The sequence below is a fragment of the Citricoccus sp. NPDC055426 genome, from assembly GCF_040677445.1.
Taxonomy (GTDB): domain Bacteria; phylum Actinomycetota; class Actinomycetes; order Actinomycetales; family Micrococcaceae; genus Citricoccus.
The window spans coordinates 281,962-338,472 of record NZ_JBFARZ010000001.1; the positions used below are offsets into that span (position 1 = coordinate 281,962).

Annotated in this window: 45 protein-coding genes, 1 pseudogene and 4 riboswitches (2 of these 50 cut by a window edge); of the genes and pseudogenes, 24 read left to right on the forward strand and 22 right to left on the reverse strand. The window is 71.1% G+C overall.

All coding sequences use genetic code 11. The features are described from left to right. On the reverse strand, positions 1 to 710 hold the start of the coding sequence (locus AB0K08_RS01315) for a DHA2 family efflux MFS transporter permease subunit (RefSeq protein ID WP_363351828.1). The gene continues 715 nt to the left of window position 1, outside the view; 710 of the gene's 1,425 nt are visible here — the first part of the coding sequence; it begins with the start codon at positions 708 to 710; its stop codon lies beyond the left edge, outside the window. Positions 711 to 969: 259 nt separating this feature from the next. Between AB0K08_RS01315 and AB0K08_RS01320 the strand changes: the two genes are divergently transcribed. Next, positions 970 to 1,374: a hypothetical protein gene (locus AB0K08_RS01320; protein WP_363350878.1), complete on the forward strand. Its 405-nt coding sequence runs from the start codon at positions 970 to 972 to the stop codon at positions 1,372 to 1,374. A gap of 62 nt (positions 1,375 to 1,436) precedes the next feature. Here the strand turns inward: AB0K08_RS01320 and AB0K08_RS01325 are convergent, their stop codons facing one another. Next, positions 1,437 to 1,583, reverse strand: a complete 147-nt coding sequence (locus tag AB0K08_RS01325) for a hypothetical protein (protein ID WP_363350880.1) — start codon at positions 1,581 to 1,583, stop codon at positions 1,437 to 1,439. Between the two features lie 206 nt (positions 1,584 to 1,789). On the opposite strand from AB0K08_RS01325, the gene AB0K08_RS01330 reads away from it, so the two are divergent. Next, complete coding sequence (locus AB0K08_RS01330; protein WP_363350882.1) at positions 1,790 to 4,159, forward strand: LuxR C-terminal-related transcriptional regulator; 2,370 nt, start codon at positions 1,790 to 1,792, stop codon at positions 4,157 to 4,159. Positions 4,160 to 4,264: 105 nt separating this feature from the next. Further along, the gene (locus tag AB0K08_RS01335) at positions 4,265 to 5,119 is read left to right on the forward strand and encodes a siderophore-interacting protein (protein ID WP_363350884.1); all 855 of its coding nucleotides are present in this window, start codon (positions 4,265 to 4,267) and stop codon (positions 5,117 to 5,119) included. A 13-nt stretch (positions 5,120 to 5,132) separates the two neighbouring features. Here the strand turns inward: AB0K08_RS01335 and AB0K08_RS01340 are convergent, their stop codons facing one another. Beyond that, entirely contained in the window at positions 5,133 to 5,807 is a 675-nt protein-coding gene (locus AB0K08_RS01340; protein ID WP_363350886.1) for a biliverdin-producing heme oxygenase, read from the reverse strand. Positions 5,808 to 6,017: 210 nt separating this feature from the next. Between AB0K08_RS01340 and AB0K08_RS01345 the strand changes: the two genes are divergently transcribed. The 5 genes from AB0K08_RS01345 (at position 6,018) to AB0K08_RS01365 (ending at position 12,508) form a co-directional block, all read left to right on the forward strand. Continuing rightward, positions 6,018 to 8,210 carry an HtaA domain-containing protein gene (locus tag AB0K08_RS01345; protein ID WP_363350888.1) on the forward strand — a complete coding sequence of 731 codons (2,193 nt, stop codon included), beginning with the start codon at positions 6,018 to 6,020 and terminating at the stop codon, positions 8,208 to 8,210. Between the two features lie 63 nt (positions 8,211 to 8,273). After that, positions 8,274 to 9,515 carry an ABC transporter substrate-binding protein gene (locus tag AB0K08_RS01350; RefSeq protein WP_363350890.1) on the forward strand — a complete coding sequence of 414 codons (1,242 nt, stop codon included), beginning with the start codon at positions 8,274 to 8,276 and terminating at the stop codon, positions 9,513 to 9,515. 98 nt (positions 9,516 to 9,613) lie between these two features. Then, positions 9,614 to 10,627, forward strand: coding sequence for an iron ABC transporter permease (locus tag AB0K08_RS01355; RefSeq protein ID WP_363350892.1), 1,014 nt, complete (start codon positions 9,614 to 9,616; stop codon positions 10,625 to 10,627). Between the two features lie 23 nt (positions 10,628 to 10,650). Further along, on the forward strand, positions 10,651 to 11,457 hold the full coding sequence (locus AB0K08_RS01360; RefSeq protein ID WP_363350894.1) for a heme ABC transporter ATP-binding protein: 807 nt from the start codon (positions 10,651 to 10,653) through the stop codon (positions 11,455 to 11,457). Positions 11,458 to 11,503: 46 nt separating this feature from the next. Beyond that, complete coding sequence (locus AB0K08_RS01365; RefSeq protein ID WP_363350896.1) at positions 11,504 to 12,508, forward strand: siderophore-interacting protein; 1,005 nt, start codon at positions 11,504 to 11,506, stop codon at positions 12,506 to 12,508. Between the two features lie 32 nt (positions 12,509 to 12,540). Here the strand turns inward: AB0K08_RS01365 and AB0K08_RS01370 are convergent, their stop codons facing one another. Continuing rightward, positions 12,541 to 14,538, reverse strand: a complete 1,998-nt coding sequence (locus AB0K08_RS01370) for an AMP-binding protein (protein ID WP_363351830.1) — start codon at positions 14,536 to 14,538, stop codon at positions 12,541 to 12,543. Positions 14,539 to 14,665: 127 nt separating this feature from the next. Next, positions 14,666 to 14,784: riboswitch (SAM riboswitch) on the reverse strand. A 111-nt stretch (positions 14,785 to 14,895) separates the two neighbouring features. Here AB0K08_RS01370 and AB0K08_RS01375 point away from each other — a divergent pair. Beyond that, complete coding sequence (locus AB0K08_RS01375) at positions 14,896 to 15,270, forward strand: PadR family transcriptional regulator (RefSeq protein ID WP_363350898.1); 375 nt, start codon at positions 14,896 to 14,898, stop codon at positions 15,268 to 15,270. A gap of 1 nt (position 15,271) precedes the next feature. After that, positions 15,272 to 16,084 carry a hypothetical protein gene (locus AB0K08_RS01380; protein ID WP_363350900.1) on the forward strand — a complete coding sequence of 271 codons (813 nt, stop codon included), beginning with the start codon at positions 15,272 to 15,274 and terminating at the stop codon, positions 16,082 to 16,084. 69 nt (positions 16,085 to 16,153) lie between these two features. Here AB0K08_RS01380 and AB0K08_RS01385 read toward each other — a convergent pair whose 3' ends face one another. The 3 genes from AB0K08_RS01385 to AB0K08_RS01395 form a co-directional block, all read right to left on the reverse strand. Further along, positions 16,154 to 16,990 carry an ABC transporter permease gene (locus AB0K08_RS01385; RefSeq protein ID WP_363350902.1) on the reverse strand — a complete coding sequence of 279 codons (837 nt, stop codon included), beginning with the start codon at positions 16,988 to 16,990 and terminating at the stop codon, positions 16,154 to 16,156. Further along, entirely contained in the window at positions 16,987 to 18,009 is a 1,023-nt protein-coding gene (locus AB0K08_RS01390; RefSeq protein ID WP_363350904.1) for an aliphatic sulfonate ABC transporter substrate-binding protein, read from the reverse strand. Before AB0K08_RS01390 ends, AB0K08_RS01385 begins: the two co-directional genes overlap by 4 nt. 104 nt (positions 18,010 to 18,113) lie before the next feature. Then, positions 18,114 to 18,992 (reverse strand): ABC transporter ATP-binding protein, encoded by an 879-nt coding sequence (locus tag AB0K08_RS01395; RefSeq protein WP_363350906.1) that lies wholly within the window; start codon positions 18,990 to 18,992, stop codon positions 18,114 to 18,116. A gap of 10 nt (positions 18,993 to 19,002) precedes the next feature. Beyond that, positions 19,003 to 19,096: riboswitch (SAM riboswitch) on the reverse strand. Between the two features lie 278 nt (positions 19,097 to 19,374). Further along, positions 19,375 to 19,468, forward strand: a riboswitch (SAM riboswitch). A gap of 4 nt (positions 19,469 to 19,472) precedes the next feature. Here AB0K08_RS01395 and AB0K08_RS01400 point away from each other — a divergent pair. From AB0K08_RS01400 to AB0K08_RS01415, 4 genes are all read left to right on the forward strand, one after another. Then, positions 19,473 to 20,750 (forward strand): acyl-CoA dehydrogenase family protein, encoded by a 1,278-nt coding sequence (locus tag AB0K08_RS01400; protein ID WP_363350908.1) that lies wholly within the window; start codon positions 19,473 to 19,475, stop codon positions 20,748 to 20,750. A gap of 111 nt (positions 20,751 to 20,861) precedes the next feature. Next, positions 20,862 to 21,458, forward strand: coding sequence for a sigma-70 family RNA polymerase sigma factor (locus AB0K08_RS01405; RefSeq protein ID WP_363350910.1), 597 nt, complete (start codon positions 20,862 to 20,864; stop codon positions 21,456 to 21,458). Further along, a complete protein-coding gene (locus tag AB0K08_RS01410) occupies positions 21,455 to 22,273 on the forward strand; it encodes an anti-sigma factor (protein WP_363350912.1) in 819 nt (272 codons plus the stop codon). The genes AB0K08_RS01405 and AB0K08_RS01410 overlap by 4 nt, the downstream gene beginning before the upstream one ends. 56 nt (positions 22,274 to 22,329) lie before the next feature. Further along, positions 22,330 to 22,421, forward strand: a riboswitch (SAM riboswitch). Between the two features lie 61 nt (positions 22,422 to 22,482). Continuing rightward, on the forward strand, positions 22,483 to 23,886 hold the full coding sequence (locus AB0K08_RS01415; RefSeq protein ID WP_363351832.1) for an LLM class flavin-dependent oxidoreductase: 1,404 nt from the start codon (positions 22,483 to 22,485) through the stop codon (positions 23,884 to 23,886). Positions 23,887 to 24,034: 148 nt separating this feature from the next. Here the strand turns inward: AB0K08_RS01415 and AB0K08_RS01420 are convergent, their stop codons facing one another. Then, entirely contained in the window at positions 24,035 to 24,514 is a 480-nt protein-coding gene (locus tag AB0K08_RS01420; RefSeq protein WP_363350914.1) for a YtxH domain-containing protein, read from the reverse strand. Positions 24,515 to 24,697: 183 nt separating this feature from the next. Here AB0K08_RS01420 and AB0K08_RS01425 point away from each other — a divergent pair, with 183 nt between their 5' ends. Then, positions 24,698 to 25,828, forward strand: coding sequence for a winged helix DNA-binding domain-containing protein (locus tag AB0K08_RS01425; RefSeq protein WP_363350916.1), 1,131 nt, complete (start codon positions 24,698 to 24,700; stop codon positions 25,826 to 25,828). Between the two features lie 23 nt (positions 25,829 to 25,851). On the opposite strand, the gene AB0K08_RS01430 is transcribed toward AB0K08_RS01425, so the two are convergent. Further along, positions 25,852 to 27,240: an NADP-dependent malic enzyme gene (locus tag AB0K08_RS01430; RefSeq protein ID WP_363350918.1), complete on the reverse strand. Its 1,389-nt coding sequence runs from the start codon at positions 27,238 to 27,240 to the stop codon at positions 25,852 to 25,854. 115 nt (positions 27,241 to 27,355) lie between these two features. Further along, on the reverse strand, positions 27,356 to 30,145 hold the full coding sequence (locus tag AB0K08_RS01435) for an HAD-IC family P-type ATPase (RefSeq protein ID WP_363350920.1): 2,790 nt from the start codon (positions 30,143 to 30,145) through the stop codon (positions 27,356 to 27,358). Between the two features lie 342 nt (positions 30,146 to 30,487). On the opposite strand from AB0K08_RS01435, the gene AB0K08_RS01440 reads away from it, so the two are divergent. Beyond that, positions 30,488 to 34,777 (forward strand): LamG-like jellyroll fold domain-containing protein, encoded by a 4,290-nt coding sequence (locus tag AB0K08_RS01440; RefSeq protein WP_363350922.1) that lies wholly within the window; start codon positions 30,488 to 30,490, stop codon positions 34,775 to 34,777. A gap of 70 nt (positions 34,778 to 34,847) precedes the next feature. Here the strand turns inward: AB0K08_RS01440 and AB0K08_RS01445 are convergent, their stop codons facing one another. Beyond that, a complete protein-coding gene (locus tag AB0K08_RS01445; protein WP_363350924.1) occupies positions 34,848 to 36,359 on the reverse strand; it encodes an aldehyde dehydrogenase family protein in 1,512 nt (503 codons plus the stop codon). Positions 36,360 to 36,460: 101 nt separating this feature from the next. Here AB0K08_RS01445 and AB0K08_RS01450 point away from each other — a divergent pair, with 101 nt between their 5' ends. Then, positions 36,461 to 36,889 carry a CoA-binding protein gene (locus AB0K08_RS01450; RefSeq protein WP_363350926.1) on the forward strand — a complete coding sequence of 143 codons (429 nt, stop codon included), beginning with the start codon at positions 36,461 to 36,463 and terminating at the stop codon, positions 36,887 to 36,889. A 22-nt stretch (positions 36,890 to 36,911) separates the two neighbouring features. On the opposite strand, the gene AB0K08_RS01455 is transcribed toward AB0K08_RS01450, so the two are convergent. Beyond that, on the reverse strand, positions 36,912 to 37,844 hold the full coding sequence (locus tag AB0K08_RS01455) for a DUF1206 domain-containing protein (RefSeq protein ID WP_363350928.1): 933 nt from the start codon (positions 37,842 to 37,844) through the stop codon (positions 36,912 to 36,914). Positions 37,845 to 37,904: 60 nt separating this feature from the next. Between AB0K08_RS01455 and AB0K08_RS01460 the strand changes: the two genes are divergently transcribed. Beyond that, positions 37,905 to 38,225 carry a putative quinol monooxygenase gene (locus AB0K08_RS01460; RefSeq protein ID WP_363350930.1) on the forward strand — a complete coding sequence of 107 codons (321 nt, stop codon included), beginning with the start codon at positions 37,905 to 37,907 and terminating at the stop codon, positions 38,223 to 38,225. A gap of 88 nt (positions 38,226 to 38,313) precedes the next feature. Here AB0K08_RS01460 and fmdA read toward each other — a convergent pair whose 3' ends face one another. The 3 genes from fmdA to AB0K08_RS01475 are packed head-to-tail and all read right to left on the reverse strand — an operon-like array spanning position 38,314 to position 40,534. Continuing rightward, entirely contained in the window at positions 38,314 to 39,573 is a 1,260-nt protein-coding gene (gene fmdA / locus AB0K08_RS01465) for a formamidase (protein ID WP_363350933.1), read from the reverse strand. Positions 39,574 to 39,603: 30 nt separating this feature from the next. Then, entirely contained in the window at positions 39,604 to 39,900 is a 297-nt protein-coding gene (locus AB0K08_RS01470) for a zinc ribbon domain-containing protein (RefSeq protein ID WP_363350935.1), read from the reverse strand. Then, complete coding sequence (locus tag AB0K08_RS01475; RefSeq protein WP_363350937.1) at positions 39,881 to 40,534, reverse strand: AmiS/UreI family transporter; 654 nt, start codon at positions 40,532 to 40,534, stop codon at positions 39,881 to 39,883. The genes AB0K08_RS01470 and AB0K08_RS01475 overlap by 20 nt, the downstream gene beginning before the upstream one ends. 220 nt (positions 40,535 to 40,754) lie before the next feature. Between AB0K08_RS01475 and AB0K08_RS01480 the strand changes: the two are divergent. Beyond that, positions 40,755 to 41,066: pseudogene (locus tag AB0K08_RS01480) on the forward strand (DUF952 domain-containing protein); the annotation flags it as partial. A 69-nt stretch (positions 41,067 to 41,135) separates the two neighbouring features. Continuing rightward, positions 41,136 to 41,597 carry a nucleoside deaminase gene (locus AB0K08_RS01485; protein ID WP_363351834.1) on the forward strand — a complete coding sequence of 154 codons (462 nt, stop codon included), beginning with the start codon at positions 41,136 to 41,138 and terminating at the stop codon, positions 41,595 to 41,597. Here AB0K08_RS01485 and purL read toward each other — a convergent pair whose 3' ends face one another. From purL to purS, 3 genes are read right to left on the reverse strand one after another with little or no spacing between them, the layout of a single operon-like run. After that, positions 41,598 to 43,919 (reverse strand): phosphoribosylformylglycinamidine synthase subunit PurL, encoded by a 2,322-nt coding sequence (gene purL, locus AB0K08_RS01490; protein WP_363350939.1) that lies wholly within the window; start codon positions 43,917 to 43,919, stop codon positions 41,598 to 41,600. Then, on the reverse strand, positions 43,916 to 44,740 hold the full coding sequence (purQ, locus tag AB0K08_RS01495) for a phosphoribosylformylglycinamidine synthase subunit PurQ (RefSeq protein ID WP_363350941.1): 825 nt from the start codon (positions 44,738 to 44,740) through the stop codon (positions 43,916 to 43,918). The genes purL and purQ overlap by 4 nt, the downstream gene beginning before the upstream one ends. Continuing rightward, on the reverse strand, positions 44,740 to 45,057 hold the full coding sequence (gene purS / locus AB0K08_RS01500; RefSeq protein WP_363350943.1) for a phosphoribosylformylglycinamidine synthase subunit PurS: 318 nt from the start codon (positions 45,055 to 45,057) through the stop codon (positions 44,740 to 44,742). Before purS ends, purQ begins: the two co-directional genes overlap by 1 nt. An 80-nt stretch (positions 45,058 to 45,137) precedes the next feature. Between purS and AB0K08_RS01505 the strand changes: the two genes are divergently transcribed. Beyond that, entirely contained in the window at positions 45,138 to 45,626 is a 489-nt protein-coding gene (locus AB0K08_RS01505) for a YchJ family metal-binding protein (RefSeq protein WP_363350945.1), read from the forward strand. 65 nt (positions 45,627 to 45,691) lie between these two features. Here the strand turns inward: AB0K08_RS01505 and AB0K08_RS01510 are convergent, their stop codons facing one another. Further along, on the reverse strand, positions 45,692 to 46,720 hold the full coding sequence (locus AB0K08_RS01510; protein WP_363350947.1) for a YdcF family protein: 1,029 nt from the start codon (positions 46,718 to 46,720) through the stop codon (positions 45,692 to 45,694). After that, entirely contained in the window at positions 46,717 to 47,712 is a 996-nt protein-coding gene (locus AB0K08_RS01515) for a 3-methyladenine DNA glycosylase (RefSeq protein ID WP_363351836.1), read from the reverse strand. Before AB0K08_RS01515 ends, AB0K08_RS01510 begins: the two co-directional genes overlap by 4 nt. 356 nt (positions 47,713 to 48,068) lie before the next feature. Between AB0K08_RS01515 and AB0K08_RS01520 the strand changes: the two genes are divergently transcribed. Next, entirely contained in the window at positions 48,069 to 51,641 is a 3,573-nt protein-coding gene (locus AB0K08_RS01520; RefSeq protein ID WP_363350949.1) for a S8 family serine peptidase, read from the forward strand. A 327-nt stretch (positions 51,642 to 51,968) separates the two neighbouring features. Here the strand turns inward: AB0K08_RS01520 and AB0K08_RS01525 are convergent, their stop codons facing one another. Beyond that, positions 51,969 to 53,255: an aspartate kinase gene (locus AB0K08_RS01525; protein ID WP_363350951.1), complete on the reverse strand. Its 1,287-nt coding sequence runs from the start codon at positions 53,253 to 53,255 to the stop codon at positions 51,969 to 51,971. 249 nt (positions 53,256 to 53,504) lie between these two features. Between AB0K08_RS01525 and AB0K08_RS01530 the strand changes: the two genes are divergently transcribed. Beyond that, on the forward strand, positions 53,505 to 54,530 hold the full coding sequence (locus AB0K08_RS01530; RefSeq protein WP_363350953.1) for an ABC transporter ATP-binding protein: 1,026 nt from the start codon (positions 53,505 to 53,507) through the stop codon (positions 54,528 to 54,530). After that, entirely contained in the window at positions 54,530 to 55,705 is a 1,176-nt protein-coding gene (locus tag AB0K08_RS01535; RefSeq protein WP_363350955.1) for an ABC transporter permease, read from the forward strand. The genes AB0K08_RS01530 and AB0K08_RS01535 overlap by 1 nt, the downstream gene beginning before the upstream one ends. Positions 55,706 to 55,718: 13 nt before the next feature. Here the strand turns inward: AB0K08_RS01535 and ehuA are convergent, their stop codons facing one another. After that, positions 55,719 to 56,511, reverse strand: partial view of an ectoine/hydroxyectoine ABC transporter ATP-binding protein EhuA gene (gene ehuA, locus AB0K08_RS01540; protein ID WP_363350957.1) — the 3' portion only. 50 nt of this gene lie beyond the right edge of the window; the window shows 793 of its 843 coding nt (coding positions 51–843); its start codon lies off the right edge, out of view; the stop codon is at positions 55,719 to 55,721.

The following is a 56,511-nucleotide window of genomic DNA, read 5'->3' on the forward strand; positions in this document are numbered from 1 at the left end:
CGCCACGTGAACACCGCCAGGGACAGCACGCCCACGGTCAGGGGAATCCACGGCGCCACCAGGGCGTTGCCCTCCGCGGCGGAGCCGATGCTGCTCAGGCCGAAGACCAGACCGGCGAAGCCGAGGGCGGCCAGGATGACGGAGAGCACGTCCAGGGGGAGGTCTCGGGTCTCGGTGACGTTGCGGATCATGGTGGCGCCGAGGATCAGGGCGAGCGCGGCGATGGGCAGCATGATCCAGAACATCCAGCGCCAGTCCAGGGCGTCCAGGATGACGCCGCCGAGGGTGGGTCCGGTGGCCGGGGCCACCGCGATGACGATGGAGATCACGCCCATGGTGCGGCCGCGGCGGCTGGCGGGCACCAGGTTGAGCACCGTGGTGAACAGCAGCGGCATCATGATGGCGGTGCCGACGGCCTGGACCACGCGGCCGGCCACGAGCACCGGGAACGTGGGGGCCAGGGCGGCCAGCAGGGTGCCCAGCAGGAAGCTCGTCATCGCGATCAGGAACACGGTGCGCAGCGGCAGCCGGGTCAGCAGGTAGCCGCTGACCGGGATGACGGCGGCCATGGTCAGCATGAAGGCCGTGGTGATCCACTGCGCGGTGGAGGCGCTGATGGCGAACTCACCCATCAGTTCCGGCAGCGCCACGGACATCACGGTCTCGTTCAGGATCACCACGAAGGCGGCGACCACGAGCAGGGCGATCACCCGGGTGGCGCCGGCGGGAACGGTCGGTTCCGCAGCTTTCGGGGCCTGGGGGGCGTTTCCGCCGGGTCCGGCGGTGGGGCGTTCGGCAGCCGATGCAGACACGGCATTCCTCTCTGACACGACAGCGGGAGCCGGTGGGCTCCGGTAGTCCAACCTCGTACAGTGTGCCCGTATTCCCGGGTCAACCGCTCATCCGATCCTGCGCGACGCCCGAGGCGTTCGTCACGCCCCGTTTCCGCCCGGTGCTAGCCTCGGCCGCATGAGCGTACCCGGGGAGTGGATCGAGCACCGCCGCGAGGACGGCGAGCGGCTCGGCTGGATCGTGCCCGACGGCGGCCGGTTCCGTCCCGTGGACATCCTCGGCCGCCCGGTGGGCGGGCCGGTGGACTGGCTCGAGGCGGAGGAGGCGCTCGAGGAGCGGGGCCTCGCCTTCCTCGCCGAACGTCACCTGCTGCGCTCGCCCGAGGGCGGCGAGCGGCCCGTGCGGATCAGCCAGGCCAGCCCGGACGGCATCGTGGTCGTCGCCGATGAGTACGGCGCCGCCACTGCCGTGGGCGCCCGGGCCGAGGTCTTCCACCTGCCGTTCCCGGCGCCGGGGACCCTGCGCGAAATCGCGGTCGGAGGATCAGCGGGGGAGCCAGCGGGGGAGCCGGCGGGGGGATGAGTGGTCTCCGCCGGGCCGGGGGCCTGCGCCGCTGACCGGCCCGGCGGAATCTGTGGGGCGGCTCAGCCGTCCAGGGATGGCACCGTGGCGAAGGCCGTGGGCTGATCCTCGGCGGGGTCGTAGCCGGCCTCCAGCAGGACGTCCTCGTAGGCGCGGAGGATCCGATCCGTGGGGATCTCGGTGGCTTCAGCAAGGTTCACGCTGGTCATGGGGTTCACCGGGCCTTCCTGCCGTGCTGGACGAGCGGTGATTCAACAGTGGACTGTTCCCGGCGGGCCCACACCGTGAGAACTACCCCCTCGGCTACCCGTCTGTACGCAGCCAGGGATATCCGGGGTCCTATGGGTGGAATTACCCGCTTCACTGCCCGTAAGGTGTGGCCACCAACGGTGATGGGGGCGAAGGGAAGCGGTCCATGGTCGTGACCAAGGCAGGCAACGGTGCTGTGACCGGGTTGACCGCGCTGACCAGCTTCATCGGGCGCCGCGGCGAGCTGGCCGAAGCCAGGGCACGGATGGCCCAATCGCGCCTCGTGACCTTGACGGGCCCCGGCGGGATCGGCAAGACCCGGCTGGCCGCCGAACTCGCCCATCGGGCCCGCAAGTCGTTCCGGGACGGGGTCTACTTCGTCGAGCTGGCCAACCAGCCGGCCGGCGCCGCCGTCGCCCCCGCCGTGGCCCTGTTCCTCCAGGTGCCGGACCAATCGGCCCGGGCCGCGACCGACCGCGTCCTGGACTTCCTGCGGGACCGCGAGCTCCTGATGGTTTTGGACAACTGTGAACACGTCCTCGCTGACGCGGCGGAGCTGGTGCAGCTGATCCTCGCCGAGGCGCCGGGGGTGAACGTCCTGGCCACCGGCCGGGAGCCGCTCGGGCTGGCCGGCGAGTTCATCACCGAGGTCCCGCCGCTGGCCGTTCCGGATGAGGACGATGAGGGCGGGGGACTCGACGCGCTGAGCCTGGGACGGCTCGAATCGGCGACCCTGCTCGTCGAGCGGGCGCGGACCGTGGTCCCGGACTTCGCCGTCACCGAGGACAACCGCCAGGCCGTGACCCGGATCTGCACCCAGCTGGACGGCATGCCGCTGGCCATCGAACTGGCGGCCACCCGGCTGCGCTCGCTCAGCGTCCACCAGCTCGCCGAACGCCTGGACCAGCGATTCACCCTGCTCAATCGGGGCGGGCGGGGGTCGGTGCCGCGGCAGCAGACCCTGGAGTCCCTGATCGACTGGAGTTACCAGTTGTGTGCTGCGGAGGAGCAGCTGCTGTGGAAGCGACTCTCGGTGTTCCAGGGCGGCTTCGACCTCGAGGCGGCCGAGGATGTCTGCAGCGGGGACGGCCTGGAACCCGGAGCCGTGCTGGACGTCCTGGACCGGCTCGTGGCCAAGTCGGTGGTGCAGACCAAACGCTCGGCCACCCGGATGCGGTACCGGCAGTTGATGACCGTCCGCGAGTTCGCGGCGGAACGGCTGGCGGAGGAGCACTCGGCCGGCGGCAGCGCGACCGAGGCGGACCGACTGCGCCGGCGGCACCGGGACCACTACCTGGAGCGGGCCGTGGTGATGGTCGAGACCTGGGCCGGACCCGATCAGGCCGGCCGCCTCGGCCGCTCCCGCGATGACCACGCCAACCTGCTCTCCGCCCTGGACTGGTCCCTGGCCACCCCGGGGGAGGAGCCGGCGGCCCTGAAGCTCGGCGCCTTCCTGAAATACCACTGGATCGCCGGCGGGTTCCTGGCCGATGGCCGCGAATGGCTGGACCGCGTGCTGGCCCGGACCGGGGAACACGGGAAGACCACGACGCCGGAGCGCGGCTTCGCGCTCACGGTCCTCGCCTGGGTGGCGCTCATCCAGGGCGACACCGACGCGGCTGCGTCCGCCCTGGACGAGGCCCGGGCGCTCGCCGCCACCCTCGGTGACCCAGAGTTGGGCAACCACGTGCGGACCTGGACCGCCAACGTGCACATGTTCCGGGGCGAGCTGGACGAGGCGATCGGCCTCTACCGGCATGCCGTGGACGATTTCCGGGTGCGGGGGATGATCGGCGACCAGCTGACCGCGCAGTTCCAGCTGGGCATGGCCCAGGTGATGCGCGGAGATCCGGAGTCCTCGCTGGCCACCTGCCACGACGCCCTGGCCACCGCCGAGTCACAGGGGGAGCTCTGGTCCACCGGCTACGTCCAGTGGGTCTGCGGCCTGTGCCACTGGCACCAGGGCGATCTGGCCGAGGCCCGGGCGGCCGCGATGGCGGCCCTTCAGGTCCAACGGATCTTCCACGACACCATCACCATCGCCCTGGTGGCGGACCTGCTGTCCTGGATTGAACAGGCCGATGCCGGGGGCGTCCGTTCCGAACGGGCTGAGGTGCTGTCTGCCGCGGCCGGGTCCATGTGGCGCTCCCTGGGCACCGACATCTCCGCCTTCGGGCCGCAGCTGGAATCGGAGGCCGCCCGCGGCCGCCCGCCTCGGCGCGCCGGGAAGCCCTCCAACGCCCTGCGGGAGGCCTCCGGGGCCACCGCCGAGCAGGTGATCGCGATCGGGCTGGGTGAGCCGCCGCCGTCGTGCGGTGTTGCGCCGGACGGCACGGACGCGGTCCCCAACCCGCTCACGCCGAAGGAGAACGAGGTGGCCGGCTACGTGACCCAGGGGATGACCAACCGGATGATCGCCCAGAAGCTCGTGGTCTCGCCCCGGACGATCGACGGCCACGTGGAGCGCATCCTGTCCAAGCTCGATTTCACCTCACGGGCCCAGATCGCAGCGTGGGTCGAGGGCGGCCGGGGGTAGCCGCCGGCCCGTGGGGTGTGGTCGCGGGAGGTCGCCGGAGTATTGCGCAAGCGGCAAATGACGTAATGTCGAAGGAACTGTGCAGTCCACCCGAGAGAGGTCCGCATGTCAGCGCCAGTACCCGTCCGTTCGCGTCCGCCGCGTCAGCCCAAGCCGCCGGTGCTGATGGAGGTCGTGGCCACCGAACGGCTCAGCGCGCACCTGGTGCGCCTGACCCTGGGCGGTCCGGGTTTCGAGGTCTACCAGGACCGGGACGCCACGGACAAGTACATCAAGCTCATGTTCGCGGACCCGGCCCTGGGCCTGTCCATGCCCTATGACATGGAGCAGCTGCGCGAGACGCTGCCCCCGGAGAAGATGCCCGTGCGCCGCACCTACACGGTGCGGGCCGTGGACCAGGAGGCCGGCACCCTCACGGTCGACTTCGTGGTGCACGGCGAGCAGGGCCTCGCCGGTCCCTGGGCCGCCCAGGCGCAGGTCGGGGACCCCGTGACCTTCGGCGGGCCCGGCGGGATGTTCAACCCGGACCCCGAGGTCGACTGGCACCTGCTGGCCGGGGACGAGTCCGCCATACCCGCGATCGCCTCGGCCTTGGAGGCGATGCCTGGGTCCGCCTCAGGCATCGCGATCATCGAGGTCGCCGGGCCCGAGGATGAGATCCCGCTGAGCGCCCCGGAGGGCATCGAGGTGCGGTGGCTGCACCGCGGCGACATCTTCAGCCCGGAATCCACGAAGCTGGCCCACGCGGTCATCGAGACGCCCTGGCGTGAGGGTTCCGTCCAGGTCTTCGCGCACGGGGAGCGGGAGATGGTCAAGGACCTGCGCCGGTACCTCTCCGATGTCCGCGGTGTGGACCGCAAGAGCATGTCCCTGTCCGCGTACTGGGCCTACGGGCGCGCCGAGGAGGCGTTCCAGGCGGAGAAGAGCGAGCCCATCGGGCAGATCTTCCCCGAGGCCTGAGCCCGGCGGCCGGTCAGGCCACGGCGCCGTCCCGTTGGCGCGAGAGGACGTCGAGTTCCTGGAAGACGGCCTTGTTGTGCTGGAAGCCCAGCCCCGCCTCCTCGATGAACGCCTCCTCCTGCTCGGGCGTGAGCTCGAGGGAGTCCAGCTTCAGGCGGTAGCCGTCCTTGTAGACCTTGGGCTTCTCGATGCCGGCGAACCGGTACATGGACAGATGCTCCTCGGTCAGCCCATAGTGGCGCGAGACCATCCGGCCGATCGCCTGCCCGCCGGAGAGGTCCCCGAGATAGCGCAGGTAGTGGTGGGCGGCCAGCCGGGCGTGGTCGTGCTCCACTGCGGCGATCCGCAGCACGTAGGCGCGGGTGGCCGGCAGCTCGGCGGGTGCCTCGTCCAGGCCGGTGGCCGGCAGGAGGGTGGCCAGGTCCCGCCGGATGAAGGGCGCGCGCTCCAGGGCGGGATCGAACAGGTCCGCCACGGGTGCCGGTGAGGTGACCCGGGCCAGGGCCACCGAGTCCTCCAACTGGTGGTAGATGTGCTCATACTGCGAGAGCAGCAGGGCGTAGTCCGTGCCGGAGCGGCGCCCGCCCATCAGGTCGGAGATGAAGGTGGCGGTCTCCGCCTCCTGGTGGTCGGCGCGGGTCAGCTCGCGGACGCGCGCGGACAGGGTCGGCGCAGGGGTATCGGTCATGGAATGCCCTTTCGGATGGTGCTGGCGCGGGGGCGCGCCACGTGATGGACGTCATCTTCGCAGAAAAGTTGTGATTCTGTTAGGCAAGGCTTACCTTAACGATAGCCGATTGCATCACATTGCCATCAGGTAATGCACCTGGCCCCCATCTGACCAGCACCTTTGGGTGGTCCGCGCCACGTGTGCGGGCCGCCCCACGGAGAGGACTCCATGAAGACCCCCCTTTACCGGCGCGCACTGCGCTGGGTGGCCATGGCCACCGCAGTGCTCCTCGCCTCCATCGGGCTCACCGCACTGCCCGCCAGCGCCGCCCCCACCGTCTCCATCACCGAGGTGCCCGACGGCGGCGGTCAGGTCACCGTCTCAGGCGCCGGTTTCGCGGCCGATGGCCCCGGCATCTACCTGGGCATCGGCCCGCAGGGGCTGGCCGGCTTCTACCAGGGCAGCGCCAGCCTGCTGGAGGACCAGACCGTCTACATCAGCCCGACTGCCGAGGCGGGCGACTCGCCCCAGGGCCGGACCGAGCGGATGCAGGCGGACGGCACCTTCACCTTCACCACCACCCTCCTGGAGGAACCCGAGGACGGCCTGGCCGCCTACACCTCCAAGGCCCACGGCCAGGGCTTCGCCGATCCGTCCCAGAACACGACCACGCCCATCACCTACGCCGCACCGGCACCGGCCGAGCCGCCGGTGCTGAGCGCCACGGAGGTCCCCGCCGGCGGCGGCGAGATCACGGTGACGGGCGCCAACTTCTCCACCGAGGGCCCCGGGGTCTACCTCGGTGCCGCGCCGACCTCGGCGGGCGGCTTCTACGCCGCCTCCGGCTCGGGGGCCATCACCCAGGCCGACACCGTCTACGTCCCCGCCGCGCGGATCTCCGCCGGGGGCGCCTTCACCGCCACCGTCACCGCACCGGCGGGGGACGGCACCTCCTACTCCGTGTTCGCCTCCAAGGCACACGGCCAGGGGATGGCCGACACCTCGCAGGATGCGAGCGTGGAGCTCACCTTCGCCCCGACGCCCACCCCGACGCCGACCCCGACGGATGAGCCGTCCGCCCCGGCGCCGACGCCCACGCCGACGCCCACCCCGACCCCGACGGATGAGCCCTCCAGCTCGCCGTCCACCCCTGCCACCGGTGGCCCCCGGGTCAGCGTCACGGCGCCGTCCGATGGGAAGATCACCGTCCGGGGCACCGGCTTCTCCACCGCGGCTCCCGGCATCTATGTGGGTCTCGGCAAGGCCGGACAGTCCGGCTTCTACGCAGCCTCGTCCGCGGGTGTGCTCGTGGACGGCCAGACGGTGGCCGTCGCGACCCAGTACACGGACGGCGAGATCGACATGGGCCGGACCGCCCGGCTCAATGCCGACGGCTCCTTCTCCCTGACCCAGACGCTGCCCTCCGGCGCCGCGGCCTCGGACTACGCCGTGTACACCTCCAGGGCCCATGGTCAGGGCCGCACGGACACCTCCCAGGACGTCATCGTCCGGCTCTCCGACAGCGCTCCCTCCGAGGGCACCGGTTCGGACGGGGGCAACGCTCCGGCGCCGTCCAGCCCCGCCGCCCCGAACCCGACGTCCGGCAACGGTTCCGGCAACGACAACGGTTCCGGCACCGGCAATCAGAGCACCTCCGGCAACGGCAACCAGAACACCTCCGGCGAGGACACCAAGCCGGTCTACGAGACTGTCTGCGCCGCCAACGAGGTATCCGGGGCCAGCCTGAACTGGGGCATCAAGTCCTCGTTCCGCAACTACATCCGGGGCGGCATCGCCCAGGGCGGCTGGACCCTCGGCGGCGGGGCGTCCTACCAGGGCAGCGCCTTCGCCTTCGGCGGCGGCAACGGCACCTACGCCAAGGACTCCCGGACCGGCACCGTCGCCTTCGGCGGCTCGGTGCACTTCTCCGGCCACGACGGTGTGCTGGACCTGCACCTGTCCAACCTCCGATACCAGCAGTCCAGCCCCTCCTCCGCGGTGATCGTGGCGGACGTGACCTCGTCCTCCGTGGAGGGTGACGGCTTCAGCCGCAACAACGTCACCTTCGCCACCGTCAACCCCGCGGGGCTGACAGTCAGCGAGAACCGCGTCGCACTCAGCGGTGCCGGGGCCACCCTGACGGCGGCCGGCGCCGAGGCCTTCGCGGGCTTCTACGAGGCCGGCGCGGCCCTGGACCCGATCAGCCTGACCCTGCCGTTGGGCGAGGGGACGGACTGTCAGCAGGTGCTGGTCAAGGACGGCACCGGCAAGTACGCCACCGGTCAGCAGCCGGGCTCCGTCGAGCTGGCCTCGACGGGTGCCGAGACCACGGGTCTGCTGGCCGCCGGCGGGGGGCTGCTCGCCCTGGGCGCCCTGGCGCTGGTCATCGCCCGCCGCAAGACCGGCAGCCACGTGGCCTGATCCCTATCCACCTCGAGACGGCCGGGCCCCGGAGACCTCCGGGGCCCGGCCTAGGACTTCCACATGAGCCTCACGCGCACCCCCACGCCCGCACCTCCCCAGCCCACGCCTCCCGGGCCCACGTCTCCCGGCCCCGCCGCGAACCGGACCGCGACCGCGCGGCCGGCCGGCCGCCGTCGTCCCCTGACCGGGGTCCTGACCGCTGCGTTGCTGGCCGTCAGCGTGGCCCTGGCCGGGTGCGGTGCCGCCGGGGCCGAGCAGGCCGCCTCGAGCCCCGCGGCCGCCACCTCACCCGCCGCTACCTCACCGGCCTCGGCCGAGACTGAGGCAGGGACTCCCGCCGAGGCCCTGGACCTGCCCGACCCCGCCGAGATCGAGGGCCCCTCCACGGCGCAGACGGTCGCTGACATCGTGCCGATCGAGGCGCCCCAGGCCCCCGAGCTGCCCGTCACCGTCACGGACCACGAGGGCCGGGAGGTCACGATCGAGGACACGGGCCGGATCCTCGCCCTGGATCTCTACGGGACCCTCGCCGACATCGTGACCGGGCTCGGCCTGGGGGAGCAGCTGGTGGGACGGACCTCCTCGGACACCGCGGAGTCCATGGCGGACCTGCCGCTGGTCACCACCGGCGGGCACGACCTCAACGCCGAGGCCATCCTGTCCCTGCGCCCCACGGTGGTCCTCGCGGACAGCACGCTGGGTCCGCCCGAGGTCTACGAGCAGCTGCGCTCCGCCGGCGTCACCCTGGTGATGTTCAGCCCCGACCGCAGCATCGACACCAACGAGGACATGATGGCCCAGGTGGCCGGGGCGCTGGGCGTCCCGGCATCCGGCGAGGCGCTGACAGCGCGCTACGCCGAGGAGATGGACGCCGCCCAGGCCCGGATCGACGCCCTGGTCCCGGACGAGGAGGCGGCCCGGATCAGCGCCGCCATCCTCTACGTACGCGGCACCGCCGGGATCTTCTTCGTCATGGGCAGCGACTCCGGCGGGGACGTGGTGGAGAGCGTCGGCGCGCTCAACGCCGCCGAGGAGGCCGGGATCACCGGCACCCGGCCCGCCAACGCCGAGGCCCTGGCGGCCCTGAACCCGGAGGTCATCCTCGTGATGACCCACGGCCTGGAGTCCACCGGCGGCCTGGCCGGGCTGCTGGAACGGCCCGGCGTGGCCCAGACCACCGCCGGGCAGCGGCGGCGGATCGTGGACGCGCCGGACGGACAGCTGATGTCCTTCGGACCCCAGACGCCGCAGTCACTGGTCTCCCTCGCCGAGGCCGTGTACAACCCGGAGGGCCTGCAGTGACGCTGCTGGAGAGGCCCGGGACGACGACGGCCCCGGCCGTGGGTGAGCCGCGGCGCCCCCGGCGGCGGCAGGCTTCCCGAACGGGCCTGCGGACCGCGGTGACCAGTGCGGTGCTGGCGGTGCTGCTGGCCGCCGTGCTGGTGCTCTCCGCCGGCGCGGGGCAGTTCCCCACCACGCCGGACGAGGTCCTCGGATCCGTCTGGCGCGGGATCACCGGAGCGGCGGCCGCGGACCCGGACCAGGTGCTGGTGGACTCCACCCTGTGGAACATCCGCTTCCCCCGGCTGCTGCTCGGCGTGGTGGTGGGGGCCTCCCTCGGCGTGGCCGGGGCCCTGATGCAGGGGGTCTTCAGCAACCCGCTGGCCGAGCCCGGGATCATCGGCGTCAGCTCCGGTGCAGCCGTGGGCGCCTGCGTGGTCATCGTCTTCGGGCTGACCGCCGTGGGCGGCTGGGTGCTGCCGGTGGCCGCCTTCCTCGGCGGGCTGCTCGTCACCTGGCTGGTCTACCTGCTGGCCCGCTCCGGCAACCAGGCCATGGTCCTGACGCTTGTGCTGACCGGGATCGCCGTGAACGCGGTGGCCGGGGCCATCATGTCCTTCCTCGTGTTCCTCGGGGACACCGCCAGCCGCGAGCAGATCGTGTTCTGGCAGATGGGCTCGCTCAACGGCGCCACCTGGACCGCCGTGGCCACCGCCGGGGTGGTGTTCCTGCTGGGCGTCGTGGTGGCCGTGGGCCTGCGCGGTCAACTGGACCTGCTGGCCCTCGGCGAGCGGCCCGCCCAGCACGCCGGCGTGAACGTGGGCCGGCTGCGCGTGGTGTCCATCGTCGCGGTGGCCGTGCTGACCTCGGCCGCCGTGGCCTACGCCGGGCTCATCAGCTTCGTGGGCCTCGTGGTGCCGCATGCCCTGCGCCTGGTGATCGGGCCGTCCCACCGGGGGCTGATCCCGCTCTCCGCGCTCGGCGGGGCGGTGCTGCTGTCCCTGGCGGACGTGGCCGCGCGCACCATCATCCCCTTCGCGGACATGCCGATCGGGATCTTCACCGCCGTGGTCGGCGGACCGGTGTTCTTCATCCTGCTGCGGCAGTCGCTCAAGAAGCAGGGGGCCCTGTGATGCTGCGCGCCCAAGGAGTCCACGTGGAGATCAACGCCCGCCCGATCCTGCACGGTGTGGACGTGGAGCTGCGGCCCGGAGAGGTGACCGTGGTGATCGGCCCGAACGGGGCCGGCAAGTCCACGCTCTTCTCCGTGCTCTCCGGGGACATCACCCCCAGCCGGGGATCCGTGACGCTGAACGGCACGCCGGTGGCCGAGTGGAAGCCCCAGGCGGCCGCCCGCGAGCGGGCCGTCATGGTGCAGGACTCCACGGTGTCCTTCCCGTTCTCCGTGCGCGAGGTGGTGCAGATGGGACGCAACGCCTGGCGCCGCACCGAGCAGGCGGACCGGGACGAGGAGGCGGTGGACGGTGCCGTCGCCGCGGTGGAGATCGAACACCTCCAGGACCGGACCGTCACCGTGGTCTCCGGCGGTGAGCGCCAGCGCACCGCCCTGGCCCGGGTGCTGGCCCAGGAGGGCAGGGCCGTGCTGCTGGACGAGCCGGTCTCCGCCATGGACATCGCCCACCAGGAGCGGACCCTCGCGTTGTGCCGCGAGCTGGCGGCGGCGGGCCACGCGGTGGCCGTGGTGCTCCATGACCTGGACTCCGCGGCCGTGTACGGGGACCGGGTGGTCCTGCTGGACCACGGGAAGGTGGTGGCGGACGGCACCCCGGAGCAGGTGTGCACCGCCGAACTGCTGAGCGGCGTCTACGGGACGCCGATCGAGGTGTTCGACCTCCACGGGGTGCGGCGGGTGATGCCCGCGCGCCGACCGGCCGCACCCCGGGACGAGGGCTCCGAGGGGCCCGTGATGCCTATCGGCGCCTCCGCGCGGACCGTACGCTGAAGGGGAGAGACACCGCCGGTCCATGGCGGTGCCACCGGAAGGATCCATGGGCAGCAAACACCACGCCAGCACACCCGCCACGGACGAGGCCTACGAGCGTTACCGCGCGGCCCGCGAGCAGTATTCCGTGGCCAAGTATGAGTACAAGGCCGCGAAGTACGCACTGAAGGCCGCCCGGATGCGTGACCAGCACGGGTCCGGTCAGCGCGCCCTCGGCGCCCTGGGGCCGGTGGAGTCCCGCGACTCCATGGACCGCTCGATGGAACGCGGCAAGCGCCGGCAGGTGGTGCTGGAGGTGGTGGCCACCGAGCGGATCGGGGAGCACTTCCAGCGGATCACCCTCGGCGGCCCGGGCTTCGCCGACTTCCGGGACAACCGTTTCACGGACAAGTACGTGAAGATCCTCTTCGTGGACCCGGCACTGGGCCTGGAACCGCCCTATGACGTGCAGGCCCTGCGCAAGGAGCTGCCGAAGCACCAGCGCCCCGTCCGCCGGACCTACACGGTGCACTCGGTGGACGGCGCGGCCCAGACCCTCGTGATCGACGTGGTGCTGCACGGGGACGCCGGCGTGGCCGGGCCCTGGGCCGCGCGCGCGGTGGTGGGCGAGAAGGTGGCCTTCGCCGGACCCGGTGGCAAGTACGCCCCGGACACCACGGCGGAGGCGCACCTGATGGTCGGGGACGAGTCGGCGCTGCCGGCGATCTCCGCCGCCCTGGCCGAGCTGGCGGAGAAGGCCCCGGCCGCCGTCGGGAAGGCTGTCATCGAGGTGGGCGGCCCGCAGGACGAGTGGGAGCTGACCGCACCGGCGGGCGTGGACGTGACCTGGCTGCACCGCGGCGGGGACTACGCGCCGGCCCGCTCGGGGCTGGCCGCAGCCGTGGAGTCGATCGGACGCGAGGAGTGGCCGGCCGGGCGCGTGCATGCCTTCGTCCACGGGGAGAAGGCCATGGTCAAGCGGTTGCGCCGGCATCTGACCGAGGACCGCGGCGTGGACCGGAAGATGCTGTCCCTGTCCTCCTACTGGACGTATGGCACGGCTGACGCCTGAGCGACGACTGAGTCCGGGCGCAGCAGCAGAAGTCAGCCGCGGCGCCCGGCCATGACCTCGGCGATCTGCCCGACGCAGGGCTCGTTCTGCAGGGACGTGGTGTCCCCCAGCGCGGTGCCCTCGTAGAGCTGGGTGAGCAGGCGGCGCATGATCTTGCCCGAGCGCGTCTTCGGCACGTCGGGCACGAACACCACCTCGCGCGGCTTTGCTACCGGGCCGATCACGGTCCCCACGTGGCGGCGCAACTCCTCGGCGGACTCCTCGCCCACCCCGGCGCGGGCCACCACGAACGCGACGGCGGCGTGCCCGGTCTTCGGGTCGGGCACCGGACACACCCCGGCCTCCACCACGCCCGGGTGGGAGACCAGTGCGGACTCGATCTCGATGGTGGACAGCCGGTGCCCGGAGATGTTGATGACGTCGTCGATGCGGCCGAGGATCCAGAGGTCCGCATCCTCGTCGTACTTCGCCCCGTCCCCGGCCAGGAACCAGCCCTGCTCGGCGTAGTCCTTCCAGTAGGAGGTGTAATAGCGCCGCGGGTTGCCCCACACGGTGCGGGCCATGGCCGGGCCGGTGCGGGTCACCACCACCTTGCCCTGCAGGCCGGCGGCAACGCGCTCGCCGGCGTCGTCCACCACGGCCACGTCCACCCCGGGCAGGGGGCGGGATCCGCAGCCGGGCTTGAACCGCTCATCGGTCTGCCGCGGGGAGAGGATGGTCGCGCCGGTCTCGGATTGCCACCAGGTGTCCACCATCGGCACGCCCACTGAACCGTCGCGCGCCACCCGCGCGCCGCCGTCGTCCGTCTCGGCCTGCAGCTGCGCATCCAGCGCGGCGAGCCGGTCCCGGCCGATCTGGGTGCGCGCCCAGGTCCAGGCCTCCGGGTTCACGGCCTCGCCCACGGTGCCGACGAGGCGGATGCTGGACAGGTCGTACTCCGCGGGGATCCCCTCGGGGAACCAGCCCATGAGGGAGCGCACAAGCGTCGGCGCGGTGTAGTACGAGGTCACGCCGTAGCGCTCGATGACCTCGAAGTGCCGGCCCGGGTGCGGCGCGTTCGGCACGCCCTCGTAGATGACCTGGGTGACGCCGTTGGAGAGCGGGCCGTAGATCTCGTAGGTGTGGGCGGTGACCCAGGCGAGGTCTGCGGTGCACCAGTGCACGTCATGCTCCCGCGCGTCCACATCCGGGTTCGAGAACAGGAAGTCGTGGGACCAGGAGGCCTGGGTGAGGTAGCCGCCGGAGGTGTGTACGAGGCCCTTGGGCTGGCCCGTGGTGCCGGAGGTGTACATGATGAACAACTCGGTCTCGGCGTCGAAGGCCTCGGGGGTGTGGGTGGTGGGCTGGCGGTCCACGATCTCGTGCCACCACACGTCCCGGCCTGGGGTCCATGCCACGTCCGTGTGCCCGGTGCGGTTGAGCACCAGCACGTGCTCGATCGCGTTGTCCCCGGCCACGGCGGCGTCCGCGTTGGCCTTGACCGGCACGGCCTGGCCGCGGCGGAACTGGCCCTCGGAGGTCACCAGCAGCTTGGCGCCGGTGTCCTCCACGCGGAACTTCAGCGCCTCGGCCGAGAAGCCGCCGAACACGAGTGAGTGCACGGCTCCGATCCGGGCGCAGGCCAGCGTGATGACCACCGTCTCCACCAGCACGGGCAGGTAGACGACCACGCGGTCGCCCTTGACGATGCCCAGCTCGGTCAGCGCGTTGGCGGCCTGGCTGACCTCTCGCTGCAGCTGCGCGTAGGTGACGGCGCGGCGGTCGCCCGGCTCGCCCTCGAAGTACAGCGCCACCTTCTCGCCGCGGCCGGCCGCCACGTGCCGGTCCACGCAGTTCACCGCGACGTTGAGCCGCCCGCCCTCGAACCAGCGGATCTGGGGCCCGCGCTCGGCGAGCGGGTCCGGGTCCGTCCATGAGTGGGTGGTGTGCCACTCCGTCTCCCAGTCCAGGCGGCGCGCGGCGGCATCCCAGAAGGCCAGGCGGTCCTGCTCGCTGACGGGCTGACCGTCCCCGAGACCGCCGTGCAGCAGGTGGGCGGGGCGGCCCGGATGGACGGTGGTGTCGGCGGAATTCACGACGGCGGCCGGCAGCGGAGCGGGCAGGGCGGCGGTTTCGGCGGTGGTGGCGTTCGGGGCAACAGACACGAGGGGAACCTTCTTTCCATCGAATCTGGCGGTAGCACCTGGTGGCCGCTGCGGCGCCCCGAGGGGGCTGGAGCGGACCACGGGTTGCTGCGGCGTCACGGAGCCAGATCTCTCAGCCGCTCGGGATGGTCGATTCCACTCTAGGGCCCGGCCGGTACGCGGGTCTAAACGGGTGACGGCGTGCGACGCGGTTCAAGTCGGGACTAGTTGACGTGCCTGACTAGTCAGGCATACGATCTAGTCATGACAGGGGACAACTGGCCGAGCGAGTGGCTGCGGGGTGTGCTCGGGGTGTGCGTGCTGCGCATCCTGACGGACGGCTCCAGTTACGGCTACGCGATCATCCAGCGTCTGGCCGAGGCCGGCCTCGGGACCGTCAAGGGCGGGACCCTGTACCCGCTGCTCGGCCGGCTGGAGGAGGCCGGGCACCTCGAGGTCGAATGGCGGCCCGGCGACGGCGGCCCCGGCCGGAAGTTCTATGCGCTCACCCAGCAGGGGCGCCGGGAAGCGGCGGACCAGGCGGCCCGCTGGGCCGCGTTCACCGCGACCACCCGGATGCTCACGGACGGCGCGCTGCCCGACGCCCATGAATCCGCAGGCCACGAGGGAAGGGATTGACATGAGAACTGGGCACGATGGATCGACGTCTCAGTCCGGAAATCCGCTGAACTATGCCCGGCTGGCGCCCGGCGTGGAGAAGGCCTGGGTGGAGGATTTCGTCCTCGAACAGCGGCTCCTCGGGGTGCCCGGGCCTCTCATCGGGGACGCTCTCGTCCTCGTGGAGAGCCATCTGACCGAGTCGGGGGAATCGGTACGGGAGGCCTTCGGCGACCCGAAGGCCTACGCCCGCCAGGCGGCGCCATTTCGCCGGATCGAGGGGGACCGCGACCCGCGGTGGCTCCTGGGGATCGGGCTGGGCCTGGTGGGGATGTTCCTCACCGCCACCGGTGCGGACGAGTGGTGGTTCGGGTCCGGGCAGGTCGAGGTCACGGTCGGTCTGCTGGTGACGGGAGGGCTCCTGCTGGCGGCCTTCGCCGTCCTGGTCCTGGCCACCGATAGGGTCCTGCGCCTGGCGGTGGAGCGGACCTGGGCGTTCCTGGGGGTCTGCGCGGTGTACTGCGCCGCCGTGGTGGCCGCCGTCCTGGTCCTCGATGCCGGTGTCGGACAGTTGCCGGCCGTGGCCCTGACCGCCGTGGGCGTGGGCCTGCTGGTGCTGGGCACGGTACTGGAGTGGCGGACGGCGGTACGGGGTGGCTTGGACGATTCGATCGTGGGACCCGTCCCGCAATCCGGGGCGGACGGGATCCGCGCGGCCGGTTCGGACACGGGTTCCAGGTCTGGGGGCGCCCTGGTCTGGGTGACGGTCTTTCTCTTCCCGATCCTCACGGTCCTGATGGTCGGCCTGAGCTGGGTCCTGCACCTGCTGGCCTGAGCGGCTCCACCCCTGGCTCATGAGCACACGGAACGGTCCGGCAGGAGTTGACGGGAGGGGCGGCGTGGGTCAGGCCCAGCGCCGGTTGGCCCGCTGCTCCACCACCCCGAGGATCGTGTCCGTGACCTTGCCGATGACGGCCAGCAGGATGATCGCCAGGATCAGCCGGTCCGTGCGCCCGTTGTTCTGAGAGTCGCTCAGCAGCCAGCCCAGTCCCATCGAGGCGGCGATGAGCTCGGCCGCCACGAGGAACAACCAGGCCTGCGCCAGCGCCAGCCGCAGCCCGGAGAACACGGAGGGCACCACGGCCGGCAGCTGCACGGTGCGCAGCAGGCGCAGGCCGTGGAAGCCGAAGGCCCGCCCGGCCTCCACGAGGTGCGGGTCCACGTGCTTCAGGGCCGCGTAGAGGTTGGTGAAGATCGGGAAGAACGCGCCGATGGCGATCAGCGTGACCTTCGAGTCCTCGTTGATGCCCATCCACAGGATCAGCAGCGGCACCCAGGCCAGGGACGGCACGGCGCGGACGGCCCCGATCGTCGGGGAGAGCAGGGCGTCCGCCCATGTGGACAGGCCCAGCACGGAACCCACCAGCAGCCCGAGGACCCCGCCGATCGCGAAGCCCAGCAGCACCCGCTGCACCGAGATGGCGATGTGATGCCCCAGCTCCCCGTCCGCGGCCAGGTCCAGCCCCGCCCGGACCACGGAGGCCGGTGCGGGCAGCTGTACGGGGGAGAACAGCCCGGCGGCCGTCGCGGCCCACCACGCGGCGACCAGCAGCACCGGGACCAGGACCCCGACGGCGGCCCGGCCGGCCGGGGTGCGCAGGGCACCGCGGGTGCCCCGGGGGCTGTGCGTGGTCCCCGGCTGCGGCGGGGTGGCGACGTCAGTCGTGACGGGCGAACTCATGAGGTGGCCTGCTCGGCGAAGGAGGGTTCGAGGAGCTCTGCGAGGGCGTCGTCCACGTTCTCCTGGCTGGCCACGTCCCCGGTCTCCACGAGGATGGGCCCGACGACCTCCAGCACGTCCAGCTGGGCCTGGCCCGGCACCGGGTCCACGTCCAGGTTGGAACGCTCCTCGATGACGACGGTGGCGACCTCGGGCTCCAGGCCCGCGACCTCGGCGAGGATCTCAGCGGTCTCCTCCGGGTTCTCCAGGGCCCACGCGCGGGCCCGCTCGTAGACGTCCACCACGGCCTGGGCCAGCTCGGGCGACTCCTCGAGGAAGGACTCCGTGGCGTTGAGGAACCCGTAGGTGTTGAAGTCCACGTTGCGGTAGAACAGCTCGGCTCCCTCGGCCTCGGCGCCGGCCATGATCGGGTCCAGCCCGGACCAGGCGTCCACGGCCCCGTTGTTCAGGGCGGCGTTGCCGTCGGCGTGCTGCAGGTTCTGGACGGTGACCTCGGACTCGTCCACGCCGGCCTCGGCCAGGGCCTGGACGAGGAAGAAGTAGGGGTCCGTGCCCTTGGTGGCGGCCACGGACCGGCCGACGAGGTCCGTGACCTCGGTGATGTCCGAGCCCGCTGTGGTGACCAGCGCGGACCACTCGGGCTGGGAGTAGAGGCTGATGGTCTTGATCGGCGTGCCGTTGGCGCGGCTGAGCAGGGCGGCCGAACCGGCGGTGGAGCCCACGTCGATCGCCTCGGCGCGCAGGGCCTCATTGGCCTTGTTGGAGCCGGCGGACTGGAGCCAGTTCACGGTGACACCCTCGTCCGAGAGCTCCTCCTCGAGCCAGCCCTTCTCCTTGATGACGAGGGAGAGCGGGTTGTAGGTGGCGAAGTCGATGTTCAGCTCGCCGCCCTGGCCGGCGGAGTCGCTGGCGGCGCCGGCTTCAGCGGCCCCGCCGGAGCCTTCGCCGGCCACGCAGCCGGTCAGGACGAGGGCGGCGGCGGCCAGGGTGGCCGCGGACAGGGTGATGCGTGAGCGCATGGTGGTGCCTTTCGAGGGTGCGATGCGTCCCGCGCCTGCAGGGATGCGGCGCGGACAGGGTGAGTGGGCGGGCCCAGACCGACCGACAGGCCGGCCCGGGCGGGCTAATGCCGGTGGGAGTCCACGCCGAGGCCGCCGAGCAGCTCGGAGCGGAGTTCTGCCAGGGCGGCGGAGCCGCGGTCCCGGGGACGGCTGCCGGGCACGGTGACCACGGACCGGGCGGTGGCGCCGGGCGCCGCCCCGGGGGCGGGGTCCTGGCCGAGCAGCAGGATGCGGTCGGCCAGCTGCAGGGCCTCGTCCACGTCATGGGTGACCAGCAGGACGGTGGTGGGGGTGGCGGCGTGGATGTCCAGGAGGAGATCCTGCATCTTCAGCCGGGTCAGCGCGTCGAGGGCCCCGAAGGGCTCATCCAGGAGCAGGACCCCGGGCCGGCGGGCCAGCGCTCGGGCGAGTGAGGTCCGCTGGGCCATGCCGCCGGACACCTCGCGGGGCCGGTGGCGGGAGTGGTCCGCCAGGCCGACCAGCTCCAGGAGCTGGTCCACCCGCTCGCGGCCCTCGGTGCGGCCAGTGCCCGGGGGCAGGCCGAGGGCCACGTTCTGGTGGATGGTCCGCCAGGGCATCAGCCGCGGTTCCTGGAACCCCACGGCGGTGCGGGAGTCGTAGGCGCGGGCGGGGGAACCGCCGAGCAGGATCTCGCCCGTGCTGCCGGTGTCCAGTCCGCCCACGGCGCGCAGCAGCGTGGACTTGCCGCAGCCCGAGGCGCCGATGATGGCCAGGACCTCGCCGGGGCGCACCGTCAGGGTGATGTCCCGCAGGACGGCCCGTTCGCCGCCGGCCGCGGGGAAGGCGCGGCCCACCCCGTGGAACCTGACCTCGAGACTGCGGGCGGCCCCGTGCTCCGGGGAAACTCCGCCAGCGGCTGCGGCGGGGGACGCGGGGGTCCCGGCGCGCGGCCCCGTCGACGTCTCGGCCAGGGTGGTCATGGTGCATCACTCTCCATCGGTCCTGGCGTGAGCACCTTCCCGGTCGGTGTGGGAGGTTGCTGCGGCGTCGTCGAGCCAGATCTCTCAGCCGCTCTGGATGGTTACGGGATCCAGTGTGTGCGGTGCCCGGGCCCGCGTCGAAACCGGACGTCATCTCCAGACGCGCAGAGCCAGCAGGGACCCCTCGAGCGGCCGGGGGCCTCCGAACCGGCCGAATGTGACGCCCCATGACGCCCCCCTGGCGCCCCGGCGTTTCGAGTGCAATGCGCACCGGTTGGGTTTGCCCTCAAAACGCAAGGGGGGGTGGAGCAGGAGGGGTGGACGGCGCACCGCCTCCGAGGCATTTGACAGCAGGCCGCCCCACCCGGCTTGATGGAGGGGACCACCATCCAGAGCGGCCGAGAGATCTGGCTCGACGACGCCGCAGCAACCCGCCCGAACCGGGGCCAGGGTGCTACCGCCAGGACCGATGGAGTTCCCATGAGTTACGAGTCCCTCGCCGCCCGCTTCGCCCCCGCCTTCGACGAGGTGGGCCAGGGCGAGGTCGCCCGGGAGTCCGGCCGGCACCTGCCCTTCGCGGCATTCGAGATGCTCCGGGCGCAGGGCCTGGGGACACTGTCCGTGCCGGTGGGATCCGGGGGAGCGGGGGCCGGCCAGGAGGACACCTACCGGCTGCTGATGGACCTCGCCGCCGAGGACGCCAACACCGCTCACCTGGTGCGCAGCCACCTCAGCTTCGTCCAGCACGTCCTCGCCCAGCCCGACCCCGCCGTCCGGGAGCGCTGGCTGGGGCGGATCGTCGCCGGGGAGGTGGCCGGGAGCGCCCTGTCCGAGGGTCGTGGCACGGCACTGGGGGACGTCGGCACCACGGTCTGTCAGGACGAGACCGGGCAGCTGCTGATCAGCGGCAGCAAGTACTACACGACCGGCAGCATCTTCTCCACGTGGGCCCTGGCCACGGCCCGGCTGGACCCGGGCCTCTCCCGCTCCCACCGCCGCCGGCACAAAGGGTTCGCGCTCGCCGTGGTGCGCGTGCGCCAGCCGCGGGTCACCGTCAAGGACGACTGGGACGGCTTCGGCCAGCGGCTCACCGGGACCGGGACCATGGAATTCTCCGGGGCCGGCGTCGAGGATCTGCTGGTGGTCCCCCCGGAGGACGGGGCGGTGCCGCTGCACCACGAGTCCACGCTGATGGCCCTGCTCGCCGGGATCGGCCGGGCCGCGCTGCGGGACGGGGTGGCCCAGACCCGGCTGCGCCGGCGCTCACCGAACACCGGCGGGGGCCTGACCCCGCGCGATGACGACCAACTGCTGGGAATCGTCGGCGAGCTGTCCGCGCAGCAGGCGGCCGTCGAGGAACTCGTGCGCGCCGCCGGGCGGGACCTGGACGCCGCCCTCGCGCTCGCGGCCATGGCACCGGACGGTGCGCTGGAAGGCGCCGGGGCCGGGGTCGGGCATCAGGCGGAGGAGCACGACGGCGGCGCGGCGGCCGAGGCGATGCACCGCGCCGCCCTGACGGCGCACCGGGCGCATGTGATGGTGCCGCGGCTGGTGCTGGACACCTGCACCCGCATCTTCGACACGCTGGGCGCCTCCGCGACCAGCACGGACCTGCGGCTGGACCGGCACTGGCGCAACGCCCGGACCGTCGCGAGCCATGACCCGGCGGCCTTCATGGCCCGGATGGTCGGCGACTGGGAGGTCAACGGGACCCGCCCCGTGCCCTACCTGTCCACGGGGGCCGCCGGAACCGGGTGAGGTCCCTCACCGGACCCATCCGCGGGCCCCACGGCTCCGAACACCGGATATCCCGCCGGACCAGGCGCGGGGCGGACACAGACGGGAGGCAGCGCCGCTTAGGCTGGGGAGATGACGAGCGAGGCAGGGCCCACCGCCGGGCAACGCGGGCCCCGAGAACGGGACCGCCACCTCAAGGGCCTGCTGCAGCGCAGCGCCGCCGGGGACCAGGAGGCCTTCGCCGCGTTCTACGACGACGTGGCACCGGTGGCCTACGGGCTGGCCCGCAAGGTGGTGCGGGACGCCGACCTGGCCGCGGATGTCACCCAGGAGGCGCTCGTGGACGTGTGGCGCTCCGCGGACCGCTTCGACGCGGCTCGCGGTTCGGTGATCGGCTGGGTCTGCTCCATCACCCACCGGCGGGCGGTGGACCTGATCCGCTCCACCCAGTCCAGCCGGGACCGCGAGCAGCGGGCCGGGGCCGCCGCGTTCGACCGCGCCCATGACGACGCGGCCGAACGCCTCGAGGCGGTGGAGGACCGGGACCGCGTGAACGAGTGCCTCGGCACGCTGACCGAGCTGGAGTACGAGGCCGTGACCGCGGCCTACTACGGCGGCCAGACCTACCGGGAGGTCGCCGAACGCCTGGGGGCCAAGCTGGCCACCGTGAAATCCCGGATGCGCAGCGCGCTGCAACGACTACAGGACTGTTTGGGGGTGGGGGCATGACACACCGCGATGGACTCGAGGGCGGGTTCGACGGCGGCCCGGACGACGCGCTTCTCGCCGCCTGGGCGCTGGACGCCGTGGACGGCCAGGAACGCCGAGACCTCGAACGGCGGCTGGAGGCCGACCCGGGACTGCGGGACCGCGCCGATGCCCTGAACGGCACGGTCGCCCGGCTGGCCGCCAGCACGCCGGCCGAGCCCCCGGCCGGGTTGCGTGACCGCGTCCTGGGTGCCGTGGCCGGCACCGAAGTGGACGGCACCCAAGTGGACGGCATCGGACAGGACGCGCAGCAGGGCTCCGGACCCGAGCGCTCCCGTCCCGCCGACCTGGACCGGCACCGCGCCCAGCGCCGGCCCGACCGGAACCGCTGGTGGGTGACGGTGGCCTCGGCGGCCGCGGCCGCCGTCGTCGCCGTGGGCCTGTTGGTGACCCAGCCCTGGGCCGAGGCCCCCGGGATCTCCGAGGGCGAGCAGGTGACCGCCCTCGAGCAGGTCCTGCAGGTGGACGGGGCGCAGCGCCTCGAGTCGGACGTGGCCGGGGGCGGTGCGGCGGAGGTCGCCATGGCGCCCAACGGTGAGGCCGTGCTGGCCGTCCGGGACCTGCCGGACCCCGCCGAGGGGCACGACTACCAGCTGTGGACCATCCAGGGCGAGGAGCCGCCCCAGCCGGCGGGCCTGCTGCAGGTCCAGGACGGCCGCGCGCTGGTCCGGATGCAGCAGGTCCCCGCGGGCGCCGCGATGGCCGTGACCGTGGAGCCGGACGGCGGATCCGAGGCCCCGACCACCGAGCCGATCGTGGTCCTCGCCGCCGGGTGACTCCTCGTGACCCGGCGGGTGGTCCCGCGGCCTCCGGGTGTGGTGGAATCTACGGGTAACCATCCAGAGCGGCTGAGAGATCTGGCTCCACGACGCCGCAGCAACCACCGGGAGACCGGACAGGTGCTACCGCCAGAACCGATGGAAGGAGCATCATCGTGTCTGTCCCCACCCCTGAACCCGCAGCCTCCGCCCGCCTCCCCGAGGGCGTGCCCACCACCTCCGCCGGCCGGCGGGAGATCCTCTTCAACGCCTTCGACATGAACTGCGTGGCCCACCAGTCCCCGGGACTGTGGCGCCACCCGGAGGACCACGCCCGCGACTACAACACGCTGGGCTACTGGACCGGGCTGGCCCAGACCCTGGAGAAGGGCCTCTTCGACGGACTGTTCATCGCGGACGTCCTCGGCCCCTATGACGTCTACGGATCCTCCGACGAGGCCACCCTGAAGGCCGGCACCCAGGTCCCGGTCAACGACCCGCTGCTCGTGGTCCCGCCCATGGCCGCCGTCACGAAGAACCTGACCTTCGGCGTCACCGCCGGCACCGCCTACGAGCACCCCTACCCGTTCGCCCGCCGCCTGGCCACCCTGGACCACCTGACCGAGGGCCGGGTGGGCTGGAACGTGGTCACCGGCTACCTGCCCTCCGCCGCCATCAACATGGGCCAGCAGGACCAGATGGAGCACGACGAGCGGTACAACCACGCCGACGAGTACCTCGACGTGGTCTACAAGCTGCTCGAGGGCTCCTGGGAGGACGACGCGGTGCAGTACGACAAGGAGTCCGGCGTCTTCATCGACCCGGCCAAGGTGCACCGGATCGAGCACGAGGGCAGGTACTTCAAGACCCCGGGCATCGCCTTCACCGAGCCCAGCCCGCAGCGCACCCCGGTGATCTACCAGGCCGGGGCCTCCACCCGCGGCCGCGCCTTCGCCGGCAAGCACGCCGAGGCCGTGTTCATCAACTCGCCCACGGACGATCTGATCCGGGGCACCACCGCGAAGATCCGGACGTCCCTGGTCGAGGCCGGCCGTGACCCCTATGACGTCCGCGTGATGTCCATGCAGACGATCGTCACGGGTGCCACCGACGAGGAGGCCCGCGCCAAGTACGAGGAGCTCTCGAAGTACATCGACGTGGAGGGCGGGCTGGTGCTGATGTCCGGCTGGATGGGCATCAACCTGGCCGAGTTCGAGCTCGACGAGCCGATCGGTGACGTCCAGTCCAACGCCATCCAGTCCGCCGTGGAGACCTTCAAGAAGGCCTCCGGGGACGACTCGATCGAGTGGACCGTGCGCAAGCTGGCCGAGTGGTGCGGCGTGGGCGGCTTCGGCCCGGTCATCGTCGGCTCCGGGGAGACTGTGGCGCGCGAACTCGCCCGGATCCAGGACGAGACGGACGTGGACGGCTTCAACCTCGCCTACCACATCACCCCGGGCACCTTCGAGGACATCGTGGAGTTCGTGGTCCCGGAGCTGCAGAAGCTCGGCCGCTACAAGACCGAGTACACCGAGGGCACTATGCGCCACAAGCTCTTCGGCCAGGGCGACCACCTGCCGCAGAACCACTACGGCTCCCGGTTCGCCCTGCGGAACCGCGCGAACGCCTGACCCCTCCGGGCGCAAAGTGACCCGACCCCCGTCGAAGTGACACGGTCAGGTCACTTTGCGCCTGTCGGCGGCGGGAACGCAAGAACCCCGGCCCCCTGAACGGGGGCCGGGGTTCTTGCGTGGTGGACCGTGGTCGGTCGGGTCCGGATCAGTAGCGGTCGGGCCCGCCGCCCTCGGTCTCGAGGGACTGGGACGGATCCGAGAGGACGTCGCCGTTCGAGGACTTCGCGGTGGCCTTGCCGCTCGAGGTGTCAGAGTCGGCATGCTTGCCGGTCGACTTCTCCGCGGCGCTTGAGGCCTTGTCCGCCAGCCCCTGGGTCGCGTCGGCACCCTTCTGGGTGGCCGTGTGGACGGCGGCGTTGGCCTGGTCCGCCTTCTCCGCCAGCTTCGGGGCCTTGTCCTTCACGGCCTCCGTGGCCTTGTCGGCCAGCCCGGCGGCCCGGTCTGCCACCCCGGGGGCCTGCTCCTTGACGGTGGAGGTGGCGCGCTGGACCTGCTCCTGCGTCTTCGGGTCATTCCAGAAGCTCTGTGCGTTCTTGGCGAACTTGTCCAGGTTCTGCCGGCCTTCGCGGCTGCCCAGCAGGTAACCGAGGGCCGCGCCGATGCCGAGGGTGATCAATCGCTTCATGGTGTCTCCTTTGTGGCGTCGTCCCGGGGCGGGATCCACCGCGCGGGTACGCCCCCGAGTCTTCACTCTGTGCGGGCCGCGGTCAATCTGTACCCAGTGCAGTCTCGGGGCATTCCTAGCGGTTTTTCAGGATCCTCCGGCGGCGGCCGCCCGTGGCACACTGTCCCCAGCGAAGGAGGCATCATGCCCGCACTCACCCCGGAGGTCGTGGCCCGGATGCGCCTGCTCGCCCAGGGACTGGTCGAGCCCTGGCCCACCCCCGCGGAGGCCGCTCGGTCCCTGACCTGCACGCAGGGCCAGGACCATCCCGGGTCCACCGTCTCCCTGGCGCTGCGTTCCGGCTCCGATGGGCCCGGCGGTACCGCCGGCGGCACGAACAGGGGCACGACGGCGGCCGTCCGGCAGGCGTATGACGCCGGCCTCCTCGTCCGGTCCTGGCCGATGCGCGGCACGTTGTTCGTGGTGGCGTCCGAGGACCTCGGGTGGATCCTGGACCTCACCGCCCCGAAGATGCTCGCCGCCACGGGCCGTCGGCGCGGAGAACTCGGCCTGGACCAGGCCACGCTGAGCGCCGCAGAGACCATCGCCGTCCGGGAGCTCGCCGGCACCGGGCTGACTCGCACGGGGTTGCTGGAGGCCTGGACGCGGGGCGGGATCCCGGTGGAGTCCGGCCGCGGCTACCACCTGATCTTCTACCTGGCCCTGACCGGGGTGCTGTGCTTCGGACCCACCGAGGGCAAGCAGCAGCGGATCGTGCTGGTTCAGGAATGGATCGGTGCCCGCGCCCCCACCGCAGCTGCCCGGCCCGCGCGCACCCGGGACGAGGCGCTGCGCGAGCTGCTGCTGCGCTATCTGCGATCCCACGGGCCGGCCACCCTCGAGGACTTCTGCTGGTGGTCCAAGCTGGGCAAGACCCAGGCCCGCGCCGCCCTGCGCGAGATCCTTGGTGAGGCGCCGGACCAGCTGGAGGGGGCCGACGTCGGCGGCCGGGAGCACTGGATGGCCGCCGGACTGCCGGACCGCTATGCGGACCGGGCCCGGGCCACCGCCGCACCGCTGCTGCTGCCCGGGTTCGACGAGATCGTGTTGGGCTACCAGGACCGTTCCGCCGTGTTGACGACGGCGGAGGAGGCCCGGGTGGTGCCCGGCGGGAACGGCGTGTTCAAGGGCACCGTGCTGCACCGGGGCCACGCCGTGGGGACCTGGAAGCGGTCCACGCGTCGCCACGAACCGGTCGAGGTGGACCCCTTCGGGACGCTGCCGTCACCGGTGGCGAACGCGATCCCCCGGCTCAGCGCGGGGTTGCCGGGCTGAACCGGGGCACGGACGCGGGGGTCTCAGCCGCGGGGTGTGGCCACCTGCGCCACGGCGTCGGCCACGCGGACCGAGACCTCGGGATCGAAGACCGAGGGGATGATGAAGCTCGGGTTGAGCTCCTCATCCGTGATGGTCTCGGCGATGGCCCGGGCGGCCACCACGAGCATCTCGTCCGTGATGTCCGAGGCGCCGGCGTCCAGCAGGCCGCGGAAGAAGCCGGGGAAGGCCAGCACGTTGTTGATCTGGTTCGGGAAGTCGGAGCGTCCGGTGGCCACGATCGCGGCGTACTTCGAGGCGATCTCCGGGTGGACCTCCGGGTCCGGGTTGGACATGGCGAAGATGATCGAGTCCTCGTTCATGGTGGCCACATCCGCCTCGTCCAGCAGGTTGGGGGCGGAGACGCCGATGAAGACGTCGCGCCCGGCCACGGCCTCCTTGAGGGAGCCGGAGAAGGCCTCCTCGTTCGTGTTGTCGGCCAGCCACTGGCGGTTGGAGTCGCTGTGCTGGGAGCCGCGCTCGATGATGCCCGAGCGTCCGGAGGCCACGATGTGACGGGCGCCGGAGGCCATCAGCAGCCGGATGATGGCGGTGCCGGCCGCGCCGACGCCGGCCACCACGATCTTGACGTCCTCGATCTTCTTGCCGGTGAGCTTCAACGCGTTGGTCAGGGCGGCCTGGACCACGATCGCGGTGCCGTGCTGGTCATCGTGGAAGACCGGGATGTCCAGCTCCTCCCGCAGGCGGGCCTCGATCTCGAAGCAGCGCGGGGCGGAGATGTCCTCGAGGTTGATGCCGCCGTAGGCCGGGGCGATGGCCTTGACGATGGAGATGATCTCCTCGGTGTCCGTGGTGTCCAGGGCCACGGGCCAGGCATCCACGCCGGCGAACTGCTTGAACAGGGCGGCCTTGCCCTCCATCACCGGCATGGCGGCCTCCGGGCCGATGTCCCCGAGGCCCAGCACGGCGGTGCCGTCCGTGACCACGGCCACGGTGTTCTTCTTGATCGTGAACTGGCGGGCCAGCTCCTTGTCCTCGGCGATGGCCTTGCAGACGCGGGCCACGCCGGGCGTGTAGGCCCGGGAGAGGTCATTGCGGGTGCGCAGCGGCACACGCAGGGTGGTCTCGATCTTGCCGCCCTCATGGAGCTGGAAGGTGCGGTCCGTGATCTCGTGGACGGTGACGCCCTCGAGGGCTTCCACGGCGGTGCGGACGGTCTCGGCGTGGCCCACGTCCACGGTGTCGCAGCTGACGGCCACGATCATGGAGCTGTGGTGGGACTCGACCACGTCCAGGGCGGTCACGGCCGCGCCGGTGGCGGCCACCGCGGCGGCGAGGTCGGTGGTGGCCGTGAAGGACACGGGGGTCTCGACCTGCAGGGTGATCGAGTAACCGGGGCTGGGTGCTGCCATGGGGATGCTCCTTGGATTGGGGATCCTACCGGGCACTGGCCCGATTGCCTTCGTGGCCACCTTCGCGGCCAACAACGATCCTGAGTGTATCGGCGGGGGGAAACTACCCCCCAGTTCACGGCGTAACGTTGGGCCGCGCATGCTCCGCCGTCACCGCATGCCCACCCGACACCGCACCCGTCACCGCATGCCGGCGCCGGTGGAACTGGTGGATGCCCTCCAGCAGCAGGCACGCCACGGCCCCGATGCCCACGGCGGCCACGGCCAGGTCCGGCGGCGGCAGCTCGAACTGGTGGAAGGTCCGGGAGGCCGGGATGAGCAGCACCAGCATCAGCAGCACGTACATGGAGGCCACCAGCGTCAGCTTGAACCGCGTCATCGGCCGGGAGATCAGGTTCAGCACCCACAGGCCCATCAGGGTCAGGGTGATGACGGAGGCCGTCTGGACCTGCTGCAGGGAGACCTCGCCCGCGGCACTCGCGACGCCCACGGACTCGGCGCCCCCGGTGAACCCGGCGAACCAGCGCGCATAGCCGTTGACGGCCAGCATCCCGGCCAGGATGACCACGCCCGAGGGCAGGGCGAACCGCAGGGCCCGGCCGAGGAAGCCGGGGACGTAGCGCCGCTGGTTGGGCACGAGCGCGAGGAAGAACGTGGGCAGCCCGATCATCAGGAAGTCCACGGTGGAGGCCTGGCGCGGCAGCAGTGGATACTGCCAGGCCAGCAGGGAGAAGACCACGCCGAACAGCACGGCGTAGGCGGTCTTCGTCAGGTACAGGTGCGCCAGCTGCTCCATGTTGGCGATCACCTGACGGCCCTCCGCGAGCACCTTCGGCAGCCGGGAGAATCGGCTGTCCAGCAGCACCATCCGGGAGACGGCCTTGGTGGCCGGCGCGCCGTTGCCCATCGCGATCCCCAGGTCTGCGGTCTTCAGCGCCAGGGCGTCGTTGATGCCGTCCCCGGTCATGGCGACGACGTGGCCGGACTCCTGCAGCGCCACCACCATGCCCTTCTTCTGCTCGGGGGAGACCCGCCCGAACACGGAGTGCTCGGCCAACACCGCCCGGCGCTCCTCCGGATCCTCCGGCAGCTCCCGTGCGTCATAGCCGTCCCCCGTGACGGGCAACCCGACCTCCCGGGCCACCGCGGCCACGGTGCGGGGGTGGTCCCCGGAGATCACCTTCAGCGCCACGTCCTGCGCGCGGAAGTACTCCAGGGTGTCCCGGGCGTCGTCGCGGACCTTCTCCCGGAAGGTCAGCAGCGCCACGGGTTCCAGCACCGGCGGCAGCGTCACGCCACCGCCACCGCCACCGCCATCGTCGCCGCCGCCGAACCAGGTCTCGTCCCCGGCCGGCCGGCGCGACCGGCACAGCACCATGGTGCGCAGCCCCCGGCTCGTGGTCTCGGCGCACAGCCGCTCGACCCGTTCCCGGGTACCGGCGGCGCATCCGGCGGCCGGGAGCAGGGCCTCCGGGGCACCCAGGACCCAGGCGCCGGCCACCGCATCCGGCGGGCCCGCGGGGCCGAGGTGGGCGCCGCCGTCGTGCTCCAGGCGCTGCCCGGCCGGCTGCGGAGGGTGCGGCCGGCGGTGGGGGAGGGGACCGAAGGCGACGGCGGACCAGCGCCGCTCCGAGGAGAAGGCCACCTGGGCGGTGGGCGCCTGGGCGGGCGGCGCGGTGAAGGGGGCGGCGAGGGCCAGCGCGGTGGGGTTGGCGTTGGGGTCCCCGCCGAACCAGGCCAGGACCTGGGATCCGGCATCCCGCAGGCCGGGGGCCTCGGTGAGGAACGTCGCCTGGTCGAAGACGATCCGGCCCTCCGTGAGCGTGCCGGTCTTGTCCAGGCAGACGGTGTCCACGCGGGCGAGGATCTCGACGGCCGGCTGTTCCTGGATGAGTACCTCCTCCCGTGCCAGCTTGAGGGCGGCCACGGCGAAGGAGATCGTGGTCATCAGGGCCAGGCCCTGGGGGATCATCGAGGTGATCGCGGCCACCGAGGCCACCACGGCCGGCTCGAGCACCCCGTCCTCCAGGGCCCGGGCCCAGCCGCCGACCGCCTGGACCTGGCCGTTGACGATCAGCGCGACGATCGGCACCAGGGCGATGGTCAGCCACTTCGCCACCGTGTCCAGGGCGCCGCGGAGCTCGGAGGGCACCTTGGCGAAGCGGCGGGCCTCGATGGCCAGCTGGGAGGCATGGGAGTCCGCGCCGACCGCCGTGACCCGCACCAGCCCCGTCCCGGACAGCACCGCGGAGCCGGAGAGCACCGGGTCGCCCGGGCGCTTGCCCACCGCGTCGGACTCACCGGTCAACAGGGACTCGTCGATGTCCAGGCCGTCGGCGGAGAGCACCACCCCGTCGGCGGGGACCTGGTCGCCACGGCGCAACACCACGGCATCGTCGAGCACGATGTCCTCGAGATGGACGGGCCCCTCGACGCCGTCCCGCAGCACGCGGGCCGCGTCCTGGTGGAGCAGGGCGATCGCGTCCAGCTTGCGCTTGGCCGTGTACTCCTGGATGACGCCGATGACCACGTTGGCCACGGCAGCCAGGCAGAAGACGAGGTCGAACCAGCGGCCCAGCAGGATGATCGAGGCCGCGCAGGCGGCGATCGCGAGGTTGAACAGCGTCAGGATGTGCACGCGCAGGATGGTCCAGAGAGACCGGGAGGTATCCCGCGGCTGCCGGTTGACGAGGTGTTTGCCCTCGCGGAGCGCGACGGCGGCCCCGTCCAGTCCAATGGTCCGCAGGACCTCGTCGTCCGGCCGGCTCAGCGGCGCGTGGCCCCGGCGGTGCAGGTGCAGGTGGCGCTGGTGGTCCGGGTGCTGCGGATCGGCCGGATGGTCCGGGGCAGCGGTACGGCCGGCGCCCTCGCTGGCCGACTCGGCGGCGGTCTCCACCATGCTCATGATTCTCCCTGAAGGACGCGGTACCCGGGACGGCGTGAGCCGCCGGACCGGCCGGTGTGTGGTGCGTTTCCCCTGTACAGCGATCAACGTACTGGTCTGATGGGGCCGGGGCGTCACTCCCGGGGCGTATTCCGGGACCGTTCCGGGTCATTCTCAGGGGTGGCTCCGGGGTGGTTCCGGGGTGGCTCCGTGGAGAGCCGGATCAGGGGCTGACCGGGGGGTTCACGGCCCGGGTCCGAGCCGTTCACCCGGTTGAGGCCGGGCGTTCAGGGGATGCCCATAGTTTGTGCAGGTCATCACGCACCTGAAGGGTGCGCATCACGTTCAACAGAAGAATGGATCATGACTGCCAAACGACTCCCCCTTGCCGTACTCGCCCTGTCCGTCGGGCTGACCTCCACCGGCGCCCTCATGCCGGTGGCCGCCACCGCGGCACCCATCGCCCCGGCCGTCCAGGCTGCCGTGGCCACCCCGGCCGCCGACCTGCTGGACGTCGACTTCGAGGACGGCACCCCTGAGGATGCGGCCCAGGGCCGGGAGGTCAGCACCTTCGGCGAACCGACCATCTCCGTGGACGGCACCCTGGCCCGCGGCGTGGCCGACTTCGACGGCTCCTCGGCCTTCTCCTATCCGCTGGAGACCACGGACTACGAGCAGCTCGTGGACGGCTTCACCGTGGAGTGCAACTTCAAGCGCACCGCGGCCACCTCCGGCGAGGACACCTTCTGCGGCAACAAGGAAGCCGGCGGATTCGCGATGTTCGTCCAGGATGACCAAGCCGGGTTCATGGTCCACAACGGCGGCTACCGGAAGGTCGCGGTCGACATCGAGTCAGACCGCTGGTATCACGCGGCCGGCGTCTTCGATGGACAGACCGTCAGGTTCTACCTCGACGGGGAGCTGGTCGGCGAGACCGAGGCCACGGGCCAGATGACCGTGCCGCCGAACGAGACCGCCCGGCATATGGTGATCGGCGCGGACAGCGGTCCGAACTTCGAGCCGGGCCAGCACGCCGAGGTCACGGTCGACGCGGCCCGCCTGTACAGCGCCCCCGCCTCGGCCGAGCAGGTCGCCGCGCTGAACACCGAGTTCGCTGTGGACGTCGAGGCTCCCTCGGCCGACGTCCTCGACATCGACTTCGCGGACGGCACGTCCGCCGACCGCGCCCAGGATCTGCCGGCCACGGAATCCGGCGATCCGGTGATCGAGGAGGACCCGGCGCTGGGCCGCCCGGCCGCGACCTTCGACGGCGACGACGCCCTGCTCTTTCCCTTCGGCGAGCAGTACGCCACCATGACCGACTCGTTCTCCGTGGAGTGCGCCTTCCGCTACAACGGTGACTTCCCGGGGAGCGGCCAGGCGAACCTGTGCGCCAACAAGGAGGCGGGGGGCTTCGCCGTCGCGATGTTCGAGGACAAGCTGACCTTCGAACTCCACACGGGCAACTACCAGAACATCGGCGTCGAGATCGAGCCGAACGAGTGGTACCACGCTGTGGCGGTCTTCGACGGCGGCAGCCAGACCGCGAAGCTGTACGTCAACGGCGAGCTGGCGGCCGAGGTCGAGACGGTCGGAACCGAGATGACCTGGCCGTCGGACTCCGGCGCCCACAACCTGGTGATCGGCGCCGACTCCTCCAAGAGCGGTGCGCAGTTCCACTCCACCTCCACCGTCGCCTCGGCCCGTGTCTACAGTGAGGCCCTGGACGCACAGCAGGCCGCCGCCCTGAACATCGCCTCCATCGGGGACCTGCGCCAGCAGGAGGCCACGCTGACGGGGTCCACCCCCGCGGCCGGCTCGGAGCTGACCCGCGCCACCGAGTTCGCCCTCGAGTGGGACCGCCCCGGCCTCGTGGCCGCCGGCACCACGTACACCCTGGACGGCGATCCGATCGAACCGGGCCAGGTCATCGGCTCCGGCATGGCGGCCGGTGAGCACGTCATCGGCATCGAGGGCAAGACAGTGTTCGGCACCCCGATCTCCGAGACCATCACCTTCACGTCCGGGTCCATCCCGGTGGGCGGCGGCACCGAGACCGGCCAGGGTGACGGCACCGTCACCCTCTCGGCGCGGGCTGAGAACCCCGACGGCGGCGACGTCACCTCCACCTTCTACGCCGGCCAGGCGGACCTCGCCGAGGGCGGTTTCCAGGGCCTGCTCTCCGGTACCCCGGAGACCCTGGACTTCGAGTACACCGGTGAGGAGCAGCTGGACGGCGGCGGGGACAGCCTCTCCGCCGCACCGGGCGAGATCCCCTTCCAGCGCTTCGACGTGCAGGTCGGCGAGGCCGCCGAGGGCCAGTCGGTGCGCTGGGCCGGCACCGTGGACCCGGCCCGCCAGGCGAACCTGCTGGTCTGGAACACCGCCGCGGAGACCTGGGACGAGGTCGCCACCGGCCGCGGACTGGGCGAGAGCGAGCTCGTGCTCTCCGGCGAGCTGGGCGAGGAGCACCTCAACGCGGACGGCAAGGCCTCCGTGCTCGTGCTGGGCGAGGACCCCTTCGCCGACGACCTTCAGAACGAGGTCGGCGACTCCTTCGCGGACCCCGAGGACTACGACTTCTCGATCGCCCACTTCACCGATACCCAGTACCTCGCCGAGGGTGCTGCGGAGGACGCCTACTCCGAGGAGCAGAAGGCCGTGTGGGCCGACTCCTACACCTCGATCGTGGAGTGGATCGTGGACAACGCGGAGGAGAGGAAGATCGAGTACGTCGCCCATACCGGCGACATCATGGAGAACTGGCACACCGGCACCCCGCGCGCCGATGAGGAGGCCTACCGCGAGATCGCGGTCGAGGAGTTCGAGTTCGTGTCCGAGGCACACCGGATCCTCGATGAGTCTGAGATCCCGAACGGCGTGCTTCCGGGCAACCATGACAACCGTTCCGGCATGGACATCGGCGCTGACAGCCTCTACAACGACTACTTCCACCCGGATCGCTACGAGGCGCTGGAACAGACCCAGGGCTGGAAGGACGCCAATGCCACCTACACCCCGTGGCAGCCCGGCGACAACCAGAACCACTATGACCTGTTCTCTGCCGGCGGTCTGGACTTCATCGCCGTGTACCTGGGCTACGACGTCACCGACGAGGAGATCGAGTGGGCCAGCGGCGTCCTGGACGAGTACAAGGACCGCAACGCCATGATCATGACCCACGCCCAGCGGAAGCCGAGCACCAGCCCGGACGGCCGCGGCGCCACCTTCTCCCATGACGGCGCCAAGATCGACGAGGGCCTGCTGCAGAAGCACAGCAACGTCTTCCTGGCGCTCTCCGGCCACGAGCACGGCGTGAGCATCGACATCCGCAAGGACGTCGGCATCGAGGGCAACAACGTCGTCGAGCTGCTGGCCGACTACCAGTTCTACACGGTGTCCGCCGAGGAGCTCGGCCTGACCGGCATCGACGGCCGCAACCCTCAGGACATGCTCCAGTTCGGCTCCAGCTTCTTCCGGATGCTGCAGTTCGATGTGGACAACTCCGAGCTGATCGTGGACACCTACTCGCCGCTGCTGGAGAACTTCGGGGCCACCGAGTATGACGACCGCGGGCGGTACAACGGCACCGAGGACGACACCCGCCTGCCGATCCAGCTGGAGACCCGCAAGACCTCCTTCGCCACGGAGCAGGTCATGGTCACCACCCCGACGGACGAGGTGATCGGCGAGGCGACCGCGAAATCGGGCTGGCCGGCGTCGGTGGAGTGGTCCGGGCTGGCCGCGGGCGAGACCTACGCCTGGTACGTGACCAGCCGCGACGCGGAAACCGGTGACGAGCTGGAGGCCGGCGAGACCGGCCAGATGGGTGTGTTCACCGCGACCGATGCGGGCACGGACACGGTGGCTCCCGAACTGACCGTGCCGGGTCAGGCCACCGTCCAGGTGGGGGACGCCTTCGACCCGATGGCCGGCGTCTCGGCCACGGACAATGTGGACGGTGACGTCACGGGGGCGGTCCAGGTGATGGGCTCCGTGGACACGACCACCGCGGGTACCTACGTGCTGAGCTATGTGGTCCAGGACGCCAACGGCAACCAGTCGGTCGCGTCCCGCGCCGTGGTGGTGGAGGCCGCCCCGGTGATCGAGGACTTCGCGGACAACCAGCCGGGGAGCCGGTTCTTCGAGCCGGTGCGGTGGATGCAGGAGAACGGACTCACCGAGGGCTACTCGGACAACACGTACCGCAAGGACCGTGACATCTCCCGTGGTGAGTCGCTGGCGTTCATCTTCCGGTACCTGCAGCCGGAGTTCGGCGCGGAGGGTGTGCCGTTCACGGACATCAGCGAGGCACACACCTTCTACGAGCCGATCTCCTGGGCGCGGCAGAACGAGGTCACCTCGGGGTACTCCGACGGTGAGTTCAAGTCCGGCCGTGAGGTGACCCGTGGTGAGTTCGCCTCGTTCCTGTTCCGCGCGGTGGATCCGGAGGGCTCGTTCGCCGAGACCGGGTTCGAGGACGTGGACTCCTCCAACGCCCACTTCGAGGCGGTCAACTGGCTCAAGGAGTCCGGCCTGGTGACCGGCTACACCGATGGCTCGTTCCGGGCGGATCGTCAGATCACCCGGGGTGAGGTCGCGGTGATCCTGCACGCCTTCGACACCCAAGCCGAGGGCGCCGACCAGAGCTGACCCCGGCCTGGCTTCGAGGGCAGAGATCACCAGTGATCTCTGCCCTCGAAACGTCGGGTTCGGCTGGAGGTCAGGAAGCGCTGTCGGCCCGGCCGGAAGCTTCCTGCTCAGGGGCGGGCTCCAGAGCGATGATGACGGACTTGGTCCGGGTGTAGGCCTCCATCTGCTCGGGGCCGTTCTCCCGCCCCCAGCCGGAGGCCTTGACTCCGCCGAAGGGCATCGCCGGATCGAGCATCCCCCAGGCGTTGACCCAGATGATGCCGGCCTCCAGGGCGTCCGCCACGCGGTGCGCACGGGAGATGTTCCCCGTCTGGATGCCGGAGGCCAGCCCGTAGTCGGTGCTGTTGGCCAGCTCGATCGCCTCCTGCTCAGTGTCGAAGGGCTGGACGGTGAGCACCGGGCCGAAGACCTCCTGCTGGACGGCCTCGGCGGAGTTCGCGACGTCGGCCAGGACCGTGGGGCGGTAGAAGAAGCCGCCGTTGATCTCGGCCGGCTCGCCACCGGTCACCACGCGCGCACCGGAGGCCTTGGCCTGCTCGACGGCGGCCGTGACCTTCTCGAGCTGGCGGCGGTTCGCGAGGGGACCGATGACGGTGCCCGGGTCCTTCGGATCGCCGAACGGCACGTGGGGCACGGCGCCGGCCAGGGCCTCGAGGAACTGGTCGTAGACGGCCCGCTCCACGAGCAGGCGGGGGCCGCCCATGCAGAACTGGCCCGTGTTGAAGACGAAGGCTGAAATGGAGGTCTCCACGGCCTGGGCCATATCGGCGTCCGCAAAGATGATGTTCGCGGCGTTGCCCCCGAGCTCGGCGGTGACCGGGCGCAGCGCCTGTCCGGCCACGGCGGCCACATGGGCCCCGGTCTGGGTGGACCCGGTGAAGGCCACCTTCGCCACCTGCGGGTGGGCGGTCAGGTGGTCGCCGAGGTCCGAGCCGTAGCCGGTGACCACGTTGTAGACGCCGTCCGGGACACCTGCCTCGCTGAGCAGCCGAGCCGTCAGCAATGCCGAGAGCGGGGTGTCCTCGGCCGGCTTGTGCACCACGGTGTTCCCGGCGGCCAGGGCCATGGCGATCTTCGAGGTGGAGAGGATGAGCGGGAAGTTGAACGGGGTGATGGCCGCCACCACGCCGAGCGGCTCCCGCTGGGTGTAGGCGTGGGCCGGCAGCGGGACGCGCCGGACCGCGCCGTCCAGGTTCTGGGCCAGGGACGCCGCGTATTCGTAGGTGTCGGCGGCGGTGTTGACGTCCACGGCACGCGCCAGGCTGATCGGCTTGCCCACGTCCAGGCTCTCCACCTGGGCGATCTCCTCGGCGTGTTCACGGAACAGTTGGGCCACTCGGATCAGCACCCGGGACCGCTCCCGGCCGGAGATCCGTGACCAGACGCCGCTGCGGAAGGCGGCGTGGGCGGCGCCCACGGCGGCGTCGAGGTCTGCGGTGGTGCCGGCGGGAACGGTGGCGACCTGCTGCGCCGTCGCGGGGTCCAGCACGGGGATGGTGCTGGAACCGGTGCCGGTTGTCGACGTGCCGTTGATGTAGTGCTGCGCCTCGCGCAGGTGGTCGGGGAGACGGTACTCGGTCATGGGTGGGCCTTTCACTCAAGGGATATGACCAAGAGTCTATGGGGATAGTGATGGCCCTCACAGGCCTGGCGGTTGCGGTGACGGGGGCCTACGTTGGATCTATGGCACATGTGAACGATCCGGCGACCATTCGCACCCTGTTGACGGACCGCGGGGCCCGCTGGGCCGTCGTCGGGCTCTCCCCGAACCCCCGCCGCGCCGCGGTGGGAGTCTCGAAGTTCCTGCGGGACGAACTGGGGATGGAGATCATCCCCGTGAACCTGGGCGGGCAGGAGGTGCACGGCGAACCGGGCTACCGGAAGTTGGCGGACGTCCCGGGGCAGATCGACGTGGTGGACTGCTTCGTGAACTCGCAGAAGGTCGGCGCGGTCGTGGACCAGGCGATCGATGTCGGGGCGAAGGCGGTGTGGCTGCAGCTCGGCGTGATCGACGAGGCCGCCGCGCAGCGGGCCGCCGAGGCGGGGCTGGACGTGGTCATGGACACCTGCCCGGTGATCGAGGTTCGCAACGACGCGTCCCTGCGGGGCTGAAACCCGCGGCCGTCAGCCGGTGTCAGGCGTCGTCGGCCTCGTAGCGGGAACGCATGACGGAGTAGACGCCGAACACCATGAGTCCGGCACCCACCAGGGCCAGCAGGACCGGCCCCATCGGCTGGTCTTGTAGTGCCTTGAGGGCGCCGTCCATGCCGGTGGCCTCCTCGGGGTCCTGCTGGACGGTGGCCACCACGAAGAGCAGGCCCACCAGGACGAGCACCACGCCTTTCGCGGGATAGCCGATCGTGCCGGCCACCCGGATGGCCCGGGAGACCTCCCGGCTGCTGCTCGCGCGCAGGTCATCCATGAACCGCTGGGTGAGGCCCTTGTAGACGTGGAAGCAGCCGATGCCGATCACGGCGATCCCGGCGACGACCAGCAGGACCGCTCCCGCGAGGTGGCCCATGAGGGCCGCCGACAGCGAACTGGTGGACCGCCCGGAGTCCTGGCCGCCGCCGAAGGCGGCCACCGTGAACAAGACCCCGATCGCCACGTAGAGCGCGGCCTTCCCCAGGTCCTTGACGCCGTCCGCGGCAGACTGACGATCCCAGATCGCCTCACTGAGGTGCCAGAGTCCCAGCAGGGCACAGCCGGCCGCGCAGATCCAGACCAGCACCATGCCGAGTGGATGGGAGGCCAGCAGCTGGATGGCCCCGCCCTGGTCCGCATCCTCCGGCGCCGAGCCGAAGGCCAGACTCCACGCGATGGCGCCGATGACCACGTGCAGCACCCCGCTGGCGACATGTCCTGCCCGGGCCGCTGTCCGGAACCAGGGGTGTTGGGCGGCCGACTCGGCGCGGGATGAGGCCTTCTGGACGGCATCGGCCGCCGCGTCCGGACCATGCCGGCGCACCGTCTGCTCCATGTGGTCCGCCGGGCGGGAGGAGTCCGGTCCGCCGGAGGCCCGCGGGCCGGGCGAGGGATGGGGAGACGGCGTGGAGTGCGGGGACATGACTGCAGGGTATACGTCCGCGGGCCCCGCCGCGCAGGTCCTGGCCGCTAGGCTGGGGCCATGATCTTCATCGTCGTGAAACAGCAGGTCAAGCCCGAGTACGCCGAGCGTTTCCTGGAGATGGTGCGCCCCTTCACCGAGGCCACCCGGGCGGAGGAGGGCAACCTCTTCTTCGAGTGGTCCCGCTCCGTGGAGGACCCGAACGAGTTCGTCCTCGTGGAGGGGTTCAAGGATGACGCCGGCGAGACTCACGTCAACAGCGCGCACTTCGCCGCCGGGCTGGAGGCCATGCGCGAGGCGCTCGCCGCCACCCCGAAGATCATCAGCCGCCAGATCGAGGGCGAGGGCTGGGACGAGATGGGCGAGCTGAAGATCAGCTGACCCTTGGCTTTGAGTCGATTTCGTGTGGGTGTTTTGCGAACACCCACACGAAGTCGACTGAAAACGCAGCGGAGCGAGCTCCGACTGCTCAGGCGGCGTTGGCCGCCCGTGGGGCTCCGATGCCCGGATCGATCTGGTGTGGCCCGGCCGAGGAGGGCCGGACGTCAAACTCGAACATCGCCGTCGGCAGGTAGACCGTGGAGCAGGAGTTCGGGATGTCCACCACCCCGGAGAGTCGGCCCTCGATCGGTGCGGCCCCCAGCAGCAGGTACGCCTGCTCGGGGGAGTAGCCGAACTTCACCAGGTAGTCGATCGCGTGCAGGCAGGCCCGCTGGTAGGACAGGTGCGAGTCCAGGTAGCGCTGCTCACCGTCCAGGGTGACCGAGGTGCCGGAGAAGGCTAGCCACTCGCTGAACTGCGGCTCTACCCGGCCGGGCATGAAGATCGCGTTCTCATGGACGCCGTAGGTGTCCATGCCGCCCTTGATCAGGTCCACGTGCAGGTCGATGAACCCGCCCATCTCGATGGCGCCACAGAACGTGATCTCACCGTCGCCCTGGGAGAAGTGCAGATCCCCCACGGACAGGTTCGCCCCGTCCACGAACACCGGGTAGAAGATCCGGCTGCCCTTGGACAGGTTCTTGATGTCCTGGTTGCCGCCGTTCTCCCGGGGCGGTGCGGTGCGCGCGGCCTCCGAGCCGACGCGCTGCCATTCACCCCGGTCCAGCCCGCCGAGGACGGCGTGGTCTGCCTCCGGCGGCAGGGCCAGGGGCGGGACACGGTGCGGGTCCGTGGCGATCAGATCGCCCTCACGCTTGTTCCACTTCGCCAGCAGCTCGGCCGAAGGCGCCGTACCCATCAGGCCGGGGTGGATCAGCCCCTCGTAGGAGACCTCGGGGATGTGCCGGGAGGTGGCAACCTGGCCCTTGAAGTCCCAGACCGCCTTGTAGGCGTCCGGGAACTGGTCGGTCAGGAAAGCGCCGCCGTTGTTCTTGGAGAAGATGCCGGTGTAGCCCCAGCCCTGGCCGGCCAGGGGACCGCTGTCCTCCTGCGGGATGGGGCCGACGTCGAGGATGTCCACGATCAGCAGATCACCGGGCTGGGCTCCCTCCACGGCGAACGGGCCGGAGAGCTTGTGCACCGTGAGCAGCGGGGCGTTGAGGATGTCCTCGGCCGAGTCGTCGTTGACGATCGCCCCGTCGAACCACTCGCGGCAGTCGACTCGGAAGCTGTCTCCGGGCTTGACCGTGGCGATCGGTGGGACCTCGGGATGCCACCGGTTGTGGCCGAGCTGTTGTTGGTCCTCGAACTTCCGACTGGAATCCAGGGGAAAGATGTTCTGTGGCATGGTGCTTCGTTTCCTTGATGTCAGGGCCCGTTATGGCCGGGGTAACTTCTGGTGCAGGGGGTGGGAGGTGTGACGGGAGGCAGCCGGCCGGCCACCTTCCGCCGGAATGGACGTCACCACGTCGGGCGATTCGGCGCTACGCCGGGTGCTGTCCATGAGTTGGAACGCTGAGGAGCCACTGCGGGAGAGCCTCGGGATGCTGATCTGACGTGCAGCCGCAGCGCCACAGTCCGGGCAGTCCACGGCCTCCGGCACGGCTGCCATGCTGAATGTGACATCGATGGTGGTGCCGGCGGGGCACCGGAACTCATACAGCGGCATGGGCATTCCTCCTCGGTGGGGTTTCGGGTGGTCGAGTTTCGGCGGCGGGGGTGTCCTGCTGGCGGCCCAGCATCACGGAGACGGCGAGGGCGAGCACACCGCAGACGCCCATCACCCAGGTCCAGAAGGAATCCGACTGGTACTCCCCGGTCAGCAGCAGCAGGGCGGGGATGGTTCCAGTCAGGTGCGCCACGATCACGGTGAACCACCCGGTGGTGCGCGTCAGGGAGTCCTTGCGCAGCCCGAGCACCAGGAAGAACATGAACCACAGCACGGCCCAGATGAGCCAGATGGCTCCGAAGACCGGATCATTGACCGAGGTGAAGTTCAGGTACCCCATGACCACGGCCACGACGGCGACGAACAGGGAGAACCAGCCCAGGCCCTCGCCGGCCAGGTTGAAGGTCTGGTTGAGGGCCACGTAGAGGTAGGTGAAGCCGAAGAGGTAGAGGCCGGAGGCGCCGAGCACCACGGCCGGATCGCCTTCGGACTGGAGGATCAGCAGGGTCGGGAAGATGACCTGCATGAAACCCACGAAGTAGTTCATCGGGGCGGCAGCCTTGCCTGGGATCTTGCCCAGCAACATCAATCCGTTGATGAACAGGACTGCGCCAACGTAGAGGAGACCAACACTGCCCACGGCGACCTCCTTGAGACGCGCACCGTGAACAAGCGATCAGTGGATGGGGGGAGGGGGGATATGGTGCCTGGTCCGGTGCGGGGGAGTGATGACGATCAAGGTAGCCCGGCCGTGATGCGGCAACAAGGTCTGGTGACCTCTACCCAGTCGAGATCCAGCTGTGACCCTCCCGCTACCTGTCCGCTACCCCGCGCCGGACCACTCTGTCACACTGGTGCGCATGGTGTTCCAGCACATCGCCGCGGCGGAGGACTGGGCCCGCGCCCGGGAGGCGGGGTTCTACGACCGCTCCACGCGCGGAGCCTCCATCGAGCAGGTCGGCTTCATGCATGCCAGCAACGGCCCGGACCAGGTGGCCACCGTCCTGGCCGCCGTCTACGCCGAGGCCACCGAACCCCTCGTGCTGTTGACGCTGGACCCGGCGGCCCTGCACCGCGCCGGGCTGCGGGTCATCCTGGAGCCGGGAGACCCCCAGAGGCCCGACGGCGAGTGGTTCCCGCACGTGTACGGTGGGCCGATCCCGGTGGCCGCGGTGGCCGACGTCGTGCCGATCCACCGGCCGACCCGGGACGGCACCGAGGCAGCGGACGCGTACTCGGTGATGGACGAGGCGCACCTGGCACGGGCGATCGACCTCGCCACGGCGAACGCCACCTCGGGCGGCGGGCCGTTCGGCGCCCTGGTGGTGACCCCGGACGGGCAGGTCTTCCAGGGGACCAACCAGGTGACGGCCACCAACGATCCCACGGCCCACGCCGAGGTGGAGGCGATCCGGGCCGCCGGGGCCGGGCTCGGGGACTTCGACCTGGCCGGGGCCGTGATCTACGCCAGTTGCGAGCCGTGCCCCATGTGCCTGGGCGCGGCCCTGTGGTCCCGGGCGGACCGCGTGGTGTTCGCGGCCAGCCGTCGGGACGCGGCGGCCGCCGGCTTCGACGACGCCGCGTTCTACGACTACTTCGAGTCCGGGCGCCGGGAGTTGATGCCGGTGCTGCAGCGCCGCACCGAGCGGTCCGGGGAGCCCTTCACGGCCTGGCAGGCGAACGAGGACCGCACCGCCTATTGATCAGCCGAAGTACCGCGGCATGGTCCCGGCCCAGGCGGTACGCAGCTCCTCGATCGGCAGGGTGAACTGGTCCTGCACCTCGAGCGCCTCCGAGGCCACGTCCACCACGCCGATCCGCGCCACGGGGAAGCGGCGGGCGGTGGTCATGTCCTTGAAGCGGACCTCCTCGGTGCGCGGCACGGCCACCAGGGCGCGGGCCTGCGACTCGGAGAACAGGGCGGTGAAGGCGTCCACGCCGTCCCGCTCGGTGATCTCCTCCAGGTTCACGCGGGTGCCCACGCCGAAGCGCAGCACCATCTCGGCCAGCGCGGCGGCGAGCCCGCCCTCGGAGAGGTCGTGGGCGGCGTCGATCATGCCGTCCCGGGAGGCGTTGATCAGCAGGTCGCCGAGCAGCTTCTCCGCAGGCAGATCCACCCGCGGCGGCACGCCGCCCAGGTGTCCGCGCAGGTTGGCGAACTCCGAGCCGTCCAGTTCGTCGGCGGTGACGCCCATCAGGTAGACGGCCTGGCCGTCCGCCTCGGCGTGGAAACCGGAGGGGGTGCGCCGGGCCACGTCGTCGAACTTGCCGAGCGTGGCCACCACCGGGGTCGGGTGGATCGGGTTCGAGCCGGTCTGGTTGTACAGCGAGACGTTCCCGCCGGTGACAGGGATGCCGAGCTCGAGGCAGGCGTCGGAGAGTCCGCGGATGCCCTCGGCCAGCTGCCACATGACCTCCGGGTCCTCGGGGGAGCCGTAGTTCAGGCAGTCGGAGACGGCCATCGGGATGGCGCCGGAGGTGGCCACGTTCCGGTAGGACTCGGCCAGGGCCAGTTGCGCGCCCGCGTAGGGATCCAGGTAGGCGTAGCGGCCGTTGGCGTCGGTGGCGACGGCCACCCCGAGCCCGGTCTCCTCGTCCACGCGGATCACGCCCGCGTCGTCCGGGGCGGCCAGTGCGGTGTTGCCGCCCACGTACCGGTCGTACTGGTTGGTGATCCAGGACTTGTCGCACATGTTCGGGCTGGCCATCAGCTCCAGCACGGCGGAGCGCAGGTCATCGCCCGACGACGGCAGGCCGGATCCCGCGGCGGAGTCCCGGAAGCGGTCGGCCACCAGGGCGTCCTGCCGCTCCGGCCGGTGGTACGGGCGGTCGTAGACGGGGCCGTCATGGGCCACGGTCTTCGGGTCCACGTCCACGATGGTCTCGCCGTCCCACGTGATGACCAGGCGGTTGGTGTCCGTGACCTCGCCGAGCCAGGAGTACTCCACGCCCCACGTGGCCATGACCTCCTCGAAGGCGTCCACGTTCTCGGGGGAGACCACGGCCATCATGCGTTCCTGGGACTCGGACATCAGGATCTCGCCCGGGGTCAGGGTGGGATCCCGCAGCAGCACGTCGGTCAGCTCCACCTGCATGCCGCCGTCGCCGTTGGAGGCCAGCTCGGAGGTGGCACAGGAGATGCCCGCGGCGCCGAGGTCCTGGATGCCCTCCACCAGGGAGTTCTTGAACAGCTCGAGGCAGCACTCGATGAGCACCTTCTCCGCGAAGGGGTCGCCCACCTGGACGGCGGGACGCTTGGAGGGCTTGGTGTCGTCGAAGGACTCGGAGGCCAGCACGGAGGCGCCGCCGATCCCGTCCCCGCCGGTGCGGGCGCCGAACAGTACGATCCTGTTGCCCACGCCGGAGGCGTTGGCCAGACGCAGGTCCTCGTGGCGCAGCACGCCCACGGCCAGGGCGTTGACGAGCGGGTTGCCCTGGTAGATGGGGTCGAAGACGGTCTCGCCGCCGATGTTCGGCAGGCCCAGGGAGTTGCCGTAGCCGCCGATCCCGGCCACCACGCCATGCACCACGCGCTGGGAGTCCTCGTGGTCGATGGCCCCGAAGCGCAGCGGGTCCATCACGGCCACCGGGCGGGCGCCCATCGAGATGATGTCCCGGACGATCCCGCCGATGCCGGTGGCGGCACCCTGGTAGGGCTCCACGTAGGAGGGGGAGTTGTGGGACTCGATCTTGAAGGTCACGGCCCAGCCGTCCCCGAGGTCCGTCACGCCGGCGTTCTCGCCGATGCCGACCATCAGGTCCTTCTTCATGTCCTCGGTGAGCTTGTCGCCGAACTGGCGCAGGTGCACCTTGGTGGACTTGTAGGAGCAGTGCTCCGACCACATCACGGAGTACATGGCGAGCTCGGCGGCGGTGGGCCGGCGGCCGAGGATCCGCACGACCTCCTCGAACTCGTTCTGCTTCAGGCCGAGCTCGGCCCAGGGCAGCTCGGTGTCCGGGGTGGCGGCGGCGTGCTCAACCGTGTCGATGTTGAACTGACGGGTCTCGGTGGTCTCAGCGGTCACTTGCTGCCTCCTGCAGTCGTTCCGGCAGTGTGTCCGGCGCCCCCGGCAAGGGACGCCAGCACGGACGTGAAGACGCCCAGCCCGTCCGTGCCCAGGCGCATGCCCGCGGGGGAGTCCGGGCCGAAGCCGGGTTCCACGGCGTGCTCCGGGTGGGGCATCAGGCCCACTACGTTGCCGGCGGCGTTGGTGATCCCGGCGATGTCCCGGCGGGATCCGTTCGGGTTCACGCCCACGTAGCGGAAGGCCACCCGGCCCTCGCCCTCGAGCTCATCCAAGGTCTTCTCATCGGCCACGTACTGGCCGTCCTGGTTCTTCAGCGGCACCGTGATCTCCTCGCCGGCGGCGAAGTCGCGGGTCCAGGCGGTGGTGTTGTTCTCCACGCGCAGCACCTGGTCCGTGCACAGGAACTTCAGGTGCTCGTTCTTGATCATCGAGCCCGGCAACAGGTGGGACTCGGTGAGGATCTGGAAGCCGTTGCAGATGCCGAGCACCGGCAGGCCGCCACCCGCCGCGGCGATGATGGCGTCCATCAGCGGGGCGAAGCGGGCGATGGCTCCGGCGCGCAGGTAGTCGCCGTAGGAGAATCCGCCGGGGATGATCACGGCGTCCAGTGAGGACAGGGCCTTCGCGCCGTCCGCCTCGGCGTGCCACAGGGCCACGGCCTCGCCGCCGGCCAGGCGCACGGCGCGGGCGGCGTCCCGGTCATCCAGGGTGCCGGGGAAGGTGACCACGCCGATGCGCGCCCCGGTGAGGACGGGCCCGGCGGTGGAGAAGTCCCCGATCAGGGGCAGCTCGGCGGCTGTATTGTGCTGTGCGGTCATCAGGCGCCCTGGCCCTCGGCCGCCTGCACGGCCTCCGCCGCCTGCCCTATCCCGCCGGGTGCCCCGGGGTCCGCGAGCACGGCCACGTTGACGACGTCCTCGATCACGGGGTTGGAGAGCAGGTCCACGGCGGCCTGGCGTGCCTGGGCGAGCACCTCCTCGGTGACCTCGCCGTCCACGGTGAGCTCGAACCGGCGGCCCTGGCGGACCGCGGTGAAGCCGGTGAAGCCGAGGCGGGGCAGGGCGCCGGCGATGGCCTTGCCCTGCGGGTCAAGGATCTCGGGCTTGGGCATGACGTCGACGACGATCGTGGGCATGGAGGACTCCCGGTGGTATGCGTGAGGGCTCCGTCCAGTCTAGCGGTGACCGCCCCGCCCCAGCGGCCTACGCTGAAACCATGACCCGGCCTCAGAATCCACCCGCGAACCCCGCCATGGACCCCGCCCTGGAATCCCTGCGCTGCCCCTGCGGGGGAGGGGACGTCTACGGTTCCTGCTGCGGGCGCTGGCACGGGCGCTTCACCGCGGACGGGACGCTGGCCGCGCCCACCGCCGAGGCCCTGATGCGGTCGCGGTACTCAGCGTTCGCGCTCGCCTCATCCGGGGACCTGCCGCAGGCCGAGGCCTACCTGCTGGCCACCTGGGCGCCCGAGACGCGGCCTGCGGAGCTGGCCCTGGACGCCCCGGGGCAGGGGCCGGACGCGGACCTGGGCTGGGTGCGGCTGGAGGTGGAGTCCACCGTGGGCGGCGGGCCCTTCGACGACGACGGCGCGGTCACCTTCACCGCCCACTTCCGCACCCCGGCGGGCCGGCACGCCCAGCACGAGACCTCTCGCTTCGTCCGCCGCCAGGGCACGTGGCTCTACCGCGACGGTGACGTGTCCTGACTAGGCGCGAAGTGACCTGACCTCGTCACAACGGTGGGGGCGACGTCACTTCGTGCCCGGAGGGGTCAGGCGCCGGAGTTGATCCGGTTCAGCACCAGCAGCACGGTCACCCCGACCGTGAGCAGCAGTCCGGGCACCGCCAGCACCAGCTGGGTCCGCTGGTTCATCACCATGACGGCCACGAACTCCCGCAGGTAGGCGCTGGGCACGTAGTAGCCGGCGGTGCCGCCACCCACCACGTCCGCGTCCACGCCGAGCCGCCGAGACAGCAGGGCGGTCCGGGGCGCGTGGTAGTTGTTCGTCGCCACGAGCAGGTGGCCGGGGGAGGCTCCGGCCGGCAGCGCCCCGTCCGCCACGGCCCGGGAGAGGCGCAGGTTCTCCTCCGTGGTGCGCGAGCGGGCCTCCGGCAGCACCCGGTCCGCCGGGACCCCGTGCTCCGCGAGGTACTCAGCCATGGCGGCCGCCTCCGCGCGCGGCTCGTCCGGCCCCTGCCCACCGGAGGGGATCATCGGCAGTCCGCCGCCCTGGGCCGCCCACGCGCGCCGCCCGCGGTCCAGCCGGGAGGCCAGCAACGGCGAGACCGCACCGTTCACCAGGCCCGAGCCCAGCACCACCACGGCATCCGCCCCGGACCGGGGCCCGCGCCGTGCATAGGCCACCGTGAAGACCAGGAACGTCAGGAAGGAGAGCCCCACCTGGGCGGAGAGGAAGAAGGCCAGGGCGGCCGCGCCGATCCCCACGGGATGGAACGTCGCCGCCAGGAGGAAGGCCGCCACGGGCAACGCCAGCAGAGCGACCCCCGCCAGCAGGGAGAGCAGGTTGCCCAGGCTCCGACCCTCCCGGCGCACCATCTGGAAGCCGTTGCGGATGAGGAACCCGGCCAGCACGAGCACCGAGAACGGCAGCGCCAGCAGCACCAGGCCGATCAGCGACTGCAGCTCCGGGGAGAAGTACGCGGCGAACTCCAGCACGGCGCCCCAGGCGAACCAGGCGCCCACCAGCAGCAGCGCGGCGGTGCGCAGCCGCCGCGGCTCGGCCTGCCACATGCGGCGGAACAGCAGCCAGCAACCGAGGGCGAGCAGCGCGCTGATCACCGCGGGTCCCCGTCCGTCCACGCCGTCCCGGCCAGCGCCCGCACGGTCTCCAGCTCGGCCAGCAGCCGGCCCCGCAGCCCGTTGGCCTCCTCCGCGAAGCCCCGTTGCAGCCGCACGTACTCGGCGCGTCCGGCCGGGGTCTCGATCCGGATCGGCTCCAGCCCCCAGTCCGCCAGCTCGTAGGGGGAGGCCCGCATGTCCATGGTGCGGATCCGCCAGGCCAGTTCGAAGCAGTCGGCCACGAGGTCGGAGCCGATGGCGGGCAGCAACTTGTAGGCCCACTTGTAGACGTCCATGTTGGCGTGCAGGCAGCCCGGCTGCTCCAGGTCCACCTGAGTCTCGCGCGTGGGCTGGAGGGCGTTCAGCGGCGCCGCCTCGGGGGCGTAGAAGCGGAAGGCGTCGAAGTGGGAGCAGCCGATCCGCTGCGACTCCACCACCTCATTGGTCCCCTCCGCCCCGAGCCGCAGCGGCACGGTCGAGTGACGCACCCCGTGCACCTCCGAGCGGTAGGCCATGGCCCACTCGTGCAGTCCGAAGCACGCCAGCCGGGCGGGGCGTTGCGCGGTCAGGCCCAGGATGCGTCCGGCGAAGTCGATCATGGAGGCCCGGCGCTGCGCGAAGGCGGGGACGTCCACCGTCCAGCCGCCGTCCTCGAGTCCGCTGCGTGGCTGGACCCATCGGTAGAACTTCCAGCCGCCCCCGGTGCCCGGCCCGCCGGTCCGGTGGTCGCCGTCCTGGTGCCCGACGGCGGCCGGTGACCTCCCAGCGCCGGGTTCCGGGCCGGCGTCGGGCCCGGGGTCCGCGGCCAGCACCGTGCCGGCCCCCGGGTGCCAGCGCTCCAGGGCGCCGGGGGTGAGGGAGTAGTAGGAGAACAGGAAGTCGTGCACGGGATGCCGCACCCCGGCCGCGTGAAGCTGACGCAGCGGCTCGGTGTAGGCGGCGATGCGCGCGCGGTGGGCCTCGGCGGCGGACCGCCACTGGGCCTCGGGCAGTACCCGGGGCTGGCCCGCGGGGGAGCGCTGGGGCGGGGGTGTGGTGGCGGCGAAACGGGACACCCAACCAGCGTACGGTCCTGAGCCCTCCCCGTGCAGTCCCGGACGGTCTGGGAGGATGGGCGCGACACTTCGTGTAAAAGATGTGTTTCAGGCCTTCCGTTGGCCGTCCGGCTCGGGTAAGTTGCCGTCATCCCACCTTTGTGGTTGTCATCACTCGCACCGCTCTCACCAGGGCTTCCGCACCGTCTCGCGTCCTGTCGGCCGAACACCGCGGCGGCCGATCGCAACCACGGAGACCACTCGCCGGGCACAACCGTGCCCGGCTCGCACCTTGGTGAGGAAAGGCGAGGTTCATGTCCACGAACCCCAGAATGGCCCGGCGACGCCGGGCCTTGACCGCCACATTGGCGGGGATCGGATTGCTGGCCGCCCCTCTGGCGGCGATCCCGGCCGTCGCGGCCCCGGCCGAGGGCGTCTCGACGCCCTCGATCGATCAGGCACTGCAGGCCGGTGCCGAGTACAAGGACGGCCGCTACTTCGTGATCCTCAAGGAGGATCCGGTGGCCACCTACACCGGTGGCACGGCGGGCTTCGCAGCCACCGCCACCGAAGGCGGCGGCCTGGACGTGGACGCGCCCGCGGTCCAGAAGTACGGCAGCCACCTGACGGCCAAGCAGCTCGAGGTGGCCAGCTCGGCGGGCTCACGCCTGACCGTGGAGCGTCACTTCACCACCGCCCTGAACGCCTTCGTCTCCGAGCTCACCGCCGAGCAGGCCCGCGAACTGGCCAAGGACGACCGCGTCCTGGGGGTCTCCGAGGTGCAGCAGTACGCGCCGGACTACTCCTCCACCGAATTCCTCGGACTGCCCGGCCCGGGCGGGGCCTGGAACAACCACTTCGGCGGCGTGGCGGGCGCCGGCCAGGGCGTGGTGGTCGGCGTCATCGACACCGGCTACTACCCGGACCAGGAGATGCTGGCCGGCGAGCCGGTGGCACCGTTGTCCGGACAGCCCCAGGTCGGCGAGCCCTACCTGGACTCCTCCGGGCAGATCGCCATGCTCAAGGCCGACGGCACCACCTTCCGCGGCGACTGTGAGGCCGGCGAGGACTTCGCCGGGGACGAGTGCAACTCCAAGGTGCTCTCCGCCCGCTACTACTCCGAGGACTTCGAGGCCTTCGTGCCCGAGGAGAACCGGGACCCGCGCGAGCGGCTCTCCCCGCTCGACATCTCCTCCCACGGCACCCACACCGCCACCACCGCGGCCGGCAACCACGGCGTGGACCAGATCATGAACGGCGGCGCCTCCTACGGTGAGGGCTCCGGCGTGGCCCCGGAGGCCAAGGTCTCCGTCTACAAGATCTGCTGGGAGGACACGGACCCGGACACCGGCGGGTGCTACGGCACCTCCTCCGTGGCCGCCATCGAGCAGGCCATCGTGGACGGCGTGGACGTGCTGAACTACTCCATCTCCGGGTCCAACAACTCGGTGGTCGACCCCGTCTCGCTGGCCTTCAAGTCGGCGGCCGAGGCCGGGATCTTCGTCTCCGCCTCCGCCGGCAACTCCGGCCCGACCGCCCAGACGGTCAACCACTCGGCGCCGTGGCTGACCTCGGTGGCCGCGTCCACGTTCTCCAACGAGCTCTCGGGCACCGTCGAGTTCCCGGATGGCAAGAAGTTCCGCGGCGTCTCCTCGATGACCGAGGGCGTCGGACCGGCAGACATCGTGCTGGCCAGTGAGGTCGGTGTGGCCGGCAAGACGGCGGACGACGTCCGGCTGTGCGCCGAGGGCGCCCTGGACCCGGTGGCCACCGCGGGAACGATCGTGGTCTGTGACCGCGGCGTGTACGACCGCGTGGCGAAGTCAGCCGAGGTGGAGCGCGCCGGTGGCGTGGGCATGGTGCTCGTGAACATCGGTGGCGGCTCCGAGGACGCGGACCTGCACTCGGTGCCGACCGTGCACACCTCGGACGAGACCATCAAGGACCTGGTGGCCTCCACAGACCAGCAGGCCACCCTCGTGGTCGGGGACACCACGGACCTGGATCCGGTCCCCGTCCCGCAGATCGCCGGGTTCTCCTCGCGCGGGCCGTCCACCGCGGTGGACTCCGAGCTGCTCAAGCCGGACGTCGCCGCCCCGGGCGTCAACGTCCTGGCCGGCGTCTCCCCGCTGGATCCCATGTACAACGGCGATTCCTACGGCCTGATGTCCGGCACCTCCATGGCGGCGCCGAACCTCGCCGGCATGGCTGCCCTGATGAGCGCCAAGTACCCGGACTGGTCGCCCATGGCCGTGAAGTCGGCCATGATGACCTCCGCCGGTGACATCCTCAACGCCGACGGCTCGGCCAGCGCGGACAACTTCGCCACCGGGGCCGGCTCTGCCGACCCGGCTGCGATGGTCAACCCGGGACTGGTCTACGAGGCCGACGCCCGCCAGTGGGACGCCCTCATCCTGGGGGACATCGCCGGCCGGGACGTCAACGTGCCCTCGATCGCGGTCAACGACCTGCTGGGCGCCGCGACCGTGACCCGCACCGTCACCGCCACCGAGACGGGGACCTGGTCCGCCCAGGGCTCCGTGCCCGGCTACGAGGTGACCGCCTCCCCGGCGACCCTGTCCCTCCAGGAGGGTGAGTCCGCCGAGGTGGAGATCACCCTGACCCGCACCGACGCCGAGGCGGACGTGTGGAGCCACGGTTCCTTCACGCTGGCCCGTCCGGGCGCCACCGCCGTCACCTCCCCGGTGACCGTGCGCTCCGTGGACGTGCTGGCCGAGGACGCCCTCCAGGGTGAGGGTGCCTCCGGTGCCGCCGAGACCGAGCTCGAGTCCGGGGTCACCGGAACCCTCGAGCCCGAGGTCGAGGGCCTGGGACTGGCCGAGCTGGAGGACTTCAGCAAGGTCCCCGGCGGCCTCTACGGCGGGGACGACGACTCCAACCACCTGACCGAGACCGTCATCACCGAGGGCACCACGTCCGTGACCTGGTCCCTGCAGGCCGGGGACGAGCAGTCCGACTGGGATCTGTTCGTGGTCACCCCGGCCGGCGACGTGATCCAGGAGGCCACCGCCTCCGGTTCCGAGGAACTCGTGCTGACGGACCCGGAGCCGGGGACGTACTTCGCGATCTCGAACCTGTACTCCTCACCGGGCAGCGCCTCCGTGCCGGCCAGCATGGAGACGGTGGTGCTGGAGGGCGACATGGGCAACCTGTCGGTCACCCCGGACCCGCTGGCCGTGCAGAACGGTGAGACCACGGACGTCGAGGTCGAGTGGTCCGGTCTGACACCGGGCATCTGGAAGGGCTTCGTCGAGTGGGCGCCGGGCACCCGCACCGCGGTCTCCGTGACCGTGGACGAGGGCGATGTCCCGCCGGTCTGCGAGTTCGACGACTTCACGGACAACGATCCGGGCTCCCGGTTCTACGACTCGGTGCGCTGGATGCAGTGCAACGAGATCACCGAGGGGTACAGCGACGGCAGCTACGGCAAGGACAAGGACATCTCGCGTGGCGAGTCCGTGGCCTTCATCTACCGGTACGTGGACCCGGAGTTCACGCCCGAGGGTGAGACCTTCCCGGACGTCCCGCAGGACCACACCTTCTACGAGCCGATCTCCTGGGCCCAGGCCGAAGAGATCTCCGTGGGCTACGTGGACGGTGAGTTCAAGCCCCTGCGGGAGGTGACGCGCGCCGAGTTCGCCTCGTTCGTGTACCGCGCGCTGCAGCCCACCGAGGACGGCACCGGTGAGACGGAGTTCACCGATGTCCCGGAGAGCGACGCCGCCTATGACGCCATCACCTGGATGGCGTCCCACGGGATCTCCAAGGGCTACTCGGACGGGTCGTTCCGTCCCGATCAGCCCATCACCCGCGGCGAGGTCGCGGAGCTGATGTTCCGCACCGACGGCGTGGTCGGCGGTGAGTAGCTGACCGTTCCACACCGCCCCCGCGGGCAGTGCAGGAGGCCCCGTCCCGGATCCGTTCCGGGGCGAGGCCTCCGCCGTGGTGCCAGACCACGCAGCGGTGTCGGACCACACTGATCCTGTCCCGGAACCTCAAGCTGGCCCCGCCGGACTCCGCCCCTTGACCTCCCCGCTGTGAGGACTATCCCCACCGGTAGGGATTGCCCTCAAAATGCATGAGAGGCAACACCCAGACAGAACGACGACGGCCGGTCACCTTCCCGCGGGAGGTGACCGGCCGTCGTCGGCCTGGTGGTGTGTCCGGTCCTACGACCGGGAGGGCAGCCGAGCTTACCGGCCGGTACCCCCGTGGACGACGGCGTCCTCGTCTGCGTCGAGCCCGAAGGCCTGGTGCACGGCGCGCACGGCGGTGTCCAGCATGTCCTCACGCGTGATGATGGAGATGCGGATCTCCGAGGTGGTGATCATCTCGATGTTCACGCCGGCCTGCTTCAAGGCCTCGAAGAACGTGGCGGAGACGCCCGGGTTGGAGCGCATGCCGCCACCGATGACGGAGAGCTTGCCGACGTGCGGGTTCAGGAGGGCCTCCTCGAAGCCGATCTCCTCCCGCGCGGCCTCGAGGGCCTCCATGGCCGTCTTGCCGTCCGTGATCGGCAGGGTGAAGGAGATGTCTGTGCGCCCGGTCTCCACGCGGGGGACGTTCTGCACGATCATGTCGATGTTCACGCCGGCGCCGGCGACCACGTTGAACACCTCGGCGGCCTTGCCCGGGAAGTCCGGGACGCCGTAGACGGTGACCTTGGCCTCGGAGCGGTCGTGGGCAACGCCTGAGACGATCGGCTGTTCCATGGGTTCGCCTTCCTCGATGGTGATGGTTTCTTCAGGATTGGGGCGCACCCAGGTGCCCTCGTTGTGGGAGAAGGAGGAGCGCACATGCAGCGGCACGCCGAAGCGGCGGGCGTACTCCACGCAGCGCAGGTGCAGGATCTTGGAGCCGGCCGCGGCCATCTCCAGCATGTCCTCGGACGTGATCTCGTCGATCTTCCGGGCGGAGGCCACCACGCGGGGGTCCGCGGTGTAGACACCGTCCACGTCCGAGTAGATCTCGCAGACGTCCGCGTTCAGGGCGGCGGCCAGCGCCACGGCCGTGGTGTCCGAGCCGCCGCGGCCCATGGTGGTGATGTCCCGGGACTCGCGGCTCATGCCCTGGAAGCCGGCCACGATCGCGATGTCCCCGGCGTCCACGGCCTCCTTCACCCGGTCCGGGGAGACGTCGATGATGCGGGCGTCCCCGTGCAGGCTGTCCGTGAACATGCCGGCCTGGGAGCCCGTGAAGGACTGGGCGGTGGCGCCCTGGGAGTGGATGCCCATGGCCAGCAGGGACATGGAGATGCGCTCGCCCGCGGAGAGCAGGATGTCCATCTCCCGGGCGGGGGGCTCGCCGTTGATCTGTTCGGAGAGGTCCAGGAGCTCATCGGTGGTGTCCCCCATCGCGGAGACCACCACCACCACCTGGTGGCCAGCCTGCTGGGTCTCGACCACGCGTTGGGCCACGCGCAGGATCCCTTCGGCATCGGCGACGGATGACCCGCCGTACTTCTGGACGATCAGACTCATGCAAGGACCTCAGAGTGAATGGGCGTACCGCACTGTGGCGGCCTGGCAAAGGGTTGGTGTTCAGTCTAGGGGGAGCCGGCACTCAGCCCCCTCGCATGACCCGTTAGGTCACGGAACGGTAACGCTCCCGCGTTTTCGTGGCGATCCCCACCGCTGTGGATTGCCCTGAAAACGCGGGGTGCGGCGTGCGTGCGGCGTGGCTCGGGCTGGATGCTTGCCGCCGCCGGTGCCGTGCCGCACTATGTACCCATGAGCGCAGATACCGGCACCGTCCCCGCCAGTGAGGTCCCGGTTCCTGCCCCGGACCCGGGGGGCGCGGGCATCACCGTGACGTCGGTGACGCGCAGCTTCGGTGCGGTGCACGCCCTGCAGGGCGTGGACCTGACGGCCCCGGCCGGGGCCATCACGGCCCTGGTGGGCCCCAACGGCTCGGGCAAGACCACCCTGATGCTGGTGCTGGCCTCCCTGCTGAAGCCCGACGCCGGCTCCGTCACCATCGCCGGTGCCGACCCGGTGGTGGATCCGGGCGCCGTGCGACGAAACACCGGGTGGATGCCGGACACCCTCGGGGTGTGGGAATCGCTGACGGCCCGCGAGATCCTCGTGACGATGGGCCGGTTCTACGGGATGGACCGGGATGCGGTGCGTTCCCGGGCGGGCCAACTGCTGGAGTGGCAGGAGCTGGCCACCCTGGCGGACCAGCCGGCCCGGGTGCTCTCCCGCGGGCAGCAGCAGCGGCTCTCCCTGGCACGCGCCCTCATCCATGACCCGCAGGTGCTGTTGCTGGACGAGCCCGCCTCCGGGCTCGACCCCGGGTCCCGGATCCGCCTGCGGGACGACCTGAAGCAGATGGCCGCCGCCGGCAAGACCATCCTCGTCTCCTCCCACGTGCTCTCCGAACTCGACGAGATGGCGGACCTGGCCGTCTTCATCCAGGAGGGGGCCACCGTCCGGATCGAAGACCTCAGCCGGGACGGTTCCGCCGGCGGCCGCTACCTGATCACCGCGCTGGACGTGGCGGAGCTGCGGGCGGCGCTGGAGCACTACTCGATCGCGTACCGGTCCGCCGGGCGCCGCCAGGACTCGCTCAGCGTGGAGGTGGCCTCGGCCGCGGAGGCCGCCGACATGCTGGCCACACTCGTGGGGGCCGGGGTCCGCGTGCTGTCCTTCACACCCGGGGCCTCGCGCCTGGAGACGACCTATCTGGAGCTGGACCGGATGCGCTCGGTGGACCGCGAACCCTCCGGACAGGCCCACGAAGGGGGAGTGCAGTGATGACCATGACGCAGTCACCGGACCGGCCGGGGTCGCCGCTGCCTCCGGAGCCGGGCCGGGCGGGGCCGGCGCAGCGCCTGGGCTGGCGCGCCGCCCTCGGGAACATCATCCAGATGGAGCTGCGCCAACGCCTGCGCACGCGCAGCTGGTACATCATGCTGGCCGTCTGGTTCGTGGTCATCGGCCTGGTCACCTGGGGCGCGGTGGCCAGCTTCAACACCCTGGCCGGTGAGGACCTGTTCTTCGGGCCGGGCCGGTTCGTGTTCGAGGCCGTGGTCGGCTTCGTGCTGTTCTTCGGCCTGCTGGTGGCCCCGGCGATGTCCGCGAGCACCGTCAGCGGGGACCGGGCCGGAGGCACCCTGGCGATCGTCCAGATCACGCTGGCCACCCCGGGGCAGCTGCTGGCCGGGAAGTGGCTGGCGTCCTGGATCGCCTCGCTCGGATTCCTGGTGGCGGCCCTGCCGTACATCATCCTGGCCGTGGTGCTGGGCGGGCTGGATGTGCCGGGACTGGTGGTCTTCGTGCTGATGGTGGCGGTGGAGCTCGGGGTGGTCTGCGCCATCGGCACCGCGGTCTCCGCGATCGTGGCCCGGACCCTGTTCGCCGTGGTGGTGACCTACCTGCTGGTGGCCCTGTTCTCCCTGGGCACGCTGATCGCCTTCGGGCTGACCGCGCCGCTGGCCGTGACCTCCGTGCCCGCCAACCGCGCCGTCTACCCGGACGAGCTGCCCGGCTTCGACGAGGAGACCGGCTACGAGTCCATCGACTGGACGCCCGTGCGCTGCACCGGTCCGATGATGCCCACGGAGACCCTGGACGCGCGGTCCACATACTGGATGCTGGCCGCGAACCCCTTCGTGGTGGTGGCTGACGCCGTGCCGCAGCCGGAGAAGCCGCCCTATGATCCGGACGACCCGGCGACGTGGTCCCCGGACGGGGTCATGACGTCGGTCTCCACCGGCGTGCGGTTCCTGCAGCGCCCGCCGGAGATGAACGTGGAATGCGCCCACGGCGAGCTGACGGACCAGGCGGAGGTGGCCGCCCACGACGGCACCCCGGTGTGGCCGCTCGGGCTGGGCATCCAGCTGGTGGTGGCCGGTGCCCTGTTCGCCTGGGGCCGGGCCCGCCTGGTGGCCCCCGCCGCCCGCCTGCCGCGGGGGACCCGCGTGGCCTGACCGGCCGCCGTCGTCAGCGGGTGCCGATCTGCCCCTCGCCGAGTACGGCCCGCAGGAATTTCTTGGTGCGGTCGTGCGTGGGGGCCGTGAACATCGTGTGGGGGTCGGAGTCCTCCACGATCGAGCCGCCGTCGAACATCAGCACCCGGTCCGAGACGTCCCGGGCGAACTGCATCTCGTGGGTGACGATCAGCATGGTGATGTCCGTGGTGTCCGCGATGTTCCGCAGGATCCCCAGGACCTCGTCCACGATCTCCGGGTCCAGGGCGGAGGTCACCTCGTCCAGCAGCAGGATCTCCGGGTCCATCGCCAGGGCGCGCGCGATCGCCACGCGCTGCTGCTGGCCGCCGGAGAGGGAGGAGGGGTGCGCGTCGGCCTTGTCGGACAGCCCCACCTTCTTCAACAGGTCCATCGCCTTCGCCTTGGCCTCGGCCTTGGACTGGCCCAGCACGTGGACGGGGGACTCGATGATGTTCTCGATGACCGTCATGTTCGGGAACAGGTTGAACTGCTGGAAGACCATCCCGATCCGGGTGCGGGTCTTCTTGATCTCCTTGTTCGACAGGCGCACACGCTTGCCGCCCTCCAGCCGGTGGGTCAGTGGCTGGCCGTCGATCAGGATGATCCCGTCGGTGGCCTCCTCGAGGGTCATGACCAGCCGCAGGATGGTGGTCTTGCCGGAGCCCGAGGGGCCGATGAGGGTGACGCGCTCGCCCTTGTTCACGTGGAAGTGCAGGTCCTTGAGCACCACGTTGTCACCGAAGCGCTTCTCCACGTCCCGGAACTCGATGAGGGGTGCGGTGCCC

What these genes read in the sequence shown, in the direction of transcription:
- AB0K08_RS01320 (WP_363350878.1), top strand. Translation starts at nt 970, where the DNA reads ATGAGCGTACCCGGGGAGTGGATCGAGCACCGCCGCGAGGACGGCGAG.
- AB0K08_RS01325 (WP_363350880.1), bottom strand. Translation starts at nt 1,583, where the DNA reads ATGACCAGCGTGAACCTTGCTGAAGCCACCGAGATCCCCACGGATCGG.
- AB0K08_RS01330 (WP_363350882.1), top strand. Translation starts at nt 1,790, where the DNA reads ATGGTCGTGACCAAGGCAGGCAACGGTGCTGTGACCGGGTTGACCGCG.
- AB0K08_RS01335 (WP_363350884.1), top strand. Translation starts at nt 4,265, where the DNA reads ATGTCAGCGCCAGTACCCGTCCGTTCGCGTCCGCCGCGTCAGCCCAAG.
- AB0K08_RS01340 (WP_363350886.1), bottom strand. Translation starts at nt 5,807, where the DNA reads ATGACCGATACCCCTGCGCCGACCCTGTCCGCGCGCGTCCGCGAGCTG.
- AB0K08_RS01345 (WP_363350888.1), top strand. Translation starts at nt 6,018, where the DNA reads ATGAAGACCCCCCTTTACCGGCGCGCACTGCGCTGGGTGGCCATGGCC.
- AB0K08_RS01350 (WP_363350890.1), top strand. Translation starts at nt 8,274, where the DNA reads ATGAGCCTCACGCGCACCCCCACGCCCGCACCTCCCCAGCCCACGCCT.
- AB0K08_RS01365 (WP_363350896.1), top strand. Translation starts at nt 11,504, where the DNA reads ATGGGCAGCAAACACCACGCCAGCACACCCGCCACGGACGAGGCCTAC.
- AB0K08_RS01375 (WP_363350898.1), top strand. Translation starts at nt 14,896, where the DNA reads ATGACAGGGGACAACTGGCCGAGCGAGTGGCTGCGGGGTGTGCTCGGG.
- AB0K08_RS01380 (WP_363350900.1), top strand. Translation starts at nt 15,272, where the DNA reads ATGAGAACTGGGCACGATGGATCGACGTCTCAGTCCGGAAATCCGCTG.
- AB0K08_RS01385 (WP_363350902.1), bottom strand. Translation starts at nt 16,990, where the DNA reads ATGAGTTCGCCCGTCACGACTGACGTCGCCACCCCGCCGCAGCCGGGG.
- AB0K08_RS01390 (WP_363350904.1), bottom strand. Translation starts at nt 18,009, where the DNA reads ATGCGCTCACGCATCACCCTGTCCGCGGCCACCCTGGCCGCCGCCGCC.
- AB0K08_RS01395 (WP_363350906.1), bottom strand. Translation starts at nt 18,992, where the DNA reads ATGACCACCCTGGCCGAGACGTCGACGGGGCCGCGCGCCGGGACCCCC.
- AB0K08_RS01400 (WP_363350908.1), top strand. Translation starts at nt 19,473, where the DNA reads ATGAGTTACGAGTCCCTCGCCGCCCGCTTCGCCCCCGCCTTCGACGAG.
- AB0K08_RS01405 (WP_363350910.1), top strand. Translation starts at nt 20,862, where the DNA reads ATGACGAGCGAGGCAGGGCCCACCGCCGGGCAACGCGGGCCCCGAGAA.
- AB0K08_RS01410 (WP_363350912.1), top strand. Translation starts at nt 21,455, where the DNA reads ATGACACACCGCGATGGACTCGAGGGCGGGTTCGACGGCGGCCCGGAC.
- AB0K08_RS01420 (WP_363350914.1), bottom strand. Translation starts at nt 24,514, where the DNA reads ATGAAGCGATTGATCACCCTCGGCATCGGCGCGGCCCTCGGTTACCTG.
- AB0K08_RS01425 (WP_363350916.1), top strand. Translation starts at nt 24,698, where the DNA reads ATGCCCGCACTCACCCCGGAGGTCGTGGCCCGGATGCGCCTGCTCGCC.
- AB0K08_RS01430 (WP_363350918.1), bottom strand. Translation starts at nt 27,240, where the DNA reads ATGGCAGCACCCAGCCCCGGTTACTCGATCACCCTGCAGGTCGAGACC.
- AB0K08_RS01435 (WP_363350920.1), bottom strand. Translation starts at nt 30,145, where the DNA reads ATGAGCATGGTGGAGACCGCCGCCGAGTCGGCCAGCGAGGGCGCCGGC.
- AB0K08_RS01440 (WP_363350922.1), top strand. Translation starts at nt 30,488, where the DNA reads ATGACTGCCAAACGACTCCCCCTTGCCGTACTCGCCCTGTCCGTCGGG.
- AB0K08_RS01445 (WP_363350924.1), bottom strand. Translation starts at nt 36,359, where the DNA reads ATGACCGAGTACCGTCTCCCCGACCACCTGCGCGAGGCGCAGCACTAC.
- AB0K08_RS01450 (WP_363350926.1), top strand. Translation starts at nt 36,461, where the DNA reads ATGGCACATGTGAACGATCCGGCGACCATTCGCACCCTGTTGACGGAC.
- AB0K08_RS01455 (WP_363350928.1), bottom strand. Translation starts at nt 37,844, where the DNA reads ATGTCCCCGCACTCCACGCCGTCTCCCCATCCCTCGCCCGGCCCGCGG.
- AB0K08_RS01460 (WP_363350930.1), top strand. Translation starts at nt 37,905, where the DNA reads ATGATCTTCATCGTCGTGAAACAGCAGGTCAAGCCCGAGTACGCCGAG.
- fmdA (WP_363350933.1), bottom strand. Translation starts at nt 39,573, where the DNA reads ATGCCACAGAACATCTTTCCCCTGGATTCCAGTCGGAAGTTCGAGGAC.
- AB0K08_RS01470 (WP_363350935.1), bottom strand. Translation starts at nt 39,900, where the DNA reads ATGCCCATGCCGCTGTATGAGTTCCGGTGCCCCGCCGGCACCACCATC.
- AB0K08_RS01485 (WP_363351834.1), top strand. Translation starts at nt 41,136, where the DNA reads ATGGACGAGGCGCACCTGGCACGGGCGATCGACCTCGCCACGGCGAAC.
- purQ (WP_363350941.1), bottom strand. Translation starts at nt 44,740, where the DNA reads ATGACCGCACAGCACAATACAGCCGCCGAGCTGCCCCTGATCGGGGAC.
- purS (WP_363350943.1), bottom strand. Translation starts at nt 45,057, where the DNA reads ATGCCCACGATCGTCGTCGACGTCATGCCCAAGCCCGAGATCCTTGAC.
- AB0K08_RS01505 (WP_363350945.1), top strand. Translation starts at nt 45,138, where the DNA reads ATGACCCGGCCTCAGAATCCACCCGCGAACCCCGCCATGGACCCCGCC.
- AB0K08_RS01520 (WP_363350949.1), top strand. Translation starts at nt 48,069, where the DNA reads ATGTCCACGAACCCCAGAATGGCCCGGCGACGCCGGGCCTTGACCGCC.
- AB0K08_RS01525 (WP_363350951.1), bottom strand. Translation starts at nt 53,255, where the DNA reads ATGAGTCTGATCGTCCAGAAGTACGGCGGGTCATCCGTCGCCGATGCC.
- AB0K08_RS01530 (WP_363350953.1), top strand. Translation starts at nt 53,505, where the DNA reads ATGAGCGCAGATACCGGCACCGTCCCCGCCAGTGAGGTCCCGGTTCCT.
- AB0K08_RS01535 (WP_363350955.1), top strand. Translation starts at nt 54,530, where the DNA reads ATGACCATGACGCAGTCACCGGACCGGCCGGGGTCGCCGCTGCCTCCG.